The organism is Streptomyces jeddahensis (assembly GCF_001642995.1).
Classification (GTDB): Bacteria; Actinomycetota; Actinomycetes; order Streptomycetales; family Streptomycetaceae; genus Streptomyces; species Streptomyces jeddahensis.
Genome location: NZ_LOHS01000164.1, coordinates 1 through 57,164 on the forward strand (window position 1 = coordinate 1; position 57,164 = coordinate 57,164).

50 protein-coding genes and 6 pseudogenes (1 of these 56 running past the window's edge) are annotated in these 57,164 nt (G+C 70.3%); 25 read left to right on the forward strand and 31 right to left on the reverse strand.

Translation table 11 applies throughout. From position 1 onward, the window contains the following. The 4 genes from STSP_RS32735 to STSP_RS32745 form a co-directional block, all read left to right on the forward strand. The coding region (locus tag STSP_RS32735) for a response regulator transcription factor (protein WP_198547486.1) at window positions 1-262 on the forward strand (262 nt) is incomplete at its 5' end. Between the two features lie 315 nt (window positions 263-577). Further along, the gene (locus STSP_RS32740) at window positions 578-2,302 is read left to right on the forward strand and encodes a sensor histidine kinase (RefSeq protein ID WP_269801067.1); all 1,725 of its coding nucleotides are present in this window, start codon (window positions 578-580) and stop codon (window positions 2,300-2,302) included. A 534-nt stretch (window positions 2,303-2,836) separates the two neighbouring features. After that, on the forward strand, window positions 2,837-2,971 hold the full coding sequence (locus STSP_RS40880) for a hypothetical protein (RefSeq protein WP_269801068.1): 135 nt from the start codon (window positions 2,837-2,839) through the stop codon (window positions 2,969-2,971). 63 nt (window positions 2,972-3,034) lie between these two features. Further along, complete coding sequence (locus STSP_RS32745) at window positions 3,035-3,493, forward strand: cyclic nucleotide-binding domain-containing protein (RefSeq protein ID WP_067284665.1); 459 nt, start codon at window positions 3,035-3,037, stop codon at window positions 3,491-3,493. 210 nt (window positions 3,494-3,703) lie between these two features. On the opposite strand, the gene gdhA is transcribed toward STSP_RS32745, so the two are convergent. From gdhA to STSP_RS32775, 6 genes and pseudogenes are all read right to left on the reverse strand, one after another. Next, window positions 3,704-5,068 (reverse strand): NADP-specific glutamate dehydrogenase, encoded by a 1,365-nt coding sequence (gene gdhA, locus STSP_RS32750; RefSeq protein ID WP_067284666.1) that lies wholly within the window; start codon window positions 5,066-5,068, stop codon window positions 3,704-3,706. A 4-nt stretch (window positions 5,069-5,072) separates the two neighbouring features. Further along, a complete protein-coding gene (locus tag STSP_RS32755) occupies window positions 5,073-6,044 on the reverse strand; it encodes a pyridoxamine 5'-phosphate oxidase family protein (RefSeq protein ID WP_078067709.1) in 972 nt (323 codons plus the stop codon). 220 nt (window positions 6,045-6,264) lie between these two features. Continuing rightward, window positions 6,265-6,628 (reverse strand): annotated as a pseudogene (locus STSP_RS32760) (LuxR C-terminal-related transcriptional regulator); the annotation flags it as partial. Between the two features lie 273 nt (window positions 6,629-6,901). Next, window positions 6,902-7,384, reverse strand: coding sequence for a hypothetical protein (locus STSP_RS32765; protein WP_067284668.1), 483 nt, complete (start codon window positions 7,382-7,384; stop codon window positions 6,902-6,904). Next, the gene (locus tag STSP_RS32770) at window positions 7,381-9,240 is read right to left on the reverse strand and encodes a glycoside hydrolase family 15 protein (protein ID WP_078067700.1); all 1,860 of its coding nucleotides are present in this window, start codon (window positions 9,238-9,240) and stop codon (window positions 7,381-7,383) included. Before STSP_RS32770 ends, STSP_RS32765 begins: the two co-directional genes overlap by 4 nt. Before the next feature lie 150 nt (window positions 9,241-9,390). Continuing rightward, window positions 9,391-9,828: a DoxX family membrane protein gene (locus STSP_RS32775; protein ID WP_067284670.1), complete on the reverse strand. Its 438-nt coding sequence runs from the start codon at window positions 9,826-9,828 to the stop codon at window positions 9,391-9,393. Window positions 9,829-9,916: 88 nt separating this feature from the next. Here STSP_RS32775 and STSP_RS32780 point away from each other — a divergent pair, with 88 nt between their 5' ends. Next, window positions 9,917-10,615, forward strand: coding sequence for a helix-turn-helix transcriptional regulator (locus tag STSP_RS32780; protein ID WP_067284671.1), 699 nt, complete (start codon window positions 9,917-9,919; stop codon window positions 10,613-10,615). A gap of 134 nt (window positions 10,616-10,749) precedes the next feature. After that, window positions 10,750-11,982, forward strand: coding sequence for a PP2C family protein-serine/threonine phosphatase (locus STSP_RS32785; RefSeq protein WP_067284726.1), 1,233 nt, complete (start codon window positions 10,750-10,752; stop codon window positions 11,980-11,982). Window positions 11,983-12,009: 27 nt separating this feature from the next. Here STSP_RS32785 and STSP_RS32790 read toward each other — a convergent pair whose 3' ends face one another. From STSP_RS32790 to STSP_RS32800, 3 genes are all read right to left on the reverse strand, one after another. After that, complete coding sequence (locus STSP_RS32790; RefSeq protein ID WP_067284672.1) at window positions 12,010-12,489, reverse strand: universal stress protein; 480 nt, start codon at window positions 12,487-12,489, stop codon at window positions 12,010-12,012. 56 nt (window positions 12,490-12,545) lie between these two features. Continuing rightward, the gene (locus STSP_RS32795) at window positions 12,546-13,757 is read right to left on the reverse strand and encodes a PP2C family protein-serine/threonine phosphatase (RefSeq protein WP_078067701.1); all 1,212 of its coding nucleotides are present in this window, start codon (window positions 13,755-13,757) and stop codon (window positions 12,546-12,548) included. A gap of 727 nt (window positions 13,758-14,484) precedes the next feature. Further along, entirely contained in the window at window positions 14,485-14,688 is a 204-nt protein-coding gene (locus tag STSP_RS32800; RefSeq protein WP_067284674.1) for a cold-shock protein, read from the reverse strand. Window positions 14,689-15,083: 395 nt separating this feature from the next. Between STSP_RS32800 and STSP_RS39415 the strand changes: the two genes are divergently transcribed. From STSP_RS39415 to STSP_RS32810, 3 genes and pseudogenes are all read left to right on the forward strand, one after another. Next, a complete protein-coding gene (locus STSP_RS39415; RefSeq protein WP_157902956.1) occupies window positions 15,084-15,233 on the forward strand; it encodes a hypothetical protein in 150 nt (49 codons plus the stop codon). A 173-nt stretch (window positions 15,234-15,406) separates the two neighbouring features. Further along, entirely contained in the window at window positions 15,407-15,673 is a 267-nt protein-coding gene (locus STSP_RS37850) for a hypothetical protein (protein WP_078067702.1), read from the forward strand. A gap of 57 nt (window positions 15,674-15,730) precedes the next feature. Beyond that, a pseudogene (locus STSP_RS32810) lies at window positions 15,731-16,096 on the forward strand (helix-turn-helix domain-containing protein); the annotation flags it as partial. A 155-nt stretch (window positions 16,097-16,251) separates the two neighbouring features. Here STSP_RS32810 and STSP_RS32815 read toward each other — a convergent pair. Next, window positions 16,252-17,713, reverse strand: a pseudogene (locus STSP_RS32815) (IS1380 family transposase). Between the two features lie 59 nt (window positions 17,714-17,772). Between STSP_RS32815 and STSP_RS32820 the strand changes: the two are divergent. Continuing rightward, window positions 17,773-18,168: pseudogene (locus STSP_RS32820) on the forward strand (transposase); the annotation flags it as partial. Window positions 18,169-18,633: 465 nt separating this feature from the next. Next, the gene (locus STSP_RS32825; RefSeq protein ID WP_157902957.1) at window positions 18,634-19,407 is read left to right on the forward strand and encodes a TniQ family protein; all 774 of its coding nucleotides are present in this window, start codon (window positions 18,634-18,636) and stop codon (window positions 19,405-19,407) included. A 189-nt stretch (window positions 19,408-19,596) separates the two neighbouring features. On the opposite strand, the gene STSP_RS41060 is transcribed toward STSP_RS32825, so the two are convergent. The 4 genes from STSP_RS41060 to STSP_RS32845 all read right to left on the reverse strand — a co-directional run bounded on the left by STSP_RS41060 (window position 19,597) and on the right by STSP_RS32845 (window position 24,012). Next, entirely contained in the window at window positions 19,597-21,180 is a 1,584-nt protein-coding gene (locus tag STSP_RS41060; protein ID WP_332835407.1) for a transposase, read from the reverse strand. Then, complete coding sequence (locus tag STSP_RS32835; protein ID WP_067284678.1) at window positions 21,107-22,201, reverse strand: ABC transporter substrate-binding protein; 1,095 nt, start codon at window positions 22,199-22,201, stop codon at window positions 21,107-21,109. Before STSP_RS32835 ends, STSP_RS41060 begins: the two co-directional genes overlap by 74 nt. 72 nt (window positions 22,202-22,273) lie before the next feature. Further along, complete coding sequence (locus STSP_RS32840) at window positions 22,274-23,155, reverse strand: ABC transporter permease (RefSeq protein WP_067284679.1); 882 nt, start codon at window positions 23,153-23,155, stop codon at window positions 22,274-22,276. After that, on the reverse strand, window positions 23,152-24,012 hold the full coding sequence (locus STSP_RS32845) for an ABC transporter ATP-binding protein (protein WP_078067704.1): 861 nt from the start codon (window positions 24,010-24,012) through the stop codon (window positions 23,152-23,154). The genes STSP_RS32840 and STSP_RS32845 overlap by 4 nt, the downstream gene beginning before the upstream one ends. 237 nt (window positions 24,013-24,249) lie before the next feature. Between STSP_RS32845 and STSP_RS32850 the strand changes: the two genes are divergently transcribed. Further along, window positions 24,250-25,914 (forward strand): ATP-binding protein, encoded by a 1,665-nt coding sequence (locus STSP_RS32850; RefSeq protein ID WP_067284680.1) that lies wholly within the window; start codon window positions 24,250-24,252, stop codon window positions 25,912-25,914. Continuing rightward, window positions 25,911-26,600, forward strand: coding sequence for a response regulator (locus STSP_RS32855; protein ID WP_067284681.1), 690 nt, complete (start codon window positions 25,911-25,913; stop codon window positions 26,598-26,600). The genes STSP_RS32850 and STSP_RS32855 overlap by 4 nt, the downstream gene beginning before the upstream one ends. A 1,152-nt stretch (window positions 26,601-27,752) precedes the next feature. Here STSP_RS32855 and STSP_RS32860 read toward each other — a convergent pair. Next, a complete protein-coding gene (locus STSP_RS32860; RefSeq protein WP_067284682.1) occupies window positions 27,753-28,727 on the reverse strand; it encodes a hypothetical protein in 975 nt (324 codons plus the stop codon). 180 nt (window positions 28,728-28,907) lie between these two features. Between STSP_RS32860 and STSP_RS32865 the strand changes: the two genes are divergently transcribed. The 3 genes from STSP_RS32865 (at window position 28,908) to STSP_RS32875 (ending at window position 33,076) form a co-directional block, all read left to right on the forward strand. Beyond that, a complete protein-coding gene (locus STSP_RS32865) occupies window positions 28,908-29,180 on the forward strand; it encodes a heavy-metal-associated domain-containing protein (protein ID WP_067284683.1) in 273 nt (90 codons plus the stop codon). Window positions 29,181-29,265: 85 nt separating this feature from the next. Beyond that, a complete protein-coding gene (locus STSP_RS32870) occupies window positions 29,266-31,539 on the forward strand; it encodes a heavy metal translocating P-type ATPase (protein WP_067284684.1) in 2,274 nt (757 codons plus the stop codon). Window positions 31,540-31,642: 103 nt separating this feature from the next. After that, window positions 31,643-33,076, forward strand: a complete 1,434-nt coding sequence (locus STSP_RS32875; protein ID WP_067284685.1) for an MFS transporter — start codon at window positions 31,643-31,645, stop codon at window positions 33,074-33,076. A 346-nt stretch (window positions 33,077-33,422) separates the two neighbouring features. On the opposite strand, the gene STSP_RS37865 is transcribed toward STSP_RS32875, so the two are convergent. The 5 genes and pseudogenes from STSP_RS37865 to STSP_RS32895 all read right to left on the reverse strand — a co-directional run bounded on the left by STSP_RS37865 (window position 33,423) and on the right by STSP_RS32895 (window position 36,691). Then, on the reverse strand, window positions 33,423-33,575 hold the full coding sequence (locus STSP_RS37865) for a hypothetical protein (protein WP_198547487.1): 153 nt from the start codon (window positions 33,573-33,575) through the stop codon (window positions 33,423-33,425). A gap of 96 nt (window positions 33,576-33,671) precedes the next feature. After that, a pseudogene (locus STSP_RS32880) lies at window positions 33,672-34,244 on the reverse strand (RNA-guided endonuclease InsQ/TnpB family protein); the annotation flags it as partial. Window positions 34,245-34,459: 215 nt separating this feature from the next. Further along, window positions 34,460-35,290, reverse strand: a complete 831-nt coding sequence (locus STSP_RS32885; protein ID WP_232789883.1) for a class I SAM-dependent methyltransferase — start codon at window positions 35,288-35,290, stop codon at window positions 34,460-34,462. Window positions 35,291-35,415: 125 nt separating this feature from the next. Beyond that, window positions 35,416-35,970, reverse strand: coding sequence for a DUF3291 domain-containing protein (locus STSP_RS32890; RefSeq protein WP_067284687.1), 555 nt, complete (start codon window positions 35,968-35,970; stop codon window positions 35,416-35,418). A 31-nt stretch (window positions 35,971-36,001) separates the two neighbouring features. Beyond that, a complete protein-coding gene (locus STSP_RS32895) occupies window positions 36,002-36,691 on the reverse strand; it encodes a helix-turn-helix transcriptional regulator (RefSeq protein WP_067284688.1) in 690 nt (229 codons plus the stop codon). 529 nt (window positions 36,692-37,220) lie between these two features. On the opposite strand from STSP_RS32895, the pseudogene STSP_RS41390 reads away from it, so the two are divergent. From STSP_RS41390 to STSP_RS32920, 5 genes and pseudogenes are all read left to right on the forward strand, one after another. After that, window positions 37,221-38,051, forward strand: a pseudogene (locus STSP_RS41390) (DUF2264 domain-containing protein); the annotation flags it as partial. Window positions 38,052-38,066: 15 nt separating this feature from the next. Beyond that, window positions 38,067-39,632 (forward strand): ABC transporter permease subunit, encoded by a 1,566-nt coding sequence (locus STSP_RS41395; protein ID WP_408646395.1) that lies wholly within the window; start codon window positions 38,067-38,069, stop codon window positions 39,630-39,632. Beyond that, complete coding sequence (locus STSP_RS32910) at window positions 39,629-40,465, forward strand: ABC transporter ATP-binding protein (RefSeq protein ID WP_067284689.1); 837 nt, start codon at window positions 39,629-39,631, stop codon at window positions 40,463-40,465. Before STSP_RS41395 ends, STSP_RS32910 begins: the two co-directional genes overlap by 4 nt. Beyond that, on the forward strand, window positions 40,462-41,172 hold the full coding sequence (locus STSP_RS32915; protein ID WP_067284690.1) for an ABC transporter ATP-binding protein: 711 nt from the start codon (window positions 40,462-40,464) through the stop codon (window positions 41,170-41,172). Before STSP_RS32910 ends, STSP_RS32915 begins: the two co-directional genes overlap by 4 nt. A 53-nt stretch (window positions 41,173-41,225) precedes the next feature. Continuing rightward, window positions 41,226-42,083: an alpha/beta hydrolase gene (locus STSP_RS32920; RefSeq protein WP_067284691.1), complete on the forward strand. Its 858-nt coding sequence runs from the start codon at window positions 41,226-41,228 to the stop codon at window positions 42,081-42,083. Window positions 42,084-42,144: 61 nt separating this feature from the next. Here STSP_RS32920 and STSP_RS32925 read toward each other — a convergent pair whose 3' ends face one another. Next, a complete protein-coding gene (locus STSP_RS32925; protein ID WP_067284692.1) occupies window positions 42,145-43,068 on the reverse strand; it encodes a quinone oxidoreductase family protein in 924 nt (307 codons plus the stop codon). 99 nt (window positions 43,069-43,167) lie between these two features. Here STSP_RS32925 and STSP_RS32930 point away from each other — a divergent pair, with 99 nt between their 5' ends. The 3 genes from STSP_RS32930 to STSP_RS32940 all read left to right on the forward strand — a co-directional run bounded on the left by STSP_RS32930 (window position 43,168) and on the right by STSP_RS32940 (window position 44,806). Beyond that, window positions 43,168-43,608: a MarR family winged helix-turn-helix transcriptional regulator gene (locus tag STSP_RS32930; RefSeq protein WP_067284729.1), complete on the forward strand. Its 441-nt coding sequence runs from the start codon at window positions 43,168-43,170 to the stop codon at window positions 43,606-43,608. A gap of 501 nt (window positions 43,609-44,109) precedes the next feature. Beyond that, window positions 44,110-44,412 (forward strand): hypothetical protein, encoded by a 303-nt coding sequence (locus STSP_RS32935; protein ID WP_067284693.1) that lies wholly within the window; start codon window positions 44,110-44,112, stop codon window positions 44,410-44,412. 82 nt (window positions 44,413-44,494) lie between these two features. Next, window positions 44,495-44,806: an ArsR/SmtB family transcription factor gene (locus tag STSP_RS32940; protein WP_067284694.1), complete on the forward strand. Its 312-nt coding sequence runs from the start codon at window positions 44,495-44,497 to the stop codon at window positions 44,804-44,806. A gap of 137 nt (window positions 44,807-44,943) precedes the next feature. On the opposite strand, the gene STSP_RS32945 is transcribed toward STSP_RS32940, so the two are convergent. The 8 genes from STSP_RS32945 to STSP_RS32975 all read right to left on the reverse strand — a co-directional run bounded on the left by STSP_RS32945 (window position 44,944) and on the right by STSP_RS32975 (window position 54,419). Beyond that, a complete protein-coding gene (locus STSP_RS32945) occupies window positions 44,944-46,725 on the reverse strand; it encodes an ABC transporter ATP-binding protein (RefSeq protein WP_067284695.1) in 1,782 nt (593 codons plus the stop codon). Continuing rightward, complete coding sequence (locus STSP_RS32950; protein WP_067284696.1) at window positions 46,722-48,461, reverse strand: ABC transporter ATP-binding protein/permease; 1,740 nt, start codon at window positions 48,459-48,461, stop codon at window positions 46,722-46,724. The genes STSP_RS32945 and STSP_RS32950 overlap by 4 nt, the downstream gene beginning before the upstream one ends. After that, entirely contained in the window at window positions 48,458-49,630 is a 1,173-nt protein-coding gene (locus tag STSP_RS32955) for a nitroreductase family protein (protein WP_107441476.1), read from the reverse strand. The genes STSP_RS32950 and STSP_RS32955 overlap by 4 nt, the downstream gene beginning before the upstream one ends. An 11-nt stretch (window positions 49,631-49,641) precedes the next feature. After that, on the reverse strand, window positions 49,642-51,021 hold the full coding sequence (locus STSP_RS32960; RefSeq protein ID WP_067284698.1) for a YcaO-like family protein: 1,380 nt from the start codon (window positions 51,019-51,021) through the stop codon (window positions 49,642-49,644). Continuing rightward, a complete protein-coding gene (locus STSP_RS32965) occupies window positions 51,018-52,499 on the reverse strand; it encodes a CocE/NonD family hydrolase (protein ID WP_067284699.1) in 1,482 nt (493 codons plus the stop codon). The genes STSP_RS32960 and STSP_RS32965 overlap by 4 nt, the downstream gene beginning before the upstream one ends. Continuing rightward, window positions 52,496-53,338, reverse strand: coding sequence for a hypothetical protein (locus STSP_RS32970; protein WP_067284700.1), 843 nt, complete (start codon window positions 53,336-53,338; stop codon window positions 52,496-52,498). Before STSP_RS32970 ends, STSP_RS32965 begins: the two co-directional genes overlap by 4 nt. 89 nt (window positions 53,339-53,427) lie before the next feature. Then, window positions 53,428-53,541: a streptamidine family RiPP gene (gene amiA / locus STSP_RS40885; protein WP_241270818.1), complete on the reverse strand. Its 114-nt coding sequence runs from the start codon at window positions 53,539-53,541 to the stop codon at window positions 53,428-53,430. Between the two features lie 56 nt (window positions 53,542-53,597). Further along, a complete protein-coding gene (locus tag STSP_RS32975; RefSeq protein ID WP_067284701.1) occupies window positions 53,598-54,419 on the reverse strand; it encodes an ABC transporter ATP-binding protein in 822 nt (273 codons plus the stop codon). Between the two features lie 155 nt (window positions 54,420-54,574). Here STSP_RS32975 and STSP_RS32980 point away from each other — a divergent pair, with 155 nt between their 5' ends. Further along, window positions 54,575-55,771 (forward strand): RNA-guided endonuclease InsQ/TnpB family protein, encoded by a 1,197-nt coding sequence (locus tag STSP_RS32980; protein WP_067284702.1) that lies wholly within the window; start codon window positions 54,575-54,577, stop codon window positions 55,769-55,771. A 54-nt stretch (window positions 55,772-55,825) separates the two neighbouring features. Here STSP_RS32980 and STSP_RS32985 read toward each other — a convergent pair whose 3' ends face one another. Together STSP_RS32985 and STSP_RS32990 are read right to left on the reverse strand one after the other, a co-directional pair. Beyond that, entirely contained in the window at window positions 55,826-56,833 is a 1,008-nt protein-coding gene (locus STSP_RS32985) for a FecCD family ABC transporter permease (RefSeq protein ID WP_067284703.1), read from the reverse strand. Next, window positions 56,830-57,164, reverse strand: partial view of a FecCD family ABC transporter permease gene (locus STSP_RS32990; RefSeq protein ID WP_067284730.1) — the 3' portion only. It continues 697 nt past the right edge of the window; only the last 335 of its 1,032 coding nucleotides appear in the window; its start codon lies off the right edge, out of view — the gene reads right to left on this strand; the stop codon is at window positions 56,830-56,832. The genes STSP_RS32985 and STSP_RS32990 overlap by 4 nt, the downstream gene beginning before the upstream one ends.

Genomic DNA, 57,164 nt, shown 5'->3' on the forward strand with positions numbered 1-57,164 from the left:
AACGAGGTCACGCCACCCCGCTGACCAGCCACTTCAAGATGGCGGAGCTTCACTGATCGGCGAGGGGCTGACCAACCGGCAGATCGGCCGACGGCTCTACCTCGCGGAGAAGACCGTCAAGAACCACATCTCCCGCCTGCTGGCCAAGCTCGGCGTGGAACGCCGCATCCAGGCCGCCGTCATTGCCACCCACGCGCAGGACCGGCAGGAGCGGGACGCGCACCGCGACTCCGCGCACGTTCACCGCGAGAGGGGGCAGTGAACGCCGGTCATGGCGAGGGGCGCGGTGACACGCGCAGGGTCGTGAATGCCGGATTTGAGGCAGAGCTGGGCGGGACGGTGAGGCGGCGCCCGCAGCCTCCCCCGGCGTTTCTGTCCACGAGATCGCCCGCAAGCTCGTCATTCCATCCGGGAAGAACCCCTCCGGTCACCGTCCCCGATCGCTCCGCACCCGGGGCGGTGGCGCCCAGCCGATGAAGCCGATCTCGCTTCACCCCCATCCGGAAACGGTACGGTGGCAAATGAGCGCAACAGTCGGCCGTCGGTTCATCGAGGCTGGTGACTGGAGGAACCACCGGTGGTAAGCACCGAGGGGGCCCGCCTGCGACTGCTGCAGGAGGCCCGCCTGAATGCGGCGCGCGGCACCCTGGACCGGGTGCACAGCCTGCTGGAGGCGGTGCTTTCGGTCGGGCGCGAGCTGGACCTTGAGCAGGTGCTGCGGAGCATCGTGGAGGCGGCGGCGGCGCTTGTCGAGGCCGAATACGCCGCTCTGGGCGTGATCGGGCCGGATGGGAAACGGCTCTCGGACTTCCTGACGGTCGGAGTGAGCGACGAGCAGAATGCGCAGATCGGGCACTTCCCGGAGGGGCACGGCATCCTGGGGGAGCTGATCCGCAACCCGGAGCCGCTGCGGCTGTCGAAACTCTCCGAGCACCCCGCCTCGTACGGCTTCCCGCCGCATCACCCGCCGATGAACACGTTTCTCGGCGTTCCGATCCGGGTGCGCGACCAGGTGTTCGGCAACCTCTATCTGACCGAGAAACGCGGAGGGGCGCAGTTCGACGAGGAGGACGAGTCCGTCCTGTCAGCACTGGCCGTCGCCGCCGGGGTGGCCATCGACAACGCCCACCTGTACGAGGAGTCCAGGCGCCGCGAGCGCTGGTTGCGGGCCAGCGCGGAGATCACCCACAGCTTGCTCTCCGGCAGCACGCGCAGCGAGGTACTCAGCCTGATCGCCAAACGGTCCAGCGAGATCACTGCTGCGGCGCTTGCCGTGGTCGCGATCCCGCTGGAGAAAACCGGCACGATGACGGTGGAACTGGCGATCGGCCAGGAGGCGGAAGCCTACCGCGGACTGGTGCTGCCGGTGCAGGGCACGCTCGTCGGCGAGGCATTCTCCACGGCCGCACCCATCACCAGTCCCGACGTCTCCCAGGACGTGCGCAACGAGACGGATGTCTTGCCGGCAGAGAGCCGAGAGAGGGGCTCGCTGGACCTCGCACCCTTCGCCGGACTCGGACCGGCAGTGGCGGTGCCCATCGGCACGGGTGACAGCGTGCGAGGCGTTGTGCTGCTGGTCCGGAAAGTGGGCGAGACGGTGTTCACGGAGCAGGAGACCGAGCCGCTTCAGGGGTTCGCCGCCCAGGCAGCGGTGGCGATGGAGCTGGCGGAACGGCGCAGCAACGCCGAGCAGGTCGCGCTCCTGGAGGACCGTGACCGCATCGCCCGGGACTTGCACGATCTAGCCATCCAGCGGCTCTTCGCGACTGGCATGACACTGCAGAGCGCGGGACGCCTCATCGAGCACCCCCAGGCGTCCGAGCGCGTACTGCGCGCCATCGACGACTTGGACGAGACCATCAAGATCATCCGCTCGACGATCTTCGGTCTTCGCGCCCGCGAGAGCGCCCGAGGACAGAGCCTGAGGGCACGGGTGGTGCGTGTGGTAGGCGAAGAAGTCCCGGCACTGGGCTTCCCGCCCAGCCTGCGCATGGAGGGCCTGCTGGACACCCAAGTGCCGAGGGAGACCGCCGATCATGTGGTGGCGGTGCTCTACGAGGCACTGACCAACGTCGCCCGGCACGCCCACGCCGACAGGGCCGACGTGGCGCTGGAGACCGACGGCCGGGACGTACGGCTGACGGTCTCCGACAACGGTGTGGGTATCGAGCCCGAGGGCCGCCGCAGCGGGCTGCGCAACATGGCCGAACGGGCCGAACGGCTGGGCGGAGAAATGAAGCTGAGTTGCCCGCCCGGCAGCGGGACCACTTTGGTGTGGCACGTTCCGATAGCGACGCAGTAGCGCGTCGGCTGGTTCACAGGTCGTCGGGCCCATGGCATGGGGCCGGGCTCGGAATCTGTCGACGCCCACACCCACCAGCGCGCTCGCGTCCACCACCCCGTTCGGTGACGCCACCGTCGCACAGCGAAGCCTCCCAGGCAGGGGCGGTGCCCGTCGGTCCCGATCACGCCCCGGGCGGGTACCACCACGCACCCACTCCCCCAAGATCCCTTCCCCCTCCCGGTCCTGGCCAGGGACATGCAAAGAACCATTCCTGCCTGGACAACGGCCGGTGGGGCAGCAGCGGTGGAACCGCCGGTGGAGCGCATCGAGCGGATATCAGACGGCACCGTGACACGGCCGCGCGCGGTATCCGCTGGGAAGGTGAGAACGTCGGCAGCCCGTAAGGGCCGGTCGGCCCAGCTGCTATGCACCCGTCAGGCCCTGGGACCGGGCGCCTGCGCGACGGAGGGTGGAGTCGTCGGGGAAAGGAAAGCAGCGACCCGACACTGACAGCCGGCCCCGGCCGGAGATGCGTGCCGAAAGGAGCCAGTGATGAAGCACAGCAAGATCGGCAGTCTAATGGTGACCGACGTGGTCTCAGTGGTTGGGCAGACCCACTCCAGCCTCCAGCCAGCCGAAGAGACGCTGCTCGATCCCGCCGACGAAGACGAACGTGCCGCCAGGTGACGGCCCGTGATCGCACACGTAGCCCCCCGTCACCTCGGGGCAGTGTGCAGAAAGGAACCCATCATGATTACGAGGACTGGTGTTTTCGGATCCCTGCCCAAAAGCCATCACGATCAGCTCGTGTCCCTGGCCCGCAAGGTGTCGTTCCCTATTGACGCGCGCATCTTCAACGAGGGCGGCCAGGCCGACCGCTTCTGGATCATCCACACGGGCACGGTCGCGCTCGACCTCCATGTGCCAGGCAGGCGCGCTGCGGTCATCGAGCGCCTCGGCGCTGGAAAACTTCTGGGCTGGTCCTGGCTCGTCCCGCCTCGTCGCTGGCAGCTGGGGGCCCAGGCCAACAGCCCGGTGCGAGCCTACGAGTTCGATGCAGCGGCGGTCCGCCGTCTGTGCGAGAAGGACCCCGTATTGAACCATGCATTGTACAGCTATGTCGCCGGCATGATCGCAAGGCGGCTCCAGGCTGCCCGTACGCGGTTGCTCGATCTCTATGCGCCCTACGGCGCCGGACCCGCGCCCTGACAACCGAAACGAGGAGGATCCCGACGGCTACGGCGCGCCGCCCTCACGGGCGGCGCGCCGTCCCCGTGACGACTGTTCTTCGCATGTCATGCCCTGAAACTACGGTGCGCCGAACCGCACACTCACCTCGTGAACATCCGCGGGCCCACTGATCGTCAACTGCCGCCGCAACTCGGTCGACGTGACTGTGCCCGACGTGTCAGACCGCTGTCAGATCACCCCGAGCTCGAGCATGGTGTCCGCCACCTTGACGAAGCCCGCAATGTTCGCCCCGACGACGTAGTTGCCCGGGGCCCCGTAGTCCTCCGCGGTCGTGCGGCAGGTGGTGTGGATGCCAGCCATGATGGCCGCGAGCCGCCGGTCGGTGTCCTCGAAGGACCATGCCTCGCGCGCAGCGTTCTGGCGCATCTCCAGTGCCGAGGTGGCCACGCCGCCGGCGTTGACCGCCTTGCCCGGGCCGAACGCGACGCCCGCCTCCTGCAGCAGCCGTACGGCCTTCGGGGTGGTGGGCATGTTGGCGCCCTCGGCGACCGCCACCACTCCCCCGGCCAGCAAGGTCCGCGCCGCGTTCTCGTCGAGTTCGTTCTGGGTGGCGCAGGGCAACGCGACCGAGCACGGTACGTCCCAGATGGAACCGCCCTCGATGTACCGGGCCCGGATCATGGTCTGGGCGTACTCCTTGATCCGGCCGCGGCGGACTTCCTTGATGTCCTTGACCAGTTCGACGTCGATGCCGCATTCGTCGACCACGTAGCCGTCGGAGTCCGACATCGCGACGACTCTGGCGCCGAGTTCGTGCGCCTTCTGGGCGGCGTAGATGGCGACGTTGCCGGAGCCGGACACGACGACCTTCCTGCCGTCGAGGTCTTGGCCTCGTTCGGCCAGCATCTCGGAGACGAAGTAGACGGTGCCGTAGCCCGTGGCCTCGGTTCGTATGTGGGAGCCGCCCCAGCTCAGGCCCTTGCCGGTGAGTACCCCGGCCTCGTAGCGGTTGGTGATGCGCTTGTACTGGCCGAAGAGGTAGCCGATCTCTCGGGTGCCGACCCCGATGTCGCCGGCCGGTACGTCGGTGTGCTCGCCGAGGTGGCGGTGGAGCTCGGTCATGAACGACTGGCAGAACCGCATGACCTCGCCGTCGGAGCGGCCCTTGGGGTCGAAGTCGGCGCCGCCCTTGCCCCCGCCGATGGGCAGGCCGGTCAGCGCGTTCTTGAAGATCTGCTCGAAGCCGAGCAACTTCACGATGCCGAGGTCGACGGAAGGGTGGAAACGCAGGCCTCCCTTGTACGGGCCCAGCGCGGAGTTGAACTCCACGCGGAAACCCCGGTTGACCCGTACCTGCCCGGTGTCGTCGACCCAGGGGACACGGAAGACCAGCTGCCGCTCCGGTTCGCACAGGCGCTCCAGGATGCGGTGACGCGTGTACTCGGGGTGGCGGGCGAGGACCGGTTTCAGGGACTCCAGCACCTCGCGCGCGGCCTGGTGGAAATCGGACTGTGCGGGATCACGGGCCAGGATTTCGGCGTAGATCCCGGCGGTCAGGCGCAGGTCCTCGGCCGGCGCGTGCTGGACGGTCATGGCTTTACCTCCGTTGTACGGCGCGTTGCGTGTCTGACGATCTGCGGCTCAAAGGTGCCCGCGGGATCTCGGATGGAGTGATGCGGCGGCCCGTGATCCGCTTGGGCTGGATCGACACCCACATGTGGCATTTGCCTCCGCCCCATGGCTTGGTATAGGCGCGTCGGGTCAGCCGTCGTACGGCGTCCGGATCCGTGACCACCCGCGCAGGACCGACGATGAGCACGCTCCAGCCCTGACTCGTGGCGTCGTCCACGCGATCGACCTCGAATGCAACGTCCCTTCCCACGGCCGACGCAGCGGTCGATTCGGGCGGGGTCCGGAAGACGATTGCGCCGTCGACGACGTCGTAGTTCACCGGGATGACCGCCGGACCGTCGGGCGTTGAGACCGCGACGCGCCCCACGCCGTGGGTGGAAAGATGGGCGCGGCACTCGTCGGGGTCGAGTTCCCGCAGTTGAGGGTGCAGGAGCGCCTGGGCTTGTCCGGGTGGCAGATCAATGCCGCTGCCCCGTAGGGCTGCGACGCTGGTGCCCAGCGCGGCGGCCAGTCTGATGAGACTCGCCAGGCTCGGGTCGGATGGCTGTTCTTCGAGGTACGCCAGGTATTCCGGTGCCATTCTGGCGCGGCGGGCTGTTTCTGACCGGGTCAGTCCCTGCCGCTTGCGTTCGGCGGCCAGGCGCCGGCCGATGTCGCTGGCGTGCCCGGCGCGGGGTCGGTCGGACACATGGGCGGCCTTCTCCTCGGCCGTGTTCGGCCGGGGGCGCTGATCCGTTGCCGCGGGCCCGGGTTCGACGTGATGGACATGTGCGTCGGGCGCGGGTGTCACGAGCGTGACTTGGTCCGTGTCCGGCCAGCGCACGTCGTAGGGCGGTGTTCCGTCCTCGTGGTGGAGTCTGTCGATCTCGCCGTCGCGCCTGGTAGCGCCGGTGCTCGGGCGTTCGACGACGAGTTGATCGCCGAGTTGAGCGTGCATGACCATCACCCTTCCTTCCCGAAAGCGTCGATGTATCGAACGTGTCACATCCGGCGTGCCAGCCGCATGGGACAACAGGCCCACGGCCATGAGGGCCGATCGGCCCTCAGCAGGGCCCTCCCGGATCAAGACGAGCCTGGACGGTCGCGGCGAAGAGGCGTCCGCAGTTAGTGATGACAGTGGCTACCCGACGGATGCGGCCGGTGGGGACATGGCCGGGCTATGGTTCGATCAGTCCGACTCGATCACGTAGCGGGTGAGTTCAACCGGTCCTTCAGGCCGAGTTTCTGCAGCAAGTTGGCGCGGTGGCGGTGGACAGCCTTGACGCTGATGACGAGGATCTCGGCGATCTCCTGGGATGTGTGGCCTTCGGCGACGAGTTTGAGGATTTCTTCCTCCCGTTTGGTGATGGCCCGTTCGGGGATGGTCTCGCCTTGGCGGGCGCGGTCGAGGTAGTTACGGATGAGCGCGTTGACGGCGCCGGGGTAGAGGAAGGACTCGCCGCGCATGGTGGCGCGGCAGGCTTCGACGAGGTCGCGGTCGGCGACTGATTTCAGGACGTAACCGGAGGCGCCGGCCGCGAGCCGTCTCGCCGAAGGCGCCGACATCGAGGGACGCCGGGTGCTGGTCGTTGAGGATGTGGTGACCAGCTGAGGACAGATCGTGCTGTCGACCGCGGACCTGCGTGGTCTGGGGGACCAGGTGCATGAGGGTCTGTGCGTGATCGACCGGGAGCAAGGCGGTGCCGATGCGCCCGCAGCCCACCCGCATTCGTACTCATGCAGAGAGTCGTCCAACAGCCGAGCTTGTCGACTGCGCGTCCGCCAGGAGATGGCTTTGCGGGTTGAGAGTGATCGTCAGGCCCCCAGTGACGTGAAGCCTCCCACGATGGCTCCGTAGCCGACGTGGGCGAGGACGGTGACCAGTGGTGTGCTCGGGCCGTAGTTGAGCAGCAGGAAGCCCGGCGGTTCGACCAGGGCCACCTGCGGGACGCTGGTCAGCGGGGTGCCCATCCGGGGATGGACAACAGGCAGAAGGATGTTCACCAGGGCGGTGCCTGCGAACAGGCCGTGCGACAGACCGAACAGGGCGCCCAGCCACCAGCCGGCTTGGCCGATGGCGAGGAAGACCGCGTAATACGTGAACGCAAAGATCTGGCCGTTGAGGAAGTGCATCAGGTATCCGATGGCCTTCGCCCGGGTGCGGTTAACGGTCACCGCCGTGCCCAGCAGGAACGGCAGGTCCATGCGGGTCAGGCGCAGCTCACTGGCGGCGCGCAGCACGGTCGTCAGCACGAGCGTGCCGACGAAGGCGCCCGCGGCGGCTCCCCAGGCGCTCACTGGGGCGCCTCCTTCTCGGCAGCGCTGATGGTGCAGGCGGCGCTGATCAGCGCCAGGTGGCTCAGGCCCTGAGGGAGGTTTCCCAGGAAGGCGCCGGTGGCGGGGTCGATTTCCTCGCTGTAGAGGCCGACGTCGTTGGCCAGAGCGACCAGGTCGTCCATCAGCTCGATCGCCTGACGAACGCAACCGGTGCGGGCGAGGGATTCGGCGAGCCAGAAGGAGCACGCCAGGAAGGCTCCTTCGCTACCGCTCAGGCCGTCTTCCCCCGCGTAACGGTCGACGTAGGGACCGTGCCGAAGCTCCCTGTCGAGGGCACTGACCGTGGCCCGCATGCGCTGGTCATTGTCACCGTATCCGTAGAGGTGGCCCAGCAGGACACCAGCGTCCAGGTCCTCGCTGCCGGCGGCACGCACGTAGCTGTTGCGGCGGGACGAGAAGCAGCGGGTCTCGACGAACGTGGAGATCTCCTCGCGTGCGATGTGCCAGCGGGCCCGGTGCCGGCCGGGGATCAGCCCGCGGTCGGCGAGGTCGACGGCACGGTCGAGGGCCACCCCACACATCATCTTCGACTGGGTGAAGTGGCGGGGAGCGCTGCGTACTTCCCAGATGCCGGAGTCGGGTTGCTGCCAGGTCTTACACACGAGGTCGGCCAGCTCCCCCAGACGGCGGGCCACGTCCGCGTCGAGCCGTCCAGTAGCCCGGGCGTACAGCCAGGCCGTCTGCAGCAGCTCGCCGTAGGTGTCCATCTGGATCTGCCCGGCTGCGGCGTTGCCGCTGCGGACCGGCTTTGAACCGCGGTATCCCTCCCAGGGCAGCGTCTTCTCCGGGGTGCGGGGGCCGCCGTCGAGCCGGTACAGCACGTTCAGGTCCGGGTGGGTGAGCTGGGAGGCGTGCATCAGCCACCAGAAGTAGCCATGGGCTTCCGCGGGGCAGCCGAGCCGCAAGAACGCGGCCAGCGTGAAGGCGGAGTCGCGCACCCAGGAGAAGCGGTAGTCCCAGTTGCGCTCGCCGCCGATCTCCTCCGGCAGCGAGGTCGTCACCGCAGCCGCCACCGCGCCCGATGGGGCGTAGACCAGCATCTTCAGCACCAGCAGGCTGCGCATCACCGCCTGATGCCACCGTCCGGTGTAAAGACGGTCGTGCGCCCAGCTCCGCCAGGCCGCACATGTGCCCGCCAGGCGCCTCTCGCACTCGGCGCGGCCCGGGAATACGAGGGGCTCCTGATCGGCGAACGGCATCGCGATCATGGCATGGCGGCCCTGGCCCAGTTCGAAATGGCCGCTGATCGAATCCCCGTGGCAGTCGGGTACCCCGGCGTCCCAGGCGCAGACCGCGAGTGCGTCCCGGCCGGATGTCGCTACCGGGACACCGGCGCGCCGGGCAAGCCGCGTGCGGCGAGTGCCGTAGCCGAACCGGGGCTGCACGCTCCAGGTGAGCGGAACGCAGCCCGAGAGCCCGTCGAGACGTCGCAGCAGCTCCCGCATCGGTGTGAGCGCTGAATCATCGCGCAGGCTGAGGGCGTCGGTGAGCCGGACCCTGCCACCGCTGGTGACAAATGTCGTCTCCAAGACATTGGTGCCGGGCAGGTAGCGGCGCTCCGCCCGGTAGGGAACGGAGGGCTCGAGCCGGAACTGGCCGCCGCGGGCGGCATCCAGCACGGCGCCGAAGACCGCGGGCGAGTCCAGGTCGGGCAGGCCCAGCCAGTCCACCGACCCGTCGCGGGCGACCAGGGCGGCTGTCCGGCCGTCACCGATCACCGCGTACTCCCGCAGCGGCGCGTAGCCGCCGATCCGCAAGCCTCCGACCGACGGACACCGGTCGGCCCCTGTTCCGGGAGAACCACTGGTGGTTCCCATGGCACCACCTTCCCATCAACCCCCGGTATGCCGCTTGCGGCTCCGGTCCCCGCACGAGCGGTCGACCCAGAGCGGGACTGCGATGGCACAGGGAGGTGGGTGAGCCCCCGGGCGCTCACCCATCTCGTGGCGATCGGTCCGCTGAGGGCTTCAGCGCGGCTGAAGCTTGCCGTGGTAGCGCTGGGCGAGCCGGGCGAGGGCAACCGCTGCGAGCAGGAGTCCGAAGTCTCGCAGTGCGATGTCGTAGTGACCTGGGATGGTCAGCAGATTGACGATGATGCCGGCCAGCCATCCGGCCACCAGCCAGCCCCCGAAGCGTGGGGCGAGGGCCACGGCGATGCCCGCGACGATCTCGATGGCACCGACGGCGTACATGGCTGCCTGGGCGCTGCCGGGAACGACGTCGTTGATCCAGGGCGCGAGGTAGGTGGGCCAGTCGACGAGCAGGTTGGTGAATTTGTCCAGGCCGAACAGGATCGGCGCCACGGTGAACCCGGTGCGAAGGATGACGAAGGCCTGGTAACCGGGGTCGGTGAGTACAGCCGGCCGAGGCTTGGCGGACGTGGTGTTGGTGGTTGCGGACGACATGACGTCTTCCTTCTATTGACAACTCTTACTAACGATAGAAGCGCGCAATCCTTCTTTAGTCAATAGCCGTTTGTTTTACAGTGGTGTCGTGGACCACCCGGAAGAAGCACCCCACCCCGACGTCTCCGCCATCGCCGCGCTCGACGAACCGACCCGCAGGAGGCTCTATGACCACGTCGTGCGCCAGCCGGTCCCGGTCAGCCGCGACGAAGCGGCCGCCGCCCTCGGCTTGGCCCGGCCGACTGCGGCGTTCCACCTGGACCGCCTGGTCGACGAATCACTGCTCGACGTCGTGTACGAACGCCGCAGCGGACGCACCGGCCCGGGCGCAGGCAGGCCTGCCAAGCTCTACAAGCGCTCCACCAAGCAGGTCACCGTCAGCCTGCCCGAGCGGCACTACGAACTGGCCGGGAGACTCCTCGCGCAGGCCATGGAGGAATCCGAAGCCACCGGCCAGCCGATCCGGACCGTGCTGCACCACAAAGCCCACGAGCTGGGCACACGCCTCGCGGGCCATGACCGCACGGGTGTGTTCGACGTGCTGGAGCGGTACGGGTTCGAGCCCCGCTATGACGGTGATGCCGTCGTCCTGGGCAACTGCCCCTTCCACGCGCTCGCCCGCGAGCACACCCAGACGGTGTGCGGCATGAATCTCCACCTGCTCCGCGGCGTGCTGGAAGGGCTCGACGAAGACGGCCTCCAAGCGTGCCTGGCGCCCAGCCCCGGCCACTGCTGCGTCCGCCTGGAGCCGGCCTCCTCCCCGCCCGCGGCCCCAAAGCCTTCCTGACGCACACCCGCCGCCCCACCGGTCCGCGCTGCGCCTAGCGGCTGCGGTGCCCGGGGGTGGCTGGCCTGCCCGGAGCGCCGCTGGTGCTTATCGTGAAAGAACACGTGATCGACATTGCGTCGCGGGCAGGTGGCATCGTGAACGCATCCGGGATCGACTACGAGGCGGTATTCCAGGCGCTGCCGAGTGCGGTGGCCCTGTTCACTACGGACCTGGTGTACGCCGACGTCAACGAGGCGTTCCTGAGCAGCATGGGGCGTAGTCGTGACGAGGTGGTAGGCCGCCGTCTGTCTGATGCCTTCCCCGACGACCCCAAGGACCCTGCCGTGACCGGCATGCGCAAGCTGCAGGCATCGCTGCGGTGGGTGGCCGCCACCGGGCAGCGCGACGCCATGACGCTGCACCGCTACGACGTGGAGTACCCGGACCAGCCCGGGGTGTGGGAGGAGCGGTACTGGAGTCCGGTCAACGTCCCGATCTTCGGCCCGGACGGGCGGGTGGTGCTGCTTCTGCACCGGGAGGAGGACATCACCGAGCTGATCCGCACCCGCAGTGACCGAGGCGGCGGAGGCCGAGCGACGGTAGTGGAAGCCGAGCTGTACAACCGGGCCCGGGAGCTGCAGGAGGTCAACGAACGGCTGCGCGAAGCCCATGCCCGCGAACGCGAAGTCGCCTTGAGCCTGCAAGAGGCGATGCTGCCCGCCCCCGGGCCCTTGAGGCGTCACCGCGCAGCCGTGCGCTACCGCCCGGCGGTCGGGACTCTGAACGTGTGCGGGGACTGGTACGACCTCGTCGACCTGCCTGGCGACCGCATCGCGGTGGCCGTCGGCGACGTCGTCGGCCACGGCCTGGCCGCCGCCTGCGTCATGGGCCAGCTGCGCAGCGCCCTTAGCGCCGCGTCCCGTGTCGCCGACGGCCCCGCCCGAGCCCTGGAAGTCCTCGGCCTGTACGCCCGCTCGGTCGACGGCGCGGAGTCGACCACGGCGGTCCTGTCCGTCATCGACGGCACCAACCGCACCATCGCCTACAGCAGCGCCGGCCACCCTCCACCAGCCCTGCTGCACCCCGACGGTCGCGTGGACTTCCTCGACCAGGCCACCGACCCCCCGCTCGGAGTCCGCCCCGAACACGTCCCCCGCCCGCAGGCCGAGACCGCGTTCACCGAGGGGGCCACCCTTGTGCTGTACACCGACGGGCTGATCGAACGCCGCCGCGAGGACATCGATGTCGGCCTGGCCCGGCTTGCCGACTCCCTCACCCGCCACCAGGGCGCCAACCCCGAAACGCTCGCCGACGCCCTCCTGGCCGACTTGACCCCACCTGCCGGTGCCACCGACGACACCGCCCTGGTCGTCCTCCGCCCGTGACAGAGGCGGCCACCACAGACCCTCACTTCACGAAGCCTGGTCCGTCCGCTCGGCCGGCACGACGACGACTGGGAGATGGGCGTGATGCACGACCTCTGTGCTGGTGGAGCCCAGGGTGAGGCGACCCCATACGCCTGAGCCGCGGCTGCCGACCACCAGGAGGCAGGCGTCATTGCTGGCGTCCAGCAGGACCTGCGACGGGCGGCCCCGTTCGACTCTGATCTCTACGTCCACCGGTGCGCCGCCGACCTGCTCCCGCGCCTCCTGAAGCGTCTTGGTAACCGCCTCCAACGTGGCGTCGCGCAGCTGCGTGTCCAGATCGTAGAAACCCGAAGCGGCAGGCCACTCGAAACCGCTGTACCGGGCGGCGAAGTCGTACGCGCATACAGCGCGGAGCCCCGTCCCGCGTAGTTGTGACTCCTGAAGGGCGAAGCGTACGGCCCACCCGGAGGCGGGGGAGCCGTCGGTGCCGACCACGATCGGTGCGGGAGGGGCGGCGTTCGTCATCGAGGATGCCTCCAAACCGTGTCGTCTTGTGCGCTCCCTTTGCGGGAGGCACCTGCTCAGGCTGCTGCCCTGCGGACCACGAGCGCGGTGATGTCGTCCCGAAGTTCCCCTGCCGTGTGGCAGCTGAGATCGTCGACCAGGTTGCTGGCGAGCTCCCATGGGGAGCCATCCGCCCAGGCCCGCAGGCGCTCTTCGAGGGGATAGAAATCACCGGTGATGCTGCGGGCCTCGGTGACGCCGTCACTGCAGGCAACAAGGGTGGCGCCGGAGGGGAACGGGAACCAGACGACGATCCTGGGTATCGCAGCCAGGTCCGCAAGACCAAGTGGCACGCCTGGGTCGCCGAGCGGCACGGGGCTCACCGGTCCGGCATTCAACAGGTAGGGCGGTGGATGGCCGCAGTTGACGGCCTGCGTCTCGGTCGACTCGTCGATCCCCAGGATCAGAGCGGTGACGAATCGCTCGGGTTCGCCGATCTGTTGCGCGAAGGCGTTGTGCCGGACGACTGCTCTCTCCAGGTCATCCACGAGTGCGGTGAGCGTCGGCTCACGCAGGGCGGCCTCTCGGAACGCTCCGAGCGCGGCGAAGGCGGCTCCGATCGCCGGCAGCCCCCTGCCCTGGACATCGCCGAAAAGCAGCCGCGTACCGTACGGCGAGGCCACCGCTTCGTAGATGTCTCCTCCTACCAGCCGGTCCTCCTCCACCGGCAGATACACGCCGTCGACGATCACCCTGTCGGTGAGAATCGGCAGGGGCCGCAGCACCTGTCGTTGGAGGGCGACAGCCGTGGACCGCACTCGGCTCAGTTCCCGCTCACGGCGGATCCGCCAGTGGCAGGTCAGGACGCACAACACGCCCAGCACTGCGGCCAGCACCATGATGATCACGTAGTTGTACCAGGAGGACAGCGGCCGGTAGATCAGTACTCCCGTGATGACGATCAACACCCAGCCCACTGCGTAGATGGTCTGACGCACGGTGCCGAGCGCCGCCGGGAAGGCGGGCAGCAGGATCAGCAAGGGGATGAGCCGCACCGTGCGGTCGTCGATCACCAGCTCCAGTGCCACAATCGGCACAGTCAACGCGACGATATACGCCATCGGGGCCTTGACCGTGCTCGTGGGCGATGGCTCGGCCTTGCTCTCGGCACGCGAACTCTGCGGCGCGTCGGGCGCCCGGAACGACACACGCCGATGAATCACACATCCAGGCTCCCGCAGGCCACCCGCCCCGGCAAACTCCGGGCATGCGCGGCTTGCGAGCACCATCTCCTGCCGTTCGTCTCGTCGGCACCGCCCACGCCGGCTACCTCGCCGAACAGCGCATTCTGGACCTGTCGAGACTCGCCGCGTCCCCCACGTTGGGCGTCCAACCGCCGCTGTCTTCTCTGGCGCCTACACGTTTGGGCCTGCGGTAAATGGATCCTGCAGCCGATGGCCCCCCGCGACCGGGCCGAGCAGGGTAGGAGCCATGAACCACACATGTCATCCAACGCCCCGGCCGCAGGCATCGGCGGATGCGGACTGTCCGCATTGCGGTAATGCGAAGCCACCGTTACGTCTGGTCCGCGCGACGCCGGAAGAACCCGTCGGAAAGATCCGCGTGCTCGGAGTCGACCCTGGCAGACCACAGATCGCAAAGCACGCGTGTGCGTACAGCGTGCTGCACCGCCGGCGGTCCTGGAGAGCTAGCTGGTGGTTGCCGCGCACCCCAGCGTTAGCCTGCGCAGCTTCCTTTTCTCTTGACGGCTCAGCAAGGGGAGGCCGCACGAACCCTCCTCGGCTACGTGATCTCGCTGTCGCTGCCGACCTCTGATGCGCAGGTATTCGCCACCGTTGTGGCCATCCGGGCCGCACGGGGCGGGGCCGGCAACCTAACTGGCACGAACCTGTCGTCTATGCGTCTGACCGATGTGCGCAGTGCCGTTGATGCAGTCCGCCCGGACGCACGACGCCCGCCCCGGTTGTCCGGGAGCGGGCGTCGTGGCGGATCGGTTCAGGCGGGGGTGATGTTCTCCGCCTGAGGGCCCTTCTGGCCCTGGGTGACGTCGAAGTTCACCTTCTGGCCTTCCTGGAGCTCGCGGAATCCCGAGGCGGCGATGTTGGAGTAGTGGGCGAAGACGTCCGGGCCGCCGCCGTCCTGCTGAATGAAGCCGAAGCCCTTTTCCGAGTTGAACCACTTGACGGTTCCGCTGGCCATATGTCCTCCAAGGGGACTCGAAGTCGGCTCCCGCACCGTGCGGGGACCGGAGGTGATCGCCCTGGTCCTCAGAGACTCTGAACAGCAAGACGCCCGCGAACTCGCGCTCACGGGCGACCGGTACTTCGGGAACCATGACAGCTGCTCTGACGCTACACGGACAGTTCTACTGGCACCACGAGAATCCTCACGTGGCGTGAGTCAGGCGCGCAGGTCCTCGCTTCGGTCGGGCTCCGTACGCACGCGATGGTGGCATCCAACCGGGCCGAAAAAAGGGCGGCCCGCCGCGCTAAAGGTTGTCCCATAAGCAGTCACCCATCGTTGGCCTGACCCTTCCCCAGGCCAGCACGCTAGCCTGCTCGGGCTTGAACGTCGGCTAGCGCCAAGGAGGATGCGTGGGCGGCTCGATAGCGGCATTGCCTATCGCTGCGTTGGGTGTCGTCGGCACCCTGGCTTCCGGACTCCTGACGCAGCGCGCCGCTGCACGTGCCCGGATGGTGGAGCTGGAACACGACCAGCGGCACCGGCGGGACGAAGAGGACTGAAATCGGCGCCAGGCCATGTTGGAACGGCGTCATGCCTGCTATGTCGCACTGAACATGGCCGACCGGCAGTTTCACTCGACGTTGCTCCTGTACGTCGATGCCCTGCGCACCGGCGTGGACATCGAGCGGGCCAAGGCCGACGCGGAAGCTGCCCGTGACGCGATGCGGGAGCGGTGGGGGAGGCGCAGCTCGTGCTGCCGGACGCGCTGCTGCCGGTGGCGGCGGTGGCCAACGGCGACCTGTGGAAGATCTACGAGATGGTGCGCCGGATCGAGCGCGGTCATGAGGAGTCCGGCGAAACGCTGGAAGCGGCACACGATCGTCTGCGGGAGGCGACGAGGTCCTCCCTGTTTGACCTGCGCGAGGCGATGCGCAGGGACCTGGGAGTCAGCGCCCTGTCCGAAGGCGCCGATAGGCCAGCTCGCCGGTCTCAGCAATGAGGGCTCTGCAAAGGGGTATCCGGTAACTGTGCTGGTCGCAGGTGGGATGATCTTGCCGTGGCTGGTGTGATCACGGCGTCGGAGCCGTCCTGGATAGCCCCGTTCACCGGGATGAGTCCGCGTCAGTTCGGCAAGCTGATCAGCGCGCTGCGACAGGAGGGCGCGGAACCGGTACGCAAGGGCCGGCCGTGGAGCCTTCCGCTGGAGGACCGGATCCTGTTGGTCGCGGCCTACTGGCGCACGAACCTGACACTCCGGCAGTTGGCCCCGCTATTCGGGGTCTCAAAGTCCGCGGCCGGTCTCATTATCGGCCACCTCGCACCGTCGCTGGCGCTCCGGTTCCGCAGGGGCACGGTGCTGATCGTGGACGGAACCCTGGTGCCCACGCGAGATCACGCGGTCGCCGAGCAGTCGAAGAACTACCCTCCCCGTTTCGCTTCGCGTGGCTGAGTTGGTCGGATCGTGGTGAAGCGGTGGTTTCGGTTGCTCGTGGCTGCTGGGCATGGCTGGGGCCCGACGCTCGGGTCGGGTTCTCCAGGGTTCCTCGGGTCGTGGGTGGTCAGGGGCGGTGCCGCGGTTCAGGTGGCCGGCCGTGGCAGGGCCGTGAGGCGGGCGAATGCGCTGGTCAGCGTTTCGCCAGGGCCACGTTGCGGAGATCCTCAGGTGCAGGCGGCGACCGCCGCGGGTGATGCGGGCAGCTGCGTGCAGCAGCCGGTAGCGGAGCTTCTTCGTCTCGGCGGTGGCCAGTTCGCCTTCCAGCAGCAGAGTGCGCATCCAGGCGAGCAGGTCGAGGGCGGTCAGGGCCAGCTCCAGCCAGGCGGTGTTGATGGCGAAGTGTCGCGAGGGAAAGCGGCCGAAGCCCGTGGTCTTGCCGCAGCGGATGCGGTCCTCGACGCGGGCGTGCGCCCGGTGGCGTACTTCCAGGTGCTGCAACGAGCCTTCGCCGTAGGGGGTGTCGGTGAGGAAGACCTGGTGGCGCATGCCTTCGTCGAGGTCGAACAGGGACAGTTGGGCGCCGGGATGCGGGTGCTCACGCCGCACGATGATCCGCGTGCCGTCGGGGTGGCCGTCCAGGTCCACAAGGCCGGTCAGCTCGGCGACCTCCGCGCCGGTGCGCAGGGAGCCTTCCTTCTCCAGCGCGGGATGCCAGACGTGTTCGGGCAGGGCGCGGATCGCGCGGCGGACCGGTTCGGTGACGGGATGACCGACCGAGAAGGACGTGTGGATGCCGCGCGAGCGCAAGCGGCGCAGGTGGGTCAGGAATGCCTTCGCGCTTCCGGCGCTGTCGGTGCGGATGAGGATGTCGGTGCCGTGGCGGTGGGCGTCGGGGATCTGGGCCAGGGCCTGATCGAGGACAGCGATGTGATCGGCGGCGGTGTTGGCCCCGGCGATGCCCGGCCGCAGTACTCCGGCCAGGGCTTCTCCGGTGTTGTCCAGGAAGCACAGCAGCGGGTGGTAGCCGAAGCCGCGTTTATAGGTGGCCGCCGCCTGCTCCTTCTCGGAGTGACAGGTGACGAGTGTGGCGTCGATGTCCAGGACCAGGCCCGCAAGGTCGCGTCCGCCCGCGTGGGCCGTGGGTATCCCAGGGCCGGTGTCGGCAGCCTGCATCCAGGCGACTTCGCGGGCGGCGGCGCGGGCCGCCCGCAGTGCCGCGAGGGCGGCAGGATCGATGCCGGCCAGCAGCCGCCAGGCGGTCGGAGTGGAGGCCACCGGACCGAACACCTCGGCCTGATCGCGCAGTAGAGCCAGGTCCGTGATGGCCTCGCCGCCGTCGGCGAGCATCACCGCCAGATCCACCGCGATTCTTCCAGGGGCGTGCCCGGTACCGCGTGGCCGCAGCCGACGCAGAGCGTCGGTGAAGGATGCGGTCAGGCCGGTGGCGTCGGCGAGATCGGCCAGCAGGCGGGACCCAGCGTGGTTGATCACCCCGCGCCCGTCGGACGAGACGACGAGCCTGGGGCGCGACCCGGTAGTGTGCACGCAGAAAGTGCCTTCCTGCTGGAACGACGACCTTAGACAAGCCTCATCGTCCCAGCTCAGAAGGCACTTTCGCGTTTCCGCTCAAGATCCGGACACCGTGGCAAGTGAAACGCGCAGGCTACCGGTACTCAACCAATCACCAGGTCGTCATCGATGCGGACACCCGGCTCGTGGTCGCCGTGAGCCGACCGGTGCCCCGCAACCGCAACGACTGCAAAGCATGGGAGCTATCCGGCGCGAAGGAAGCCGTCGGCAGCACCACGGTGATCGCGGACGGTGGCTACCGGGGCACCGGCCTGGTCATCCCGCACCGCCGCGAGCGTGGCCAGGCCGAACTGCCTGCCTGGAACGAAGAGCACAACGCCTCGCACCGCAAAGTCCGCGCCCGCGTCGAGCACGCCTTCGCCCGGATGAAGGGCTGGAAGATCCTGCGCGACTGCCGTCTGAAGGGAGATGGCGTCTACCACGCCATGCTCGGCATCGCCCGCCTGCATAACCTCACCCTCGCCGGGTGACCGGCCAACGACAGATCCGCCACCATGTCGTAGGTCATTTACGGGACAACCTTTAGAGGCGATGGCCGTGCTGCTCGGTCAGAAACCTGACAGCCGGTCGCAAGATCACAAATGGCTCCCGTCCGATCCGTCCTACCGGCTCCCACTCGCCCCGTCCGGAATAGCCCCTCCTTTGCAGCGCCCGTCTGCAAGCCAGCGTGCACCGTCCACCTGCCCGTCACCGCGGGGAACGATCAACTCACCCACGGGAAACAATCTTGAAAACGCTTCATTCGCCCTGCTCAACCCCACTCGTGAACACCCCGGAGGTGCCCCCCTGTCAGATCGCCGGCGCTGAAGGGCCGGCCTCTCGGCTCAGGCACCGCCGTCGCAGTTCTGTCCCGAGAGCAGCGCGAAAGAGCGTTTTCGCGGAGAAGGTGTCCTGGGTGTGGCTATTTATAGGCCACCTCTGCCTACCGTCGCCTCGTGTCGCAGCCCACCAGCGGGTCTCCGGGACGAGCCCGTACGCCCAGCACACCGCCTAACCCGTCGGATCTGCCGATCAGGGTTCCGATGGTCCAGGGCGAGAGCAACGCCTCGTACCTCGCCCGCACCGCCACTGCGAACGGGCTCGAGCTGCCGCGCCTGCTGAAGGCGCTGCACCAGGAGCGGCTGCCACGAAATGCGGCGGACGTGCTCCCCGCCCGGCAGGAAGTCATGGTCAGCGCTGAGGCGATGGCGCGCCTGTCCGGGCTCGTGGAACGCGATGGGGAGCAGCTGCAGCGCTCCCTTCCCGGTCTCCAGGCCGAGAAGCTGCTGGACGCCGCCGCGGGCACCGTACGCATCATCGCGTGGCCCAAGGAGCCGGGCGCCGCTCCGCTGAAAGCCTGCCCTCTGTGTGTGGAGGAGGGGGCGTGGCTGGTCGCGGCCGGGCGCCGGTGGCGGCCCTGCGGCTGCGGCCGGCGATGGCAGTGCGGCGACGACGGCGGTATCTCATCGACACCGCACCGGTCCCCGACATCGCACACGCTCTCCAGCGGCACCGGGCCTTCAACCACCGCCTGGGACCGGCCGGGGACGCGCTCGTGGCCGACGCGCACCGGTGACGCTGTGGTGGTGGGCCTCCAAGCAAGTCGCCCGGGAGGTGTGGCGGGAGCGGGAGAACGCACTGCCGTCGGCCCCAGGCTGCGACGCCGCCAGGCCGCCCCGGCCGTCGTCTACCCCGAAGCGGTCGACCTCGCCGAAGCGATGGACCAATAGGAAGAGCTACGCGGCAAGACCGGTGTCTCGCCAGACGACTGGCTCGCGCAGGTCGCTGCTCAGTTCGGCGTACCCGGCATGGCTGCCGGCCCTCCACCACCAGGTCGGCGACCGCGGCCCTTTCCGGGCGAACTCCTGCCTGCGGTGGGTGTTCGGCTGGCACCTCACCTCCACCACCGAGCTGTGCCCCTACTGCCGCGGCCGCGAACTCGGCTGCCGTTGCTTGTTGGTCAGACCCGAGGAGGCGGGGATCGGTGCGACCCCTGCGAAGGAGGCGAAGGCCGCTTCGCAGCGGAACCGGCCCGGGTGCGACCAACTGACCAGTATCTCCGTTGCGGTGATCGCGCCGATGCCGAGCAACTCCAATAGTCCTGGCCCATGTTCGTGAACGAGCTGAAGGAGCTCTCTCTCCAGCTCGCGGGCCTCGACCTGCAGATGGCGGATGCGCTGGGCGGTGGAACGCAGTGCACGGATGGTCATGCGGTGCTCCGTGGACAGCGCGGAGCAGTCAAGGAGGCCCGCGCAGTGCGTGACCTGTGCGGGTCGGCTCAGACGGCGCAGTTCCGCGCGGAGGTCGTCCCGCGCGGAGATGATCAGAGCCTTGAGCTGGTTGATGGCCGCGGTAGAGGCGTGCACGGCGCCCTGCCGGGCGGCCAGCAGCACGCGCATGGCCTCGCTTTCTCCGCGTTTGCGGGGCTGGATGACGTGCTCCGTGGCCAGGGCCTCGCGAGCCGCGCGAACAGCGTCGAGCATGTCCGTTTTCCGCTCGCCGCGGACCGGCGGACGCTTGGGGCGGCAGACCTCAACGACCTGTTCGCCAGCATCTTCGAGGAAGGCAGCGAGGCCAGCGCCGTAGCTTCCTGTTCCTTCGAGCGCCCAGCAGCGTCGGCCGGGCACGTGTGCAGGCGAAGTCGAGAAGACGCCAATAGCCGCGGCCGTGAGCGGGTGCCTCCGTGGTCTCCAGGACAGCCACGATGGGGCTGACGACAGCGCAGCAAGCGTGTCGCGGTGGGTGTCGACACCGATGACGCCGTCGACGTGTTCTGCGAGCATGGTCACGCGGTTGTTCTCTCCGGGTCGGATGGCCGTGGTCGGCGTCGGCCTGGGTGGAGTCACCACGTGGCGGAACTGTGATGAGTCACGCCGGAAGGCGGACAAGCTGCTGATCAAGCCAACGGGTGGGCCAGGCCGACGCCCGCGTCCGGCAGACATCTCGGAGGAACGGCAGTCCCTGACGGGACGCCAGTTATTTTGCGAGTCATGCCGGATCACGAGCGCTGACCCTGGCAACAACCCATCCCGGGCCGAAGAAGAACTCTCACAGTTATCCTCTTGGCAGTCCTGCAAGGGGACCGCTGGCCTCCGGGGCGTCGAAGAACGGGGGGCGCGGAGGGGATTGTCGGGAGCGAGGTGAGCACGAGGGCCTGCTCCGGGCACGCCGTCGGTGACACGGGGCAGTGAGGGCCGGTTCGGGCGACCGTGCCCGATCGTCGACCTGCGCGGGCAGCGGCCGGGCGGCAGGACGGGCACCCTCCCTGGAGCTGCTTCGAACGCCGGCTCCAGCACTGGTCTCCTCTGCGAGGAGGGTGAGCGGGGACAGGCCGGCGTGGCACAGAAGGTACCCGCCCGACAGCTCGCGCTCATTGGCCTGGCGCCGCCCAATTGACTGCACTTGGGCGGCTCCGTGACCGGTGAATGCTCAGCCGTTCGGCCCTGCTGGGCTCGTGGTGGTCTTGAAGCCCTCGGTCTTGTTGGCCTGGATGGCGAAGTCATTGGTGAACGTCTTGCTGAGGTCCACCGACGACTTCACGTCCCCGACCAGCTTCTCCGTCGCCAAAGAGGTCTTCGGACCGCCGGACGGCATGATGCCGTCTGGGAGGAACTGACCCTTGTCCTCCTTGAGGGCTGCGATGTAGTCGGCCTTGGTCACCAACTGGTTCGACACGAACGACGCCGGCAGCTTGTTCGCGATGTCGGCCGCGCTGTGGGAGTTGATCCAGTGCATGGTGGCGACGAGCGCGTCGACGACCTTCTGCACCGTGTCCTTGTGCGCATTCACCCAGTCGGTGCGGGCGAGCACACTGGCAGCGGGATAGGCACCGCCCATCGCCGCCGTGGCACCTTCCGTGGTCGCCAGGTCGATCGCGGAGGTACCGACGCCCTTCTTCTCGATCGCGGCCACCGTCGGCTGCGTCGTCATGACGCAGGCGACCTTGCCGTTCTGCAGCGCGGCGATGGCGGTGGAGCCCGCGCCGACCCCGATCCGGTGGTATTGGCTGGTCTTGACGTCCTTCTTGGCGGCCAGGAACTGGGTGAGGGTGTCGGTGCCCGAACCCAGGTCGGTGACGCCGAGGGTCTTTCCCTTGAAGTCGGCCGCCGAGTGGACGCCCGATTTCTTGGTGCACATCTCGCGCTCGCCCGGCGCGCCGGAGAGCTGGACGACGTCCTCGACGGCCTTGCCCTTCGCCTGGAATTCGATCGTGTGGTTGTACCAGGCGCCCGCCATGTCCACCTGCCCCGAGGCCATGGCTTCCTCGGCGCCGACACCGCCGTCCTGCTCGGTGCTCAGCTGGACGTCGACGCCGTATTTCTTGTAGTAGCCGAGGCTCTGGGCGAGTTGGTACGGCAGGTAGATCTGCTTGTCGATGCCGCCGACCATGAGCTTGACGGTCGGCGTGCCGCCGGAGCCGCTGCTCGCGGCGGTGCTGCTGGAGTTGCTGGAACAGGCGCTGGCCGCGCCAAGGGCGAGAACGGTGAGGAGAGACGCGGCGAGGGCGGCGGGTCGTCCGGACATGGCTGGCCACATTCCTTTCTGAGATGGAACAGGGAAGGTACGGAGGGGTGGGACGGGGAGGAGGGGCGGCGGTCAGATGGTGCTGGAGGCCTCGGACGGGGCCGGCGGGCGCCAGGACAGCAGCCGGTGCTCGAGCTTGCCGATCAGCCACTCGGCGCCGAGCACGATGACCGAGATGACGAGCATCGTGGCGAACACGCCGTTGGGGTCGAAGTTGTTCTGCGCAGTCTTGATGACCAGGCCCAGGCCGCTCTGCGCGCCAAGCACCTCGCCGACCAGCGCGCCGACGATGGCGAAGCCGAAGGCGCTGTGCAGGCTGGCGATGATCCAGGTGAGTGCGGAGGGCACGGTGACGTGCCGGATGATCTGCATCTGCGAGGCGCCGAGGACCTTGGTGTTGGCGAGGATGTTGCGGTCGACCTCGCGGACGCCCTGGAAGGCGTTGAAGAAGACGATGAAGAACACCAGCACCGCGGCGAGCAGGATCTTCGGCAGCACGCCGATGCCGAACGCGACGATGAAGATGGAGCCGAGGACGATACGCGGGATCGCGTTGACCATCTTGATGTAGGGGCCGAGCACGTCGGCGAGGAAGCGGCTCCGGCCGAGCGCGACGCCGAAGATCACTCCGGTGACGGCCCCGAGGGCGAAGCCGACGAGCGCCTCCTGGATCGTGGTCCAAATGTTGGAGTAGAAGGACCCGAACTCGGTGCCGTGCCGGAAGAGGTCGACCAGCCGCTGGGCGATGCCGGACGGCTGCCCGAAGAAGAATTTGTCGACGATCCCCCAGGTGGTGAAGGCCTGCCAGCCGCCGATGACGAAGACCGCGAGGCCGATGCGACCCGCCCACACCAGCGCGGTGCGCCGCCGGACGGCGCTCTTGGCGGCGGCCGTGGCCGAGAGCTGTGCGCCGTCCTTGACCGGTGCGGTGGAAACGGTGGACGTCGTACTCATGCCGTACCTCCTGCGGTGCGTGCGTAGGCTCGCTCCACCTCCTCGCGCAGCGAGTCCCAGATCTGGTGCTGAAGTTCGATGAAGCGGGGCTGGAAGCGGATCTCCTGGACCGAGCCGCGCGGGCGCGGCAGGTCGATGTCGAAGACCGCCTTGACCGAGCCGGGGCTGGACGTCATGACGACGACCCGGTCTGCGAGCGCCACGGCCTCGTCGAGGTCGTGGGTGATGAAGATGACCGACGGACGGATCTGCTCCCACAGGCCGAGCAGTTCGGTCGACATGATCGCCTTGGTCTGCACGTCCAGGGCGCCGAACGGCTCGTCCATGATCAGGATCTTGGGTTCGTTGATCAGCGCCGCGGCCATCGCCACGCGCTTGCGCATGCCGCCGGAGAGCTGGTGCGGGTAGCGGTCCTCGAACCCCGTCAGGCCCACCCGGCGCAGCCAGTCGCGTGCCGCGGTCTGGGCCTGCTGCTTGGGCACTTGGCGGAAGACCGGGCCCATCAGGACGTTGCCGAGGACCGTCTTCCAGGGCAGCAGCGCGTCGGACTGGAACATGAAGCTGACGCCGTCGGTGACGCCGTTCACCTCACGGCCGCCGACCTTGACCGAGCCCTCGCTGGGCCGGTCGAGCCCGGACACCAGGCTCAGCGTCGTCGACTTGCCGCAGCCGGTCGGGCCCACCACCGCGCAGAACTGGCCCGGCTCCACGGTGAACGAAACGTCCTGCAGTGCCGTGAACACCTCACCCGCAGGAGTCAGAAATCGTTTGGTGAGTCCTGAAATCTCGACTCGCGCGCTGTCCCGGCCGATCTTCTCGGCGAGGGGGCCTGCCGCGACATCGTTTCGCGAAGCCATCTGAGGCCGTCTCCTTCCTAAGCTCGGAGGTCGAAGAAGGCAGACGCTAAAAGGCCGCTCGGTATTACGTCGCTGTTTCAGGCGTATCTTGCGTTAGTCGTGTTACCAGGGGTTCTGCGCGTTCTGCTCAGCGGGCTGGGGGGTGGGCAAGCTGCCCTCGGTGGGACACAATCACGCCACCACGGGTGCGGCGAAGGGGCCGAGCCCGGCAGCACGACAAGGGCGAAGGCACCTGTGATGCCCATCCGTATCCGGATCGGCCGCGGCGGGAAGGGAAGGCTCTCCGCGCGGATCCTGGCCAACCAACTGGCCATCCTGGCCCTCACCGGAGCCATCGGCTTCATACTGTTCGCGTTCGCCCAGCGAGGCGAGATCGACCGTGCCTACGAGCAGCGGGCGCTGGCCATCGCGCAGACCACGGCCGCCGAGCCGCAGATCCAGCGGGCCCTGGAGTACGGCGGTGGCGGCGACATCGTGCAGACCGTCGCCGAACGGATCCGGAAGGCGTCGGGGGCGTCGTATGTGGTCGTGATCGACCTGCACGGCATCCGCCACTCGCACCCCGACCCGGCGCTGATCGGCGAGCCGGTGGGCGATCCGATCGTGGTGCTGGACGGCGGCACCCACGTGGGCTCCGACCAGGGCGCGACCGGGCGGTCCGCCAACGGCAAGGCTCCGCTTTACGGGCCCACGGGCACGCTGGTCGGCGAGGTGTCGGCCGGCCTCCCGGAACGCGCTGTGCTCGGCGAGCTGTGGCGGGAGCTGCCCACCTTCGGCCTGTATGCCGCGATCGCCGTCGCGCTCGGCTCGGCAGCGGCGTTCCTGCTGGCCAGTCGGCTGAAGCGGTCGACGTTCGGGCTGGAACTCGAGGAGATCGCCGGACTGCTCCAGGATCGCGAAGCCATGCTCCACGGCATCCGGGAAGGCGTGATCGCCTTCGATCCGGACGGCCGGATCACTGTGATCAACGACGAGGCCCGCAACCTGCTCGGCCTCGGCACGGCGCTCGGCAGCAGGCTCGAGGAGGTGTTGCCCGACGGGCGGCTGCGCCGCGCCCTGGACGGCACCCTGACCGGCACCGACCTGAGCGTGCTGACCGACGACCACTGCCTGGTGGTCAACCGGATGCCGGTGAGGCTGCACGGCCGTGAACTGGGCGCGGTGGTCACCGTACGCGACCGCACCGAGCTGATCGGGCTGCTGCGCGAACTGGACTCGGTGCGCGGGCTGACCGACGCCCTACGCGCCCAGCAGCACGAGTTCACCAACCGCATGCACACCGTGGCCGGGCTGCTGGACATCGGCAACCACGACGCCGCCTACCAGTACGCCGTCGAGTCGGCCGGCGCCGACCAGGCGCTGACCGAGTCCGTCCGCGAACGGATCGGCAACGCGCTCCTCGTGGGGCTGATCGTCGCCAAGACCACGGTGGCCGCGGAACGCGGGGTACGGATGGTGCTCAGTGACGACTCCGCGCTCGGCGAGGACCCCCCGCATCTGCGCCGACTGCTGACCATCGTCGGCAACCTGCTGGACAACGCGATCGACGCGGCGGCAGGCGGACCGCCCCCGGGCGGTGGCCGCGAGGTGCGGCTTTCGCTGGTCGAGGCCGTCGACCAGGTGATGGTGCGGGTCGAGGACAGCGGCCCGGGGATTCCACCGGGCGCCGCCGAGTCGATCTTCGAGGACGGCTGGTCGACCCGGCCCGACCGCGGCACCGCCCGGCGCGGGCTGGGGCTGGCCCTCGTGCACCGGCTGACACAGCGTCACGGCGGGACGATCACGGTCAGCGAGGGGCCGGGCGCGGTCTTCACGGTCGCACTGCCGCTGCCGGACGCCACCCGCGTACCAGCAGACGCAGAGTTCACGATGGCCTCGCCGACAAGAGGTGACCGCGGATGATCCGGACCCTGGTGGTGGACGACGACTTCCACGTCAGCCACATCCACTGCGACTACGCGTCCCGCGTCGAGGGCTTCGAGGTGGTCGGCCGGGTGACGACCGTGGCCGAGACGCTGGACGCGGCGCGCACCCTCCGCCCCGACCTGCTGCTGCTCGACGTCTTCCTGCCGGATGGCAGTGGACTCGACGTGCTGCGGCAACTCAGTGGAGACGAGGGCGGCGCCCGCCCCGACGCGATCATGATCACCGCTGACAGGGACATCACCTCGGTACGGACGGCCATGAAGCTCGGCGCCGTGGGCTATCTCGTCAAGCCGTTCGGCGCCGCCGACCTGGCCGAGCGGCTCACCGCCTACCGCGAACTCCAGCAGCGCGTGGACGCCCTCGGCCTGGCCCCTCGAACCGACCAGGCCGACGTGGACGCCCTCTTCAGCGCCGCCCGGCCACCGGCCGTCCCCCGGGTCCCGGCCAAGGGGCACTCCGCGCCGACCCTCGCCCTCCTGCACCAGGTCCTCCGCACAACCCACGACGCCCTGTCCGCAGCCCAGGCCGCCGAACTCACCGGCGTCTCCCGCGCCACGGCCCAGCGGTACCTCTCGTACCTCGTGCGGGAGGGCATGGTCCGCCTAGAACTTCGCTACGGAGCCACAGGCCGTCCCGAACACCTCTACCGGATCGTCCATTGAGCCGGCCGCCGAGCCCCACCTGACAGGGGCGCAGCTCACCGGGGCCTCGTCGAGGCCGAGTTGAGCCCACAAGGACAGGAACAGACTGGCAAGGGCTGAGAAGCACCGACCCCATCTGACATGCTGAAACTGGCACATGGTCGTAGACGACGACGGCCTCGCCGCAAGTCCCGAGGCCGTCGATTCGGCAACGGTCCGGGTCGCAGTACAAGGAGCGCCCGGCTTGGTAGTGCACGACGACGCATGTACTCAGACACGGCCCGCGGCGGCGGACTTCAGCACGGCACCGGCCAAGGACCCCGTCCAGGAGGTGTACGCGGCGAGCACACTGCCCAGTGCTCCCTGACAACGGGCGAGTTCAGGATGCCAACGACGGAGGCACCCCAGCGTTGGAGCCTGCTGGGGTCGGGAGATCCAGTGGCGGCCTCGGTGACCAGGCGCGCCAAACTCACCGCCGACAAGCTCCAGCAACTCGCCGACCTCAAACTCCACTGGGCCGCGGCGTGAGGGGCTGGGTATGCGGGGTTCGGTAGGTCGCGCTGTCCAACCCTCACGCTGAGGTGGCGCGGTCTATCGGGGCGGGCAACGGCAACGACGTCGCGGTCGCGGTCGCACACGGCGCCCGGCGGGTGGACACCGTCGAGATCGACCCACGGCTGCAGCAGATCGGCGAGCAGCTGCACCCGGCAAGATCGAGGGCATCACGCTCGCCGACCCGTCCACGCTCGTGGTCGCGAACGACAACGACTTCGGGGTCGGATCCTTCGATTCGGAAGGACAGCTGGTCGACAGCGGTGTGCGCTCCAGGCTCATCACCATCCGGCTGCCTCAGCCAGTCCACGCCTACCTGCCCCGCTGACTTCCCATCCGCGACCGATCCGAGGCCGGCGCGCACCCGCTACCGGCCGCCATCTGGGCCAGGCATTCCTCGCCGAGGCAGCGACCGGTGAGCAGATCAAAGCATTGCGATCCGCACGCGACGCCGCCGCCCGAGGGCCGACCTGAACGCCCCGAGAGGCTGCGCCGCCAGCGCTTCGAAGCCGTCACCACGGCCACCCCACCCAAGCGCCTGGGCGCACTGAGCACCGCCCAGCCCGACGCCCACGGCACAAGGCGTTCGTGTGCCCCGCCGGATCGGTTGGTTCGCCTGCTTCAGTGGGTGTGGCCTGATGTCTCGTTCTGCGTGGGCGCCGAGGACGTTTCCGGTGCGCTGGGCCGGTCCTTCGTCTGCTCGGCGCGCACCGTGAATGCTGCGGTGTGGACGTCACCGCCGTGCTTGAAATCGAGGAACAGCCTGTATGTGCCGGCGCTGGGCGCCGTTGCGGTGAAGGAGACCTCGGGACCGGGCTTGGTCTTGCCGTCGCCGGGCTCGCCGTTGGGGTGGACGTGCAGGTACGCGAGGTCCCCGGAGCGCAGCGCTACGAGGTGGCCGTAGGCGCCGAGGTAGGGCTGGAGGTCACGCACCGGCTTGCCGTCCTTGGTCACGGTCAGTGTCAGTTCGCTGGGTTTGCCGGGTGCCAGTTGGCCGTGGAGCTGGACCTCGTAGCCGTCTGCCTTGGCTGTCGCGCTCGGGGCTGGGGTACGGGCGGGGGCGTAGGTGCCGGACACGGCAAGGTCGGTACCGAGGGTGAGCCCGTCGCCGCCGCGGGGTGTGAAGTCGGCGAAGAGGCGATAGCTGCCGGCCTTGGGCAGGTTGACGGGCGTGGACCAGGTGCCGTCGGCGGCGCGGGAGGGGTGCAGGTGGCGGTAGATGGTCAGGTCGCGTGAGGCGACGATCAGGTGCAGTTCCTTGTCGTGCTCGCGCTTGTAGGCGGTGACCGCACGTCCCGTGGCCTCTTGGACGACCGTGAATTGCAGGTCCGCGGGCTTCCCTGCCGGGATGCTCGGGGTCTTCAGGTCGAGGGTGTAGCCCCGGTCGGAGACCAGGAGTCCTCCAGGGGGTGCGGCTTGATGGCCTTGCTCGTGGTTTTCGCTCGCGTCGCCGCCCGGAGCGGCCGCGTGGCTGTTGTGAGCCGGGCGTTTCGGCTCGGGTGAGATCTGGCCGACGCTGCTGCCCACGCCGTAGGCGGTGCCGAAGGTGGCGGCCAGCGCGGCGGCGAAAGCAGTGATCCGCACTCCAGTGTTCACGTGTCCTCCTGGGTCTTACCACCGCCCGTCGGTGGCTCTCTCAACGCTCGCCAACATACCCCCTAGGGGTATGAAGTCAAGCGGGAACGACCCCTTGCGTCCAATACCCCCTGTGGGTATATGTTAGCGGCGCCGCAGGATACCCCCATGGGGTATCTAAATCGTCTGAGGAGGACCCCCATGTCCGGCTGCTGCACCACCGACGGAAGCTGCCCCACCCAGGCCGAGACCAAGGCCGTCTACAAGGTCAACGGCGTTGGCAGCGCCCACTGCCAGGGCGTCGTCGCCAAGGCCGTGGGCGCCCTTAAGGAGGTCACCGCGATTGAGGTCGAGATCGGTACCGGTCTGGTCACGGTGACGACCGCCGCCGAGCCCGACGAGGCGTTCGACGCGCTGATCGCCAAGACCGTCGACGAGGCCGGCTACGACTTCGCCGGCCGCGTGCCCGCCTGACGCACGACCCGGGCGGGGCCGCCGCTCTCCGGCCCCGCCCTCCGTACCTGCCGTATATCGCGTCCGTGAGCTGCGAGGAGCTGACATGACCACCACCACGCCCGGCGCCGCCGAGGCTGAACTCGCCATCGGCGGCATGACCTGCGCCTCGTGCGCCGCCCGGATCGAGAAGAAGCTCAACCGCATGGACGGTGTCGAGGCCACCGTCAACTACGCCACCGAGAAGGCGAAGGTCACCTACCGGGAGGACGTCACAGTCGCGGACCTGATCGCCACGGTCGAGGCCACCGGCTACACCGCCCAGGAGGCCCAGCCCGAGCCCGTAAGCACCAGCGAGTCCGCGTCCGGTGCGGGCTCGGCGCGGGAGGAGGGCGTCGAACTGCGGCCGCTGCGACAGCGGTTGACCGCCGCCGTCGTCCTGACCGTTCCCGTGATCGCAATGGCCATGGTGCCGGCGCTGCAGTTCGAGTACTGGCAGTGGCTTTCGCTGACCCTGGCGGCGCCCGTGGTGACGTATGCCGCCTGGCCGTTCCACAAGGCCGCCTGGACCAACGCCAAGCACGGCGCCGCCACCATGGACACGCTGATCTCCGTCGGCACGTCGGCGGCGTTCCTGTGGTCGCTGTGGGCGCTGTTCTTCGGCACGGCCGGTACGCCCGGCATGACGCACCCCTTCGAGTTCACCATCGCCCGCACCGACGGCGCCGGGAACATCTACCTGGAGGCCGCCGCCGGTGTCACGGCGTTCATCCTGGCCGGGCGGTACTTCGAGGCGCGGTCGAAGCGGAAGGCGGGGGCGGCGCTGAAGGCTCTGCTGGAGCTGGGCGCCAAGGACGTCACGGTGCTGCGCGACGGCCGCGAGGAGCTCATCGCGGTCGGCGAGTTGAAGGTCGGCGACCGGTTCCTGGTACGGCCCGGTGAGAAGATCGCCACCGATGGTGTGGTCGTCGAGGGGTCGTCCGCCGTGGACGCCTCCATGCTCACCGGCGAGTCGGCGCCGGTCGAGGTCGGCACGGGCGACAGCGTCACCGGGGCCACGCTGAACGCCGGCGGCCGCCTGGTCGTCGAGGCCACCCGCGTCGGCGCCGACACCCAGCTCGCCCGCATGGCCAAGCTGGTGGAGGACGCGCAGAACGGCAAGGCCGCCGCCCAGCGGCTCGCCGACAAGATCTCCGCGGTCTTCGTCCCCATCGTGATCGCCCTGGCGCTCGGCACCCTCGGCTTCTGGCTCGGCAACGGCGCGGGCCTGACCGCCGCCTTCACCGCCGCGGTCGCCGTCCTGATCATCGCCTGCCCCTGCGCCCTGGGCCTGGCCACGCCGACCGCCCTCATGGTCGGCACGGGGCGCGGCGCCCAGCTCGGCATCCTCATCAAGGGACCCGAGGTCCTGGAGACCACGCGCAAGGCCGACACCATCGTCCTGGACAAGACCGGCACCGTCACCACCGGCAAGATGACCCTGCTCGCCGTCCACACCGCCGAAGGCACCGACGAGGCGGAGGTCCTGCGCCTGGCGGGCGCCCTGGAGCACTCCTCCGAGCACCCCATCGCCCAGGCCGTCGCCTCCGGCGCCGCCGCCCGCATCGGCACCCTGCCCGCCCCCGAGGACTTCGCGAACATCCCCGGCCTCGGCGTCCAGGGCATCGTCGACGGGCACGCCGTCCTCGTCGGCCGCGAGCAGCTGCTCGCCGAGTGGGCCATCACCCTGCCGGTGGAGCTGCAGCGCGCCAAGGCCGAGGCGGAGGCCAAGGGCCGTACGGCCATCGCGGTCGCCTGGGACGGCGAAGCCCGCGCCGTCCTGGAGGTCGCCGACGCCATCAAGGAGACCAGCCCGGAGGCCATCAAGCGGCTGCGCGCCCTCGGCCTGACGCCCATCCTGCTGACCGGTGACAACAAGGCGGTCGCCGAGGCGGTCGCTGCGGAGGTGGGCATCGCTCCCGAGCACGTGATCGCCGAGGTCATGCCGCAGGACAAGGTCGACGTCATCAAGCGCCTGCAGAGCGAGGGCCGTTCGGTCGCGATGGTCGGCGACGGCGTCAACGACGCGGCCGCACTGGCCCAGGCCGACCTGGGCCTGGCGATGGGAACGGGTACGGACGCCGCGATCGAGGCCGGCGACCTGACGCTGGTGCGGGGCGACCTGAGGATCGCGGCGGACGCCATCCGCCTGTCCCGCAAGACGCTCGCCACCATCAAGTCCAACCTCTTCTGGGCCTTCGCCTACAACGTCGCCGCCCTGCCGCTCGCCGCCGCCGGCCTGCTCAACCCGATGATCGCGGGCGCGGCCATGGCCTTCTCCTCGGTCTTCGTGGTCGGCAACAGCCTCAGGCTGCGCGGCTTCCAGCCCGCCGACCGGTAGTCCACCGACTGCACCAGCACGCGAACCCCCACCCTCTTTCCCCACCGGGGGGACACGTGCCTGCCCTTAATACCCCTTGGGCGTATATCGGAGAGGAAAAGCAATGCCACCCGTCAACCCTCGGCGCTGGTGGGCGCTGATCGTGCTCGCCACCGCCCAGTTCATGGTCATCATGGACACCTCGATCATCGGAGTCGCGCTCCCCGAGATGCAGAGAAACCTCGGTTTCTCGCAGGGCGAGCTGCAATGGGTCTTCAACGCCTACGTCATCGCCTTCGGCGGACTGCTGCTCCTCGGCGGGCGCCTGTCCGACCTGCTCGGCGCCCGCAGGGTGTTCACCGCCGGCTGGACCGTGCTGATTGCGGGCTCGGTCGTGGCGGCCGCCGCGCAGACGGCGTGGGTCGAGGTCGTCGGCCGGGCCGTCCAAGGCGTCGGGGGCGCGCTCATCGCGCCCTCCGCGATGACCCTGCTGATGATGCTCTTCGCCCACGACCCCAAGGAACTCGCCAGGGCCATGGCCCTCTACGGCGCCGCGGCCCCCGCGGGCGGCACCGCGGGCGTCTTCCTCGGCGGCGTCTTCACCGAGTGGCTCAGCTGGCCCTGGGTGTTCATCATCTACATCCCGATCGGCCTCGCCACCCTCGCGGCCGTCAAGCTGCTGCCGGCCGTCGCCCCGAAGCGGGGTGCGGTCGACGTGCTCGGCGCTACCGCGGTCACCGCCGGACTTGCCCTCGCCGTCTTCGCCCTCGTACGGGCCCCGGAAGTCGGCTGGGGCTCCACGCAGACGGTACTCGAACTCGTCGGCGCCGCCGCCCTGCTGGTCCTCTTCTTCGTAATCCAGAAGTCCGTGGGCCAGCCGCTGATGCCGCTCGCTATCTGGCGCGTGCCACGGCTGGGCTCGGCGAACCTGGCGATGACGCTGCTCGGCGCCGCGTGGATCCCGATGTGGTACTTCCTCAACCTCTACCTCCAGCAGGTGCTCGGATACGGGGCGTTCGCCTCGGGCGCCGCGCTGCTGCCGATGACCGTCCTGCTGATGGTCTTCATGACCGCGATCACGGCGCGGCTGCTGGCCCGCTTCGGCGCCAAGCCGCTCATCGGCGGCGGCCTGCTCGTCCTCGCCGCCGGTCTGCTGTGGCTGTCGGCCGTCGAACCGACCGGCACCTTCGCAGTAGACGTCCTGCCGGCCTCGCTCGTCGCCGCGCTCGGCATGTCGCTGGCGTACATTCCCGCGATGATGGCCGCCATGTCCGGCGCCCCAGCCGAGCAGGCAGGACTGGCCTCCGGCATCGTCAACACCACCTACCAGGTCGGCTCTGCGCTCGGGCTCGCCGCGCTCACCGCGCTCGCCACCTCAATGGGCGCGGAGGAACTCGGCAACCTCCCCGCTCTTACCAACGGCTTCAGCGCTGCATTCACCGGCGCCGCGATCGTCGCCGCGGTCGGTGGACTCACCACGCTGCTCGTGATGCGTTCGCAGAATGCGGTCACCGCTCAACAGCCGCAGCGGGGCGCGCAAGAACAGGCGCACGTCTAGGGCGTCGGCTGCCGCCACACGGCAGCCGACCGCGCCGAGGAGCTGGGCCAGCAGCTTCAGCCGGCCCAGGCGGAGCGGGAGGAGCTGGCGATCGCTGAACGGGTGCTGCACCGTCTGGCCGGGCAGGACCGGGTCGAGGCGGAGGCCGCCGCCCGGGCGGCTCCGATGAAAGCGCAGGTGAGAGGGCGTGCGGCGCTGCTGATCCCGCACCATGGAGACAGTCTCGACGAGACCGCGCTGCCCGTGACAACCGTAGGATGCCGGCGATCCTTTGCGGGCCGCCGACGGCCCCATGCAGGTCAGAGCCGCGGGCGAGGAGTTAGTGAGGCCGCCCGGAACCGCCCGCTCACCCGCTCTGGCCCAGGAAGCCGGCCAGCAGCGCGTCGTCCCATATCTGCGCTTCGATGTACCGCTCGGGCCCTTGGCTTCCGTCGGGGTTCCAGTCCTGCGGCAGACCGTACTCATCGATCAGTTGGAAGATCTCGTCCCTGGTGTACACCTGGCCTCGGTATGGCCTTCCATCGCTGCACCGCATCGTCGGGAACAGATCGCCATAGTTGAATCCTCCCCTCCTTGAAGGGAGGGGATCCCTGGCTCAGGCTGCCTCTTGGAGCAGCGCTCCAGGTGGTCTTCCGCCATCAGCGCCAGCCGGGTTGAGACCAGCCCGGACGAGCATCACGCGTGCGGAGTTCTTGTCCCGTGGTGACACGGTTCCGCAGGCGGTGCAGGTGTAGGTGCGCTCACCCAGCGGCAGTGCGTGCTTGGCTCTCGCATCGCAGTGCGCGCAGTCCATCGTGGTGTGCGCGGGATGTACGAGGCGGATGTCTCGCCCATGCTTGCGGCCCATCTCGATCAGAGCGGCCTTGGTGGCGCCGATGGCGGCGTCGGCGGCCTTGCGTGCCATGGTGCTCTTGGCCAGGAACTTCGGGCGGAAGTCCTCGACGGCGATGGCGTCGTGGTCGCAGACAACCTTCTTGGCCCACTTACGGCCCGTGTCCTCACGCTGCCTGGCGACCTTCTTGTACGCCTTCGCCCGCCACTTCTTCGCCTCCCGGTAGCCCTTCGAGGCCACCTGGCCCTTCTTCGGCTTGCGGCGGGCCATCATCCGGTCGTACCGGGTCAGCTTCGTCTGGGCCTTCTTGCCGTGCTCGGCGTGCGGCAGGTCGTGCATCCCGGCCCGCCGTGCCATGGAGTCCCCGGCCCAGACGCCATGACATCCCCAACCCTCCGAAGGACCATACGCACGACCGCCGCACACACGTACACCGACCCCACAGTCACCACGCCAACCAGCGACCACCGGTACGCCTGTTCGCATGCGAAAGAGCCCTCTCCAGCTGCTGACCAGGCCGCGGCCGGTAGTTCAGAGGTCAGTCCCTGGCCTCACTCGGCGCGCTGTCCGACACGCAGGACGCTCAGATAACGGCGTGATGCTCGGTCGCCCATCCGCGTGCGGATGCGCTCGGCGATGGCGTCGAGCAGGGGCTCACGGACGTCGCGGTCGAGCCTGCGATACGGCGACAACGAGCGAAGATGATCGGCAAAGCCGTCACCGTTGAACCACTGAACGGTTGGATACCAGCGCACGATCGCCTGGCCGAATAATCCTCCGGGATCCTCGACCAGTCCCCAGCCCTCGTCGGTGGTGCGCACGTCGTCCTCCAGGGGCGGATGACCCCAGTCGGGGTTCCCGGGGCAGAACCGCTCGTGGAGATCGGCGGTCTCGGCGTACACCTCCGGCTCTCCCGGCCGGCGGACAACGACGTGGCCGAGCAGCGCCATCCAACCTCCGGGAGAGAGCACGTCGTGCGCTCGCTGCCAGCCAATCGACGGGTCGACCCAGTGCCACGACGACGCAGCCACGAGAACATCGAAGCGTCGACCGCGGTCGTCCCACTCCTCAAACGTCGACGTCTCGACTTCGACGTTGCGGAAGGAGGCCATCCGGCGGCGAGCGAGTGCGGCCATGTCCGCGCCCGCCTCGACGGCGGTCACTGAGCATCCGAGCGCTGCCAGCGAACGCGTCGCCTGACCGGTACCGCAGCCCACCTCCAGCACAGACGACCTTTCGTCCATGCCGGTGACGGCGACAAGGTCCGCGAACAGCTCGTCGGGGTACCCCGGCCGGACCCGGTCGTAGAGCTCGGGCACCTCGTTGAACACCCGGCCGAGGTCGTGAGGATTCGGGCGCATCGTCGGGGGGTCATCAGTCACGAGCGCACAACCTATGAGGCTCATCCACGGAGACGCCACTGGATTACCGGCAGCCGCCGGCGCGCCGCCGCCGGCAGTTCAGAGAAGCAGGCGTGCTCGCGGACGCATGGGGTGCCGAAGTCGCCCTACACCGCCGCAGCGTCCCCGGCCGACGCCGGCCGCGCGCTCCGGGCGGCCGGCTCACGCTGCGCCGGCGGCACGTCCTTAAGGTGCTGGGCGGCCTCGGCGGCGGTGTAGGAGGAGGCGAAGGTGAACGCGCGTGGGGACGGCCCGTGCGCCTGCAGGTCCGCCAGCCGCTCCAGGGCCTCGCCGACGCTCGGGAGATGACCGGCGGGGACCCACCAGAGCACCAGATGCGCCTCGACGTGCCGCTCGAACCATTCGCGTCGCCGCCGCATCACCTCCAGGTGCCCGCTGCGATAGGTGAAGTCCCACAGGGCCTCCTGGGTCTCCCACACCGTCAGGTTGACGATGACGTCCTCTCCCGCCGGGCGCAGGGCGGTGGCGTCGGCCGCCCCCTCCTCCACGAGCCGCCACACGAAGCCGGGCGCGCCGTCAGCGGCGGCGTTGACCGGGTCGAGCATCTCGACGAACGGCGCCATGCGCGGGTCATCGAGGGGGTGGCGAAGCGTGGCGACGTTGAGTTCGGCGAGGTGGGCGCCATGCGCGGATGCGGTCATGGCCACATCCCAGCACGGCCCCCCTTCTATGTCAATCACGATTGTTTTTAGAAGTCTCGACCACCACACAGCACTCGCCCGGCCGGGCGTCCATGCGGGCACGGACGGGACCGTCCGTGCCGAGCAGCCCCTCCAGCAGCGCGAGATTCATGCCGCAGACGAGCGGCGGGAAGCGTTCGGCGACGGCATGGAAGGGGCAGTTGCGCATACGGACGACCCGCGCACCCGCCCCGGTCGCCCCCCCGGCGTCTTCGGCGCCTTCCAGGTACGGCTCGTAGCCGCGGGCGGCCAGCATCTCCATGGCCTCTTCGAGCCTGCCGCAAGGCGCCGCCGAGCCGCGCAGGGCCTCGCCACGGCTCCGCGCGGCCGCCCAGAGCCCGGCGTCCAGCCCGGCCTGCTCGGCGGCCTCAGCGAGCAGCTCGGCGGCGGTGCGGTAGTCGCGGGCGGGCAGCGACACCGCCCGCTCGGCCCGCGCCCGCGTGTACACCTTGGCGGGACGGCCCGCCCCCGGCCCCGAGCGGCCCGTCAGGCGGCGGCTGCCGCTCTCCAGCAGCCCGGCCTCGGCCAGCCTGTCGAGATGGTGTGCAGCGAGCGTGCGCGCCACCCCGGCCGCCTCGGCGGCCTCGTTCCGGCCGACCTCGCGGCCCTGCGCCGCCACGTACTCGTACAGGCGGCGCCGCACCGGATCCTGCAACGCCGCGATCGCGTCGATGTCCTCCACCCCACCATTCTAGGAACAACACAAGTTGGAGATAGAACCGGCAGGACGCGGCCCCCACAAGACATCCCAGCAATGCCCCAGCCGCGCCCTGACCCTCCTCCAAGAACCCCGCCCAGCGACCCCACAAACCCGGCGACCCCATCGCCCACCACGAAGGCATCTGGCGCCTTCCCCTCGAAGCGCGCCGCGACGACCTCCACACCGTCCCCGGCTTCATCGACCCAGGCGCCGCCACCTTCCTGGGTCGCCGGCACGTCCCGTATCGACGACGTTCTCGCCCGGCGCCCGTAACGCCGGGCGCAGTCGGGCGGGCGAGCGCCACGTCGGTCCGCCGCCGCGTCCGTTCAGCGGGCTCAAAGGCTCCAGATGGGCGCCCTTGACCCAAGACCCCAGCAGGTCGCGGTGCCGGGCCCACGATGTCCCGCCCCAGCCGACCACACCAGGGCCGGCGTGGCCACCGGCTCCGGCACAACTTCCGCACCATGGGCGGCGACGTGATCGGAGCGGCGGCCGCCTGGGTCAACATGAACTGGCACGCCTGGACGACTGGTACCGGGGCGGCGGCTGGTACACCGACGGGGGCGGGCAGAAATTCGACTACTACAACGCCTGGGCACTGCTGTGGGCGCGCATCGCCGGACCCCGTGCCGACACCGCACTCGTGGCGACGCACCGTGCCCGCCTGCGCGAGTTCCTCGACGTCCACCAGTACTTCTTCGGCTCCGACGGCGCACCCGTCCACCAGGGCCGCTCCCTGACCTACCGCTTCGCCACCACCGCTCCCCTGTGGGCAGGCGCCCTCGCCGAGGCCACCCCGCTGCCGCCGGGCCGCACCCGCCGCCTGGCCTCGGGCGCCCTGAAGCACTTCGCCGACCGCTGAGTGCCCGACGAGCAGGGGCTTTTGAGCCTGGGCTGGTACCGGTCCTTTCTCCCCGTCGCCCAGGCCTACTCCGGACCGGCATCCCCGTACTGGGCCAGCAAGGCGTTCCTCGGCCTGCTGCTCCCCGCCGACCACGCGGTGTGGACAGCGCCCGAGGAACCCGGCCCCGTCGAGACCGCGGACCGCTGTCTGGCCCTGCCCGCCCCCGGCTGGCTGCTGCACTCCACGGCCGCCGACGGGATCGTACGGCTGGTCAACCACGGCAGCGGCCGACTGCCGCCCCCGCCTACCCCTCCGCAGGACAGCCCGCACTACACCAGGTTCGCGTACTCCACCGCGGCCGCACCGGAGACCCCGCCTGATGACGAGTCGCCCGGTCCTGACAACCACATAGCGCTGCTGGGTTCGTCCGGACCCTCCCGCCGGGGCCGCATCCACCCGCTGTATGTCCACGGCCGTCAAGCGGCGTCGTGGCACACACCTCTCGCCGGGCTGGTGATCGCCGTCGCGCTCGCCCTCGGGGCCCTGTACCGGTGGACCCGGTTCGGGCTCGCCACCCGCGCCGCCTCGGAGAACGAACAGGCGGCCCTGCTGGCCGGTCTGTCGCCCAACAGCGTCTCCCTCGCCAACACCCTGCTGTCCGCGCTGATCGCGGGGCTGCTCGGGGTCCTGGCCGCGCCCATCGTCCAGGTCGACTCCGTCACGCTCCCGCTGCAGGTCGTCCCGGCCCTGGCGGCGGCTCTCTTCGCCGGCTTCACCTCACTGTGGATCGCCTGCAGCGCCGGCATCCTCATCGGCGTCATGCAGTCGGTCGTCTACTACCTGTCCACCCAGAGCTGGTTCCCGACCGACAACGGCAACGCCATGCCCGGACTCCAGCAGCTGCTGATCTTCATCCTGATGATCATCGCGCTCTACGTGAAGGGGGCGGGCCTGCCGCGCCGTGGTGAACTCGTCGAGCAGCGGCTGCCCGCCGTACCGCTGCCGGACCGACTGCTACGACCGGCCGTACTGGCCACCGCTGCCGCCGCCCTCGCCCTGATCGTGCTGCCGTTCGACTTCCGCCAGGCGCTGACGAACTCGCTGATCGGCGCGATCATCGTCCTCTCGTACGTCGTCATCACCGGCTACGTGGGACAGATCTCCGTGATGCAGCTCGCGCTCTCCGGCACCGCCGGTTTCGTCCTGTCCCACCTGGCGACAGGACTGCACATCCCCTTCCCCTTCAACGCCCTCGGCGCGACCCTCCTGGCCACCCTGCTCGGTGTGGCGGCCGGCATCTCCGCCCTGCGGGTCCGCGGCGTGAGCCTGGCCGTCGTCACGCTGGCCGCCGCGCTCGCGATGGAACAGGCCCTGTTCACCAACACCTCCTTCGGCGGCACCGCCGGAGTGACCGTGCTCCCTCCCCGCCTGTTCGGGGTGGACCTCGGTCCGGGGGCGGCCTTCCGCGGCCTGGACGGCAACGAACCCAGCCCCCTCTTCGGCTTCCTCGTCCTGTCCGTCGCCGTCGCCCTGGGGCTGTACGTGGCCAACCTCAGACGCACCGGGCTGGGGCGGCGCATGCTCGCCGTCCGCTCCAACGAGCGCGCGGCCGCGGCGGCAGGCGTCAACGTGCGGGGGGTGAAGATCGCGGCGTTCGCCGTCAGCTCTTTCATCGCCAGCGCCGCGGGGACCCTGTACGGCTACAACTTCGGCTCCGTCAGCGCGGTCCGGTTCACCGCGCTGGCCGCACTCGGCCTCATCGGCTTCGCGTACATCGGCGGCATCACGATGGTCTCCGGAGCCGTCATCGCCGGCCTGATGTCCACCGAGGCACTCATCCCGCACGCCCTGGACAAGTGGTTCGGCATCAAGGGGAGCTGGGCCCTGCTCTTCGGCGGCATCTCCCTGATCGTGACGCTGATCGCGAACCCGGACGGCATCGCGGGCGCCAACCACCGCCGCAAGAAGGCCAAAACAGCCGCCCGCGCGGCGAAAACCGCCCAGGCCCTCGCCGAAAACGCCACGTCGGACACCGCCGGGGCCGAAACGGCGCCCGCCCCCGAGGAGGTCGCACGATGAGCATGTTCAAGGTCCGTTCGCTGGGCGTCAGTTACGGCGGCGTCCACGCACTCAGCGACGTCACCCTGGATGTCGCCGAAGGCCAACTGGTGGGACTGATCGGCCCCAACGGCGCGGGCAAGACCACCTTCGTGGACGCGGTCAGCGGACTGGTCGGCGCCCGGGGCCGGGTGGAACTGGACGGCGAGGACCTGACCGGCATGCCACCGCATGCCCGGGCCCGCCGAGGTCTCGCCCGCACCTTCCAGAGCAGCGAACTCTTCGAGGACCTCACGGTGACGGAGAACCTGCGCGTGACGGCGGAACACCCGAGCTGGGTCAGGGTGTTCGGCGAGACCTTCGGCCGCCGTACACCGCCGCCCTCCGCCGTCGCCGATGCCCTCACCACTCTGGGCCTGCAGGATTTCGCCGACGCATCCCCGGGCGAGCTGTCCCAGGGACAGCGCAAACTCGTCGGCGTGGCCCGGGCGCTGGCCGCCCGCCCCCGCATCATCTGCCTCGACGAGCCCGCCGCCGGCCTGGACACCGCGGAGAGCGCCGAACTCGGCCGCCGCCTGCGTGCCGTCGCCGACGCCGGTACCGCACTGCTCCTCATCGACCACGACATGGGCCTGGTGATGGGCATCTGCGACCAGCTGGTCGTCCTGGAGTTCGGCAAGGTGATCGCGGCGGGACCCCCGAGCCAGGTCCGCGACGACCCCGCCGTCATCACCGCCTATCTCGGCGCGTCCGCCGTCCAGCCCGCCGACGCACCCGTACACGACGGCGGCACTCCTTCCTCCCTCACCACCGGCCGGCCCGGGGTCCCCAGCAGCGCACCGGAGACATCATGAGCACACCCGTCCTGGAAGTGGCCGGACTCACCGCCGGCTACGACGGAGCCCCCGTCGTCCGCGACCTCGGCATCACCGTCGGCGCAGGCGAGGTCGTCGCCCTGCTGGGCGCCAACGGCGCGGGCAAGACCACGACGCTCAAGGCCGTCTCCGGGCTGCTGCGTCCCTCCGCCGGCACCATCACCTTCACCGGAACCCTCTTGGACCAGGTGCCGGCGGCGGCCCGCGCGCGACGGGGCATCGCACACGTCCCGGAAGGCAGGGGCATCTTCTCCGGACTGACCGTGGCGGAACACCTGCGGCTGCGACACCGGGGAGAACGGCTCGACGAGGAGGCGGCGTACGCCTACTTCCCGGTATTGACCCGCCTGCGGGACCGCAAGGCCGGACTGCTGTCCGGCGGAGAACAGCAGATGCTCGCTCTCGGACGGGCCCTGGCCCGTCGCCCCAAGCTGCTGCTGCTCGACGAACTCAGTCTCGGCCTCGCCCCGGTCATCGTCGAGGAACTGCTGCCCGTCGTCCGGCGCTTCGCCGACGATTCCGGCTGCGGGGTGCTGCTCGTCGAGCAGCACGTCGGCCTCGCCCTGGAAGTCGCCGACCGCGGCTGCGTCCTGTCCCACGGCGAACTCACCGTGCAGGCCACGGCCCGGGAATTGAGAGCGGACCGGTCCCGGATCGTGGCCGGTTACCTGGGCGAAAGTTCCTGACCGCCCCACCGGCACGGACCACGCCTATCCACTCACCCTCTCCCAGGAGAATCATGTTCACTTTCGACAGCGGCAAGGACGGCGTACGCATCCGCGTGCACGGGTGGCAGCCCGCCGGAACGCCGCGCGGCGTGGTGCAGATCTCGCACGGCATGGGCGAACACGCCGGCCGATACGCCGCGCTCGCCGAGGCGCTGACGGCCCGGGGCTTCGCCGTGTACGCCAACGACCACCGGGGACACGGGCTCAGCAGGCATGCCGCCCCCGGCCATCTCGGCGAGGACGGCTGGAACAGCCTCGTTGATGATCTGGTGACACTCTCCGAGACCATCCGGGAGCGGCACCCCGGCTTGCCCCTGGTGCTGCTCGGTCACAGCCTCGGCTCCTTCGCCGCGCAGCAGTACGTACTGCACCACTCCCACCTGATCGACGCCCTGGGTCTGGCCGGCACCACCGCGGTCGACGTGATGATCGCCAACCAGGCGGCCGACACCGGGGACCCGCTCGTCGCCCTCAACAAAGGCTTCGAGCCCGCTCGGACGCTGTTCGACTGGCTCAGCCGTGACCCCGAAGCCGTCGACGCCTACCTCGCGGACCCACTCTGCGGCTCCAGCCTCGACGCCGAGGGAATGCGGCAGGTCGCCGTCGCCTCTGCAGCACTCGCGCAGCCCCGGGGCATCCCAGCACACCTGCCTGTCTACGTCCTGGTCGGCGACCGGGACCCGCTCAACGCCGGGCTCACGCTGAGCGACCTGCTCGTCGACCGCTACCGGCAGGCCGGCCTCACCGACATCACCTACCGCATCTACCCCGAAGCGCGGCACGAGCTGTTCAACGAGACCAACCGCACCGAAGTCGAGGACGACCTGCTGGCCTGGCTGGAGCGGGTACTCGCTCACCAAACCCACTGACCAGCGGGGCCAGCTCACGCTGTCGAAGCCACACCCTGGCCGTCCTGCGCCTGCAAGTGTCCTAGGGCACCAGGACGACCTTCCCCTGATTGGCCCGGCCCTCGATCGTCGCGTGCGCTCGTGCCGCGTCTGCAAGGGCGAACTCCGCGTGGACCGTGGGTCGCAGGGCACCCTCACCGAACAGCCTCCACAGCTCCTTGATCCACCCTTCATACCGCTGTGGCTGGGTCCGGGCGACGATCGCCACCTGGAACCCGGTGGCTGACTTGCCGCCCACGAGGAGGTCGTACGCCTCGATGGTGCCGCCGCCCGAGCTGTACGCGACCAGCCGTCCACCAGGCGCGAGCGCCTTGACGGCGGGCGTGAGCAGTTCGCCGCCGACCGCGTCAAGCACGATATCGACCGGATCGCCCCAGCTGTCTTGTCCGTATGTCACCACGGCATCGGCACCGAGGGAGCGCACGAAGTCCGCCTTGGCAGGGTCGCCCACGGCGGCGACGACGCGTGAGGCACCCCTTAACCGAGCGATCTGCAGGGCGAGATGGCCGACCCCGCTCGCCGCCGCGGTGACGAGAACCGACTCGCCCTTCTCCGGGCGCGCGGCCTCCAAAGCGCCGAGGGCCACCACACCGCTGCGGACCAGGGCGACGGCGTCCCTGGCGGTGGCGCCCGCCGGGATCGGTGAAGCCATCGCAGTGTGCAGCAGCGCGTACTCCGCATACCCATGCCCGAAGCAGAGGCCGGTGACCCGGTCACCCGGCGCGTATCCGCTCACGCCTTCGCCGACGCGCACCACTTCACCGGCCAGCTCGCCGCCGAGCGGGGTGGGCTGCGCACCTTCGCGCACTTTGCGTACGACGGGGAGCGTGACGCCGATCGCCTCGGTCCTGACGAGCAGTTCACCGGCTCCGGGCTCCGGGACGGGGACCTCTTCCTGGAACAGAGTTTCGGGTCCGCCGATGCGTTCATACCGTATGCGCCGCATGCGCGATCGCCTCCCGACTCCCTTGGGATTCGCTGGACTTCCCAACGATATTGAGGAGATCATTGGGGAGTCCAACGTTTTCTCGGTATGCTGCCGCGCATGGCAGAGAACCCGCCGGCGCCCAGCCGAATCCGTGCCCTCCCGAGCTGGCTCCTCGGCCGGGCGGCGGCCCGTGGGCGCGGCCTGGTCGCGGAGGCGCTCGCGCGACACGACATGAAGATGTGGCATCACGTGGTCCTTGCGGCCGTCGCGGATCTCGGTCCGGTCGCCCAGGCGGAACTGGGCAGGACGGTCTCGCTCGACCCGAAGGACGTAGTCGGCATCCTCAAGGATCTTCAGACGGCGGGCCTCGTCGTGCGCGCCCCCGACCCGGCCGACCGCCGCAAGAACGCGGTGACTCTCACCACCGCGGGCGAGCGGCGCCTGGAGGAGTGTACGAAGGCGGGGAAGTGGGCCAACGACGAACTCCTGGCCCCGCTGTCGGCAGCCGAGCGGGAACAGTTCCTGGAGATGCTGCGGAGGATCAGCAGGGTGCGATGATCCGGCAGGAGGCGCTGGCTCATCACAGAGAGAGCCGGGCCCTTCACAGGGCCTAACGCCCAGGCGACAGAGGCTCGCGTCGCGGCCGGCGGGCCGTTGCCGGTCAGTTGCGGCTAGTTGCCGGTCAGGTGGAAGCCGAGCGCGAGCCGTTCCCGGAGAGTGTGCCGCGAGCGTCTGCCAGTGCGGCGAGGACATGGTGGGCGGCTGCGCGGACAGTGGCCTCGGCCGGTTCGGTGGCGGGTTCGAGGGCTGCTTGGATCGTGTGGCCGAGCAACGCAGCGGTCTGCCGCGGCGCGCAGCAGAGGCAGTAGGCGGCAGTAGTTCGTCGCGGGCGGCGTCAACTGGCCTCTTCTCGGGCGCAACTTCGGCACCACAAACCAGATGGACGCCCCACAATTCATGCATGAGTTGCTATATATTGATGTCTGGATCGAAGCCCGGAGAGCATCACGGGCAACCCGCAGCACAGCACTCACAGCACAGCACAGCAAGGAGCCCCCCATGGCCACCGCCACCGATCACCGCACGCACGAGGACCACACCCACACCCACGGCGAGGGCTGTGGCCACGTCGCCATCCCGCACGGCGACCACACCGACTACGCCCACGACGGCCACATTCACCGGGCACACGAGGACCACGTCGACGAGTGCAGCGTGGGCGAGCACGCCGTCCACGATGGCCACGACCACCAGCACGGCGAGGGCTGTGGCCACGTCGCCATCCCGCACGAGGACCACACCGACTACGTGCACGACGGCCACCGCCACGCCGCCCACGACGGGCACTGGGACGATCACTGACACCCGCGCCTGACCGGCAGCACCCCAGTCGGGCACCGGGAAGCCACAACTGGAAATCGTTGCCATATGCTAATGTCTGCATATGGCAACAGCTTCCCCCTCTCCGACGGACGACCCAGCCTCGGACCTGCAAGCCGCCAGCGACCTGCTGCGCGCCCTGGCCTCACCTGTACGCCTGGGCATCGTGCGCGAACTGTCCGGCGGCGGGAAGTACGTCCACGAGCTGGTGAACGCCCTGGGCGTGAGCCAGCCGCTGGTCTCCCAGCATCTGCGGGTGCTGCGCACCTCCCGGATCGTCACCGCCCGGCGTCAGGCACGCGAAACCCAGTACAGCCTGACTGACGACCACGTGGCGCACATCGTGCTGGACGCCATCCGGCACGCACAGGAATAGTTCCGGCACGCACAGGAATAGACAGCGCACGCGTAAGTCGGCACCACCGCGACGGCCGTCCATCCTTGGGCGGCCGTCGCTGCACGCGGCCCATCCTCTGGTTGCTCAGGGAAGCTCCGTCGTCGGGTGGCCGGAGTTCAGGATGGGGTGACCGCCAGGACGCGGCCCAGCGCGCTGCCGGGATGGGCGGTGAGTTCATCCCACGTGCCTTCCTCCGTGATGCGGCCGGCTTCGAGCACGGCGATGCGGTCAGCGCGGCGGATGGTGGCGGGGCGGTGGGCGATGACGATCGTGGTGCGGCCTTCCTTGCCGAGTGCGGTGGCGAGTTGGGCGTCACTGGCGTTGTCCAGGTGGGCGGTGGTCTCGTCGAGCACGAGGACTCTCGGTTCGGCCAGCAGCGCGCGGGCGAGCGCGATCCGGGCGCGCTGGCCGCCGGAGAGCGTGGAGCCGCGCTCGCCGACGAGGGTGTCCAGGGGGGCGATCCGGTCGACGCCGCACAGCCGGGCCGTTTCGGCGAGGAGGTCTTCGTCCGCCTCGGGTGCTGTGAGCCGCAGGTTGTCGGCGAGGGTGCCGTGGAAGAGGGGGGTGTCCTGGCCCACCACGGCGACGGCACGCCGGAGTTCGGCATCGTTCACGTCACGCACGTCGACGGGATCGCCGTCGCCGGGTATCAGCTGGACGGCTCCCTCGGACGGATCCCAGAAGCGGGCCAGCAGGTGCGCGCAGGTCGACTTGCCGGCCCCCGAGACACCGACCAGGGCGAGGGTCTGCCCTGCGCGGGCCGTCAGCTCGAGTCCGTCCAGCACGGGTTGGCCGCCGTAGTCGAATCGCACCTGGTGCAGGCGGACGCCCAGCGGACCGGAGGGGAGCCGGCGGGGTGAGGCGGGCGGCGGGGCGAGAGCGGGGGCCTTCACGGCTGCGTCCACCCGGGCAGCGGCAGCGCGCAGTCCCACAGCCTGGCTCAGTGCCCTGGCCGACTCGGCGACGGGACCCAGCACGGACAGTGCCAGCGCCATCGCCGCCGGGGCCCATGCGCCGTGCAGCCGCCCGGAGGTCACGGACTGCGCGGCGGCGGCCACCACGCCGAGGACCGCGAGCACGATGAGGAGGTCGCGGACTGCGGCGGCCATGGCCTCCCAGGTGGCCTCGGCACGCTGGGCCTCCCCCACCCGCCGGCCCTGCTCGGCGAGACGGGTCCGCCGCTCGGCCAGCCCACCGAAGGCGAGCAGCTCGCGCAGCCCGTCGACCGTCTCCACGGTGTCGGCGGACAGCTTCGCGGCGGCTGCCCGGGTGCGGGCCCCACGCGCCGCGCGTCCGCGCGCGTTGGCGAAGGGCGCCACGGCGAGCAGCGCGGCGACGGGCAGCACCGCCACCAGCAGCCAGGGCTCCACCGTGGCCAGAACAGTGGCCCCGCCGGTGAACACCACCCCGGATGCGAGGAGTTGGGCGGTGGTGTGGGCGTAGAAGAACTCCAGTGCTTCGACGTCGGCCATGGCGGTGGCGGCGAGGTCCCCGCTGCGCCGGCCGGCGACGCGGGCGGGCGCGCTGCGGGCAAGCCCGTCGAAGACGCGCACGCGCAGTTCGGCCAGCACCCGGTAGGCCAGGTCGTGCGAGAGGTCCATCTCGCGCCAGGTCATCAGGGCGCGTACGAGGACGAGGAGGATGAGCGCGGTGACCGTACCGGCCGAGGGGGCGCGATCCTCGATGACGGCGGTTCCGACGGTGTGCGCGGCCAGCGTCAGCAACGTGACCAGTGAACCCTGTTCGATCAGCGCGGCGGCGCAGGTACGGGCCATCATGGCGCGGTGCCCGGCGAGGGCGGGGAGCAGGGCGCGCAGTGAGCCGCGCGCTGGCACGTCGGCGGGACCGCGCTCGGTGGTACCGCAGTCTGTGGTGCCGCAGTCTGTGGTGCTGCTCATGCGACGAGCCCTCCTTCGTACGTGCGGCCCGACTTGGCGAGCTCCGCGTAGACGCCCCCGGCTTCGACGAGGGTGGTGTGCTCGCCGACGGCGTCCACCCGTCCGTCGTCCAGCACCACGATGCGGTCGGCGTGCCGGACGGCGGCGAGCCGGTGGGCGACCACCAGGATGGTCCGGCCGCCCGCGGCGGCGAGCAGTGCACGGACGATGTCCGCCTCGCGGCGTTCGTCGACCGCGCTGGTGGCTTCGTCGAGGACGAGGACCGGCGCGTCGGCCAGCAGGGCCCGGGCGAGGGCGAGCCGCTGCCGCTGGCCGCCGGACAGGGTGGCGCCCCGCTCGCCGAGGACGGTGGCGTAGCCATCGGGAAGGGCTGCGATCTCGTCGTGGATGCCGGCGGTTCGTGCCGCGCGCATCAGCTCGTCGTCCGTCGCGTCCGGCCGGGCCAGGCGCAGGTTGTCGGCGATCGTGGCGTGGAAGAGATACGTCTCCTGGGAGACGACGGCGATGCCCTGCCGCAGCGAGTCGAGCGCGTACGCGCTCACGTCACGGCCGTCGAGGGTGATCCGGCCGCCCTGCGGGTCGTGGTGGCGCAGGAGCAGCGCCAGGAGCGTGGACTTGCCGGCGCCCGACGGGCCGACGATCGCGGTCGTACGTCCCGCCTCGGCGGTGAAGGTGACACCGTGGAGCGTCGGCGTCTCGGCACCGTCGTAGGTGAACTCGACGTCCTCGAAACGCAGTTCGGGCGGGCCTGTCCAGTGCGCCGGTGCCGTTCCCTCGTCGGGTACGGCGGGCTCGGCGGTACGCAGCGCCGCCAGTCCGTCCGCGGCCGACACGCCCAGGTACCCGGCATGCCACTCGCGGGACAGGTCACGGACCGGCCGGAAGCACTCGGAGGCCAGCAGCAGCACCAGGTAGGTGCCGGTCGCCGCGGTGGATCCGGTGACGGCCGACCAGCAGGCCAGGAGCGCGGCGGCCGCGGTGCCGCCCTGGATGGCCAGGTCCGTGATGCCGGTGTCGACGAGGGACACGCGCAGCTTGGCGACGGTCGCCCGGTGCAGCGCCGCCGACCGCTTCTCCAGCCGCTCCCGGGTGCGCCCGACGGCGCCCGCGGCCCGCAGAGCGGACATGCCCTGCAGTGCCTCCAGATAGTCGGCACCCAGCCCCTCGTACGTGTCCCAGTGCTCTTTGCCGCGCTTGGCCAGCAGCCGGTCCCAGGCACGCGGCCCGAGCAGGGCGAGCAGCAGGGCGGGGACGAGGCCGAGGAGGGCGGCCGGTTCGACGGCGGCCAGGGCGGCCAGTAGCAGGGGCGGCACGGTGAGGGTGATCAGGAGCTGGGGCAGGTAGCGGGAGACGTAGGCATCGACGCCCTCGACGCCGTCGACGAGGGTGGTGCGGACTGCCCCGGCGCGCGCGGTGGTCAGGTGCGCGGGTCCCAGCCGTCCGAGGTGGGCGAGGAGTTCGTCCCGCAGGGCCACCCTGACCCTGGCCCCGGCGCGGGTGGCGGTGCGCCGCTGCCAGTTGGCGAGCCCGGCCCGTGCGGCGACGACACCGAGCACCGCGCCGAGGAGCAGCGGGAGCCGGTCCGTGCGGCCCCGGGCGACGTCGGCGAGCGCGACGGCCAGCAGAACGGCCTGCGCGAGGTGGGTGAGGGTGACGGCCGCCTGCAGGAGGGTGGCCGCGAGCAGGGGGCACTGTGCGTGCCGTGCGGCGCGGCGCAGCTCGGGGTGGACGATCACGAGGTCTTCCCCTCGTCGGAGTGGGTGGTGCCGAGGGCCAGGCCGTGGACGATCCAGTCCCGGCCGGGTGGGGCGCCGAGCGCGGCGCCCAGGTCCGCCTGCTGCCAGGAGCCGACGGGGCGGGCCGCGAGCCCGTGTCGTACGGCGGCCACGTGTGCGAGGTGGGCGGCGAAGCCGGCCCGTAGGTGTATCCGGCGGATCCGCTGGGCGTCGGCGTCCGACGGGCAGCCGTAGGCGAGCAGGACGGCGCCCGCCTCCGCGATCCACCCCTGACGTGCGGCCCATACGGCGAGCGTGGGCCGGGCCTCCCCCGCGGCGAGCCGCCGCAGTGTGCCGTCAGGGGCCGCCAACTCGACCAGTTCGGGCCGCGGTTCGCCGACGGCCGCGCACCAGGCGAGCTCACCGGCGCTCGCCTGGACGGCGGTGGCCAGCACCGCCCGTAGAACGTCTCGGGGCGGGCTGCCCCGCAGCGGTGGCGGCGCGCTGCGGCGGGCCAGCAGCTCGTGGGGCGTGGGCGCGTGCGCGGCCGAGCGCTCCTCGGGCGGGTGGGTCCCGTCGGGCGGACGCGTCCCCTCGGGCAGGGCGAAGTGCACTAGGGCCACAGGGCCGTCGGCAGGACCGTCCAGTCGAAGCACTGGCTCGCGCATGCCCAGCACACGCCCCGCCAGCCAAAGCGCCGCGACAACGTGCCCGGTGTCCAGCAACATCAGCGGCCAGGCGCGGTGGCCGTAGTGGGAGACCGTGCGCTGCGGGGTGACGGAGAGTTCGACGGTCGTCCCGGGCAGCGTGCCGTCGGGTTCCGGGCCGATGCGGTGCACACGGTGGCGCAGCGGGTCGTAGCCGTAGCGCCCGGGCGGCAGCGGGCAGCCGGGGCCCACGAGAAGCTCGGCGTCCACCGGGTGCAGCGCGCCCGCGGAGGGGGCGGGCCGCAGCCGTCCGGAGCCGTCCGAGGCCGCCAGGGAGAGACGGAGCAGAGCTTGCAGGTCCAGCTCTCCGGAGCTGGCCTCCGGGATGGGGCGCGGCGGTCCAGGCCAGTCACGGACGGCGGGCCCGGCGGGTGTGTCGGGGCCGGGCTCCTCCGGGGAGCGGGCGCGGGCGAGGGCGGTGACGAGGTCCACCGGGCCGTGCTCCTTCGACTCCACGGGGTGTGCTGCATGCGCGTGCTTCACGAGGTCAGCCCTCACATGTGAGGCGGAGGAGCCAGCGTGAAGTCCTCCGGTGCGCTCGGCGCGGTCGTACGCCAGCCACGGGCGACGGCGGCCTCGGCGAGGCGCGGGCAGCCGAAGTAACCGAAGGAGGCAGGGGCGTTGGGAAGAAGTCCGGAGACGAGAACCCGGGCGACGCGCAGCGGCGTCTCGGCCACGTCCTCGGTCGTGAGGTCGAACGTCATGATGCGGTGGCCGCCTTGGCGGAGCGCGCGTTCCAGCCGGTCCCGGCTACCGGGCTCGACCGCGTCGATGGGCACGGTCCCGTGCGCGGGCTCGGTGAACCGCCGGGCCTCGGGCGCCATCCGCTCGTCCAGCCACACCTGGACGTGCGCGCCCAGGTCCCGCACGTTCTCGAACTGTTCGCCGCACACATCCAGATAGCGGCCGTCGGCCCGGTGATCCAAGTACAGCCCGCGGGCGAGCAGCCCGGCCTCGACGGCCTGGAACACCCAGCCGCCCGGGTCGGTAAGGCCCTGGGTGAAGACCCAGGTGTGGACGGCTTCGAGGACTGCCTTGCGGGCGGCTTCGGCCGGGTCGTACTTGCAGGCGAACCCGGCGGCGTACAGGCCGAGCCGGGGATCGTGGACGAGCGCGGCCATGCAGGGGGCGAACTCCGAGGGCATCTCGACGAGATGGACGTCGAGCGCGGTTCCGGCGAGGTCGTCGGTGAGGCCGGGCACGCTGGCCGGGTCGATGCCGCGGGTCGGGCCGTCGAGGTGCCACCACAGTTCGAGCGCGTCGCGTTCGACGATTTCCAGCAAGCCGCGCTCGACGGCGTCGTCGAAGCCCTGCCCGGTGGCGATCCCCGCGTAGTTGAGGTGGTGGGTGCGCGGCAGTGACCGCAGCTCACCCTGGCGCCAGTTGAGGTGGGTGAGTGCGACGGGCGCCCAGACCTCGGCGGTCCGTCCCCCGGGCAGCCCCTCTGTGCCGCGCGTCCACAGGGACGGCGTGTCGGCCGTGAGGGGGCGGTAGGGGAACTTCTCGCGGGCGTACTGCCAGTCGGCGTAGGCCGGCAGCTCATCCGGCCCGTACAGCCGCAGGCCCTTCTCGGCCAGTTCGCCGGCCGTGGCACGCAGGGGGGCGTCGGGGTGGCCGGGCGGCGGCACGCGGTTGCCGCAGTACCGCTCGATTCCCTCCGCTATGGCGGCTGTTCGGGCGCCTTCGGGGTCGCCGAAGGTAGTGCCGAGCGACACCCGGTCGGCGGGCCACAGGCCGAGCCTGCGGGCGTCGGAGATCTCGGCGGTGAGCGCGGTGTAGCGGGGCGGCGCGCCAGCGGGGTGCTCGACGGGCTTGACCTTGCGGACGATGCCGCAGACGGGGTCGACGAGTGCTTCCAGCGGCAGCGCCGTCATCGCAGGATCTCCTCTGCGGGATCGGTGGAGGTGGGACGGGAACGGAGCACGGGGAGCCGGAGCGCCACGCTCCCGGCCTCGACCTCGCGCCGGGAGGCGAGCATCCGAGTGGCCGTGACCGGGTCGTCGCCGGTGTGGGGGTTGCGGGCGTGGGCCGGGAAGTGGTGCCCGGCGATCTCCAGACGGAGCCGGGTACCCGCGGGCAGTCGCCGCGCGAGCCGGCCGAGCCGTACGGTGATCTCGGCGTGCCTTCCTGGTGGTTCCTCGCGTCGGACGACGCCGACGGCAAGCCGCTCGGCCACCCCTTCCGGCGTGAGGGCGACGAGCCGGACGGCCCAGTCGGCCGACGGCGTGTGGGCGGTGGCCCGCAGCCGCACCTCTGCGGGCCCGACCACGTCCAGCGGACGCGGCAGTGGCGGGGTGACCAGCACACAGCGGTCGGGCTGGCCGTCCGTGGGGACGGCCAAGTCCGCGGACGACACGGGGTGTTCCGGGTCGGCTGTGAAGGAGGCGCCGTGCAGCAGCCGTACGCGGGGGCCGTACGGCTCGCCCTCCGTGCCGGCGGGCACCCACAGGGGGCTGCCGCCCAGCGCGACCGCGCCTCCGTGCCCGTACCCGAGTTCCCCGGCGAGGGCGAGGCGGGCCCAGCGCACGTAGAGGTTGCCAAGGCCCACCCGGTGCGCGGGCTCGGCGTCCGGTCCGGGCTCGGCGACGAGGCCGTGTCCCCAGGGGCCCAGCAGGAGCCGTGCCGACGGACCGCCCCAGCGGTGCCACAGGGCGACGGTGTCCTCGGTGAAGTGGTCGTGGTGGCCGCCCACCGCGAGCAGGGGCATCCCGGCGTGCTCGGCCTCCGAGAGGAGCCGGCCGCGCTCGTGGTGCCGCCACAGGCCCGGCCAGGAGGGCAGGCTCCGGCCGAGCCTTGCGGGGATGCCCGTCAGCGGCAGGTGCGTGAGCAGTCCGGGGTCCGCGGCGAGGGCCTTGTCCAGTGCGCTCTCGTCGGAGTCCTGCCGGTCCCCGTGAGCCGCCCACCACCCGGCGCGCGCCAGCAGCCGTTCCACGCCCGAGGGCTCGCGCGCCGTCTCGGCGATGCCGAGCGCGGGCACGGCGGCGATGACGGCCTCGGGCCGGGCGTCCTCGGGCGCGTCGAGCGCGAGCGCGAGGGCGCAGTGGGCGGCATAGGAGGCGCCGACGGCGACCAACCGCCCGCTGCTCCATGACTGCCCGCGGATCCAGCGGGCGGTCGCCGCCCCGTCGGCGGCCTCGTTCGCGTACGGGCGCCACTCCCCCGGCGACGCGTGCCGGCCCCGTACGTCCTGGACCAGTGCGGCGAACCCGCGGCGGGCCCAGCCGCGCGCCTCGGCGCGGTGCCGTCTCCGGTCGTAGGGCGTGCGGATGAGGACGGCCGGGAAGGGACCGTCGCCGTCCGGTAGGCGGACGTCGGTGGCGAGCCCTTCGACGGCCACGGTGAACGGCGTCATCCGGCCTGCTTCGGCATCGGGGCGACCTCGGGGACGGGCAGCACGGGGTGCTCGGTGACGGTCAGCGTGCGCAGGTCGACACGCCGGAGCCGGCGCCGGGCGGGCAGATCGCCGATGTCGGGTGCGCCGGTGATCCACCGGCTGAGGTCGTCGGCGAGCAGGGCGGCCAGCAGCCCGGCAGCGGGAGCGGTGAACCGGACGGGCAGTCCGGACGTACGAGGCCCGCTCCAGTAGGCGGCGAGTTCGCGGTGGGCGGGTGTGGCGGCGAGCCGGCGGGCCCGGACGTGAGCCGAGGTGACGTCCCCGGGAGCGGCGGCGAGGGGCTCGACGTACGCCTGCCAGCCCTCGCGGTGGCAGCGCAGCCAGGCGATGCCGCGCTCAGGCAGCCGGTCGGCGGCGTCCCACAGCCCTTCGGGCACGGGCCCGTCGAGGCACCACACGACGGCAGCGGGGCCTCCGGCGGACAACTCGTCAGGTGACGCTGACGTGCTGCTGTGCACGGCCGTTCGGGGCTCGGCGCCCAGGCCGCGCAGGATCGCGGCCAGCGGTTCCGTCAGTACCGGGTCGCCCAGCAGCCGGATGTCCCGGCGATCGGCGGGCCATTCCGGTCGCTGTGGTCCGTCCGCCAGGTACCCGGCGTCCTCGAAGGCCCGGACGATGCGGTCGAGTTCGCCATCCGGATCACCCGCGGCCGTACCGGAGAGGCGGGAGAGCAGGGCGTCCTCGTCCGCGTCTCCCGTCCTCAGGCTGAGGAACTCCCCGTCGGCCGTACGGACGGCGAGACCTCGCTCCGGTACGGCGACGACCTCCACACCGGGTACGAGCTGGCTGTGGGACACGTCGATCCTCCTGTGGGAAGGGCCTGGATGGCGTGGGCCCGCCCAGCAGACGGCGGGCGGGCCCACAGACGAGAGCGCTGAGCCCTCGCTTACTCCTCGGTGTCCTCGAAGGGGTTCTCGACGAGCGCGTTGGAGTGTGACGCCGAGTCGTGAGCCAGCTGGCCCGGGTCGGCGATCGGCGCGAAGACCTGCTCGTTGTCCATGAACTCTCCTTGTTCGTCAGGGAGATGCGGCGTTCGGATGAGCGCCACGCGTCACTCTAATGAATATGATTTTCATATTCTAGAGCTGGGAGAGGGTGATCCGGGTAACACACCGGCCAGCCCCCCTCGGGGTCCCGGCCGACCCGGCCGGCCACCCGGAGAACGTCCGCCAGCAGCCCCGGCGTGACGACCTCCTTCGGTGTACCGTCGGCCACCACGCGGCCCTCGCGCAGCGCGACGATCCGCTCGGCGAACCGGGCGGCGTGCGCGAGGTCGTGCAGCACCATCACGACGGTGAGGCCGCGTTCCTCGCGCAGGCGGACGACGGTCTGCAGCACGTCGAGCTGGTGGTGCAGGTCCAGGTAGGTGGTCGGCTCGTCGAGCAGCAGGACGCGGGTGTCCTGGGCGAGCGCCATCGCGAGCCGGACCCGCTGCCGCTCGCCCCCGGACAGGGCGTCGACGTCACGCTCGGCCCAGTGCTCCACGCCGACGTCACGCAGTGCGCGGCGTACGACGGGGTCGTCGCCCTCGCGCAGCATGCCGAGCGGACCGCGCGCCGCGTACCGCCCCTGCCGGACGAGATGACGCACCGTCATGCCGGGGACGGCCGGGGCCGACTGGTGCAGCAGCGCCACACGCCGAGCGGTGGCGCGCCGGGACAGCCGGGCCAGGTCGTCTCCGCCGAGCAGAACGCGCCCCTCGTCGGGCCGCAGCAGTCCGGCGGCCAGACGCAACAGGGTCGATTTCCCGCAGCCGTTGAGGCCGATGAGGGCGGTCAGCTCGCCCGGTTCGACGCTCATGTCGACGCCGCGCAGCACGGGTTGGCCGGGGTAGCCGAAGTGGACCCCCTCGACGCGGATCCCCACGGACTCGGTCATCTGGATTCCTCCATGGATACCCCCGCCTTCAGACGGGGGAGGAAACGGACTCCTGCGGAGCAGGGCAGAGAAAGCCGATTCGCCCTCCGGGCGGATCGGCACCCATCACCAACCGTGAGAATATGGCCACATATTGTGATGATAGTTTGTGAGTCGTGGCCACTCACGTGAAGCGGGCGTTCAAGTACCGCTTCTATCCGACCGATGCACAGGCAGCCGAGCTGTCGCGCACGTTCGGATGCGTGCGCAAGGTCTACAACATGGCGCTCGCCGCCCGCACCGAGGCGTGGGCGCGGCAGGAACGGGTCAACTACAACCAGACCTCGGCCATGCTGACCGAGTGGAAGAAGACCGAGGAACTGGCCTACCTCAACGACGTCTCCTCCGTCCCGCTGCAGCAGACGCTGCGGCACTTGCAGGCCGCTTTCGCGAACTTCTTCGCCAAAAGGGCCAAGTACCCGCGTTTCAAAGTGAAGAAGAAGTCCCGCGCGAGCGCGGAGTACACCTCCTCGGCGTTCCGCTTTCGTGACGGCCGTCTGACGCTGGCGAAGATGGCCGACCCGCTGGACGTCGTCTGGTCCCGCCCCCTGCCCGACGGGGCATCGCCGACCACGGTGACCGTCAGCCGGGACAGCGCGGGACGCTGGTTCGTCTCCCTGCTGTGCGAGGACCCGCGGGTGAAGCGGCTCGCGGCTGCCGATACGGCAGTGGGTATCGACGTCGGCCTGGACCACCTGCTGACCCTCTCCACCGGGGAGAAGATCGCCAACCCCCGGCACGAGCGCCGCGACCGCGAACGCCTGGCCAAGGCTCAGCGGAAGCTGTCCCGGAAGGCCAAGGGCGATGGCGCCAACCAGCGCAAGGCGCGCCGGAAGGTCGCGAAGATCCATGCCCGGATCGCCGACCGCAGGCGTGATGTGCTGCACAAGCTGACCACTCGACTCGTGCGCGAAAACCAAACGCTCGTGATCGAGGACCTGACCGTACGCAACATGGTCAAGAACCGGAGCCTGGCCCGCGCCATCAGCGATGCCGCGTGGGCCGAGTTCCGGAGCATGCTGGAGTACAAGGCCGGCTGGTACGGGCGGGACGTGGTCGCGGTCGACCGCTTCTTCCCCTCGTCCAAGCTGTGCTCCACTTGCGGCACCCTCCAGTCGGAGATGCCGCTGAGCGTCCGTACCTGGACGTGCGTCAGCTGTGGCACGGCCCATGACCGGGACGTGAACGCGGCGAAGAACCTTCTGGCCGCCGGGCTGGCGGTGTCTGTCTGTGGAGCCGGTGTAAGACCTCAACGGAGAACTCCGGGCGGGCAGTCGGCGGTGAAGCAGAAAACCCCACGGCGTGAGCCGTAGGAATCCCCCTCGTTCACGAGGGGGAGGAAGTCAAGCTCTGTCCTTAAGTCGACATCAGAACGTACGGTTCGGCGCGCGGCGCACGACGACCAGCAGCAGCGCGGCCCCGAGGCAGGCGGTCAGGGCCCCGACCGGCAGCGTGAACCGCCCGGCGTCCAGCCCGGCCGCCAGCAGCCGCGAGGACAGCTGTGCCGCCGCGTCCGCCCCGCACACCACCACCGCGCCCACCAGGGCGGAGCCGGGCAGGGTCACCCGCAGGTCGGCGCCGAAGACGGCCACGGCGAGGTGCGGTACGAGCAGCCCGACGAATCCCAGCGCCCCCACGGCCGCTACCGCACCTGCCGTCAGCGCCACCGCGCACAGCAGGGCGAGGGTGCGGGCCCGTCGCACGGACAGGCCGACGGCCAGGGCGGTGTCGTCCCCGCAGCGCAGCAGGGTCAGCGGCCCGGCCAGCAGCCAGGCCGCGGCACCCCAGGCCAGCGCCCACGGCCACAGCAGGTGCCAGTGCTGCCACACCCGGCCTTCCGTCGTGCCGACGAGCCACTGCACGACGCTGCCGAGTTCGCCCGGTGCGACGAGCAGCACCATGGCGGTGAGCCCGCCGAGCACGGCCGACACCAGCACCCCGTGCACGGCGGTCTGCGCGGGGTCGCTGCGGCCGCGCCCGGCGAGCAGCCACAGCAGCGCGGCCCCGGCGCAGCCGCCCACGCATGCGGCGACGACCACGGCGAGGGGTGATTCCCACCCCGCGAGTCCGAGGCCGGTTGCGGTGACGGCTCCGAGCACGGCGCCCGGCGTCACACCCGTCACCTCGGGTCCGGCGAGGGGGTTGCGCAGCGCCGACTGCAGGACCAGGCCCGCCACGCCGAGGCACGCCCCCGCACCGAGGGCCACCAGCAGCCGGGGCAGCCGGAGCTGGAGCAGGATGTGCCGTTCCGTGGTGTCGCCGGCGCCGCCCAGGACGTCCCAGACCGCGGCCGGGGACATACCGCGCCCGGCCACGAGTTCCACCCCGGCGCATACGACGGCGAGTGCGGCGAGCACCGTGAAACGCCGGCTCACCGGACCTCCTTCTCCGAAGGGTCGGCTTCCACACCCTGCGGCGCCGGGCCCACGGCATCGGAGCCCGCCGCTCGGCGCCGGGCCGCGGGCCTGCGGTTGCCCGACCGGAGCAGGGCGACCCCGGCGGGCACGCCGAGCAGGGCCGTCCACGCGCCGACCGGCGTCTCCACGGGTGCCAGCGCGAGCCGGGCCGGGACGTCGGCGACGGCCACGACGACGGCGCCCCAGACGGCGGACCAGGGCAGCCAACGCACCGCGTCCGCCGCGGGGTTGAACCATCGCGCCAGGTGCGGAGCGAGGAACCCGACCCACGCCACCGGTCCGCACACGG

Bases quoted from the DNA above. Each gene is read 5' to 3' on its own strand.
- STSP_RS32960 (WP_067284698.1), bottom strand. From the start codon at position 51,021: ATGACGGCGCTGCCGCTGGAAGCACTCGTCGACCCCGTCTGCGGCATC.
- STSP_RS32945 (WP_067284695.1), bottom strand. From the start codon at position 46,725: ATGAGCAGCACCACAGACTGCGGCACCACAGACTGCGGTACCACCGAG.
- STSP_RS32910 (WP_067284689.1), top strand. From the start codon at position 39,629: ATGAGCATGTTCAAGGTCCGTTCGCTGGGCGTCAGTTACGGCGGCGTC.
- STSP_RS32770 (WP_078067700.1), bottom strand. From the start codon at position 9,240: ATGGGAACCACCAGTGGTTCTCCCGGAACAGGGGCCGACCGGTGTCCG.
- STSP_RS32870 (WP_067284684.1), top strand. From the start codon at position 29,266: ATGACCACCACCACGCCCGGCGCCGCCGAGGCTGAACTCGCCATCGGC.
- STSP_RS41060 (WP_332835407.1), bottom strand. From the start codon at position 21,180: ATGACTTCGCCATCCAGGCCAACAAGACCGAGGGCTTCAAGACCACCA.
- STSP_RS32930 (WP_067284729.1), top strand. From the start codon at position 43,168: ATGGCAGAGAACCCGCCGGCGCCCAGCCGAATCCGTGCCCTCCCGAGC.
- STSP_RS32755 (WP_078067709.1), bottom strand. From the start codon at position 6,044: ATGCACGCTCAACTCGGCGATCAACTCGTCGTCGAACGCCCGAGCACC.
- STSP_RS32855 (WP_067284681.1), top strand. From the start codon at position 25,911: ATGATCCGGACCCTGGTGGTGGACGACGACTTCCACGTCAGCCACATC.
- STSP_RS32925 (WP_067284692.1), bottom strand. From the start codon at position 43,068: ATGCGGCGCATACGGTATGAACGCATCGGCGGACCCGAAACTCTGTTC.
- amiA (WP_241270818.1), bottom strand. From the start codon at position 53,541: ATGGACAACGAGCAGGTCTTCGCGCCGATCGCCGACCCGGGCCAGCTG.
- STSP_RS40880 (WP_269801068.1), top strand. From the start codon at position 2,837: ATGAAGCACAGCAAGATCGGCAGTCTAATGGTGACCGACGTGGTCTCA.
- STSP_RS32800 (WP_067284674.1), bottom strand. From the start codon at position 14,688: ATGGCCAGCGGAACCGTCAAGTGGTTCAACTCGGAAAAGGGCTTCGGC.
- STSP_RS32935 (WP_067284693.1), top strand. From the start codon at position 44,110: ATGGCCACCGCCACCGATCACCGCACGCACGAGGACCACACCCACACC.
- STSP_RS32845 (WP_078067704.1), bottom strand. From the start codon at position 24,012: ATGGCTTCGCGAAACGATGTCGCGGCAGGCCCCCTCGCCGAGAAGATC.
- gdhA (WP_067284666.1), bottom strand. From the start codon at position 5,068: ATGACCGTCCAGCACGCGCCGGCCGAGGACCTGCGCCTGACCGCCGGG.
- STSP_RS32790 (WP_067284672.1), bottom strand. From the start codon at position 12,489: ATGACGAACGCCGCCCCTCCCGCACCGATCGTGGTCGGCACCGACGGC.
- STSP_RS32840 (WP_067284679.1), bottom strand. From the start codon at position 23,155: ATGAGTACGACGTCCACCGTTTCCACCGCACCGGTCAAGGACGGCGCA.
- STSP_RS32775 (WP_067284670.1), bottom strand. From the start codon at position 9,828: ATGTCGTCCGCAACCACCAACACCACGTCCGCCAAGCCTCGGCCGGCT.
- STSP_RS32875 (WP_067284685.1), top strand. From the start codon at position 31,643: ATGCCACCCGTCAACCCTCGGCGCTGGTGGGCGCTGATCGTGCTCGCC.
- STSP_RS32890 (WP_067284687.1), bottom strand. From the start codon at position 35,970: ATGACCGCATCCGCGCATGGCGCCCACCTCGCCGAACTCAACGTCGCC.
- STSP_RS32940 (WP_067284694.1), top strand. From the start codon at position 44,495: ATGGCAACAGCTTCCCCCTCTCCGACGGACGACCCAGCCTCGGACCTG.
- STSP_RS32865 (WP_067284683.1), top strand. From the start codon at position 28,908: ATGTCCGGCTGCTGCACCACCGACGGAAGCTGCCCCACCCAGGCCGAG.
- STSP_RS32915 (WP_067284690.1), top strand. From the start codon at position 40,462: ATGAGCACACCCGTCCTGGAAGTGGCCGGACTCACCGCCGGCTACGAC.
- STSP_RS32975 (WP_067284701.1), bottom strand. From the start codon at position 54,419: ATGACCGAGTCCGTGGGGATCCGCGTCGAGGGGGTCCACTTCGGCTAC.
- STSP_RS32835 (WP_067284678.1), bottom strand. From the start codon at position 22,201: ATGTCCGGACGACCCGCCGCCCTCGCCGCGTCTCTCCTCACCGTTCTC.
- STSP_RS32850 (WP_067284680.1), top strand. From the start codon at position 24,250: ATGCCCATCCGTATCCGGATCGGCCGCGGCGGGAAGGGAAGGCTCTCC.
- STSP_RS32920 (WP_067284691.1), top strand. From the start codon at position 41,226: ATGTTCACTTTCGACAGCGGCAAGGACGGCGTACGCATCCGCGTGCAC.
- STSP_RS32795 (WP_078067701.1), bottom strand. From the start codon at position 13,757: ATGGTGCTCGCAAGCCGCGCATGCCCGGAGTTTGCCGGGGCGGGTGGC.
- STSP_RS32965 (WP_067284699.1), bottom strand. From the start codon at position 52,499: ATGACGCCGTTCACCGTGGCCGTCGAAGGGCTCGCCACCGACGTCCGC.
- STSP_RS32745 (WP_067284665.1), top strand. From the start codon at position 3,035: ATGATTACGAGGACTGGTGTTTTCGGATCCCTGCCCAAAAGCCATCAC.